The organism is Herbidospora sakaeratensis, from assembly GCF_001570525.1.
GTDB classification, from domain to species: domain Bacteria; phylum Actinomycetota; class Actinomycetes; order Streptosporangiales; family Streptosporangiaceae; genus Herbidospora; species Herbidospora sakaeratensis.
The window spans coordinates 1-57671 of record NZ_BBXC01000032.1 but is presented as its reverse complement, the minus strand read 5'-3'; the positions used below and the strand labels follow the sequence as shown (position 1 = coordinate 57671).

Annotated in this window: 35 protein-coding genes (1 of these 35 running past the window's edge); 29 read left to right on the top strand and 6 right to left on the bottom strand. The window is 74.5% G+C overall.

The annotated features are described in order from the left end of the window. On the bottom strand, nt 1–253 hold the 5' end (the start) of the coding sequence (locus AW271_RS37555) for an SDR family NAD(P)-dependent oxidoreductase (RefSeq protein ID WP_062343072.1). Its footprint begins 596 nt before the window's first position; the window shows 253 of its 849 coding nt (coding positions 1–253); its start codon is at nt 251–253; the stop codon falls past the left edge of the window. A 143-nt stretch (nt 254–396) separates the two neighbouring features. Here AW271_RS37555 and AW271_RS37550 point away from each other — a divergent pair, with 143 nt between their 5' ends. After that, nucleotides 397–1242, top strand: coding sequence for a helix-turn-helix transcriptional regulator (locus tag AW271_RS37550; protein WP_062343051.1), 846 nt, complete (start codon nt 397–399; stop codon nt 1240–1242). A 78-nt stretch (nt 1243–1320) separates the two neighbouring features. Here the strand turns inward: AW271_RS37550 and AW271_RS37545 are convergent, their stop codons facing one another. After that, nucleotides 1321–1662: a hypothetical protein gene (locus tag AW271_RS37545; protein ID WP_157555071.1), complete on the bottom strand. Its 342-nt coding sequence runs from the start codon at nt 1660–1662 to the stop codon at nt 1321–1323. Between the two features lie 55 nt (nt 1663–1717). Between AW271_RS37545 and AW271_RS37540 the strand changes: the two genes are divergently transcribed. After that, complete coding sequence (locus AW271_RS37540) at nt 1718–2770, top strand: STM4015 family protein (RefSeq protein WP_245653394.1); 1053 nt, start codon at nt 1718–1720, stop codon at nt 2768–2770. Between the two features lie 85 nt (nt 2771–2855). Continuing rightward, nucleotides 2856–3260, top strand: coding sequence for a hypothetical protein (locus AW271_RS37535; RefSeq protein WP_062343047.1), 405 nt, complete (start codon nt 2856–2858; stop codon nt 3258–3260). On the opposite strand, the gene AW271_RS37530 is transcribed toward AW271_RS37535, so the two are convergent. After that, nucleotides 3261–7304: an nSTAND1 domain-containing NTPase gene (locus AW271_RS37530; protein WP_062343045.1), complete on the bottom strand. Its 4044-nt coding sequence runs from the start codon at nt 7302–7304 to the stop codon at nt 3261–3263. It abuts the gene before it with no gap. A 186-nt stretch (nt 7305–7490) separates the two neighbouring features. Here AW271_RS37530 and AW271_RS37525 point away from each other — a divergent pair, with 186 nt between their 5' ends. Then, the gene (locus AW271_RS37525; protein ID WP_062343043.1) at nt 7491–7910 is read left to right on the top strand and encodes an SRPBCC family protein; all 420 of its coding nucleotides are present in this window, start codon (nt 7491–7493) and stop codon (nt 7908–7910) included. A 41-nt stretch (nt 7911–7951) separates the two neighbouring features. Here the strand turns inward: AW271_RS37525 and AW271_RS37520 are convergent, their stop codons facing one another. Beyond that, complete coding sequence (locus tag AW271_RS37520; RefSeq protein ID WP_062343041.1) at nt 7952–8308, bottom strand: YciI family protein; 357 nt, start codon at nt 8306–8308, stop codon at nt 7952–7954. Between the two features lie 105 nt (nt 8309–8413). Between AW271_RS37520 and AW271_RS40460 the strand changes: the two genes are divergently transcribed. The 6 genes from AW271_RS40460 (at nt 8414) to AW271_RS37495 (ending at nt 12566) form a co-directional block, all read left to right on the top strand. After that, nucleotides 8414–8581, top strand: a complete 168-nt coding sequence (locus AW271_RS40460) for a hypothetical protein (protein WP_157555068.1) — start codon at nt 8414–8416, stop codon at nt 8579–8581. Nucleotides 8582–8594: 13 nt separating this feature from the next. Then, complete coding sequence (locus tag AW271_RS37515; RefSeq protein WP_062343067.1) at nt 8595–9413, top strand: universal stress protein; 819 nt, start codon at nt 8595–8597, stop codon at nt 9411–9413. 99 nt (nt 9414–9512) lie between these two features. Next, nucleotides 9513–10022, top strand: a complete 510-nt coding sequence (locus AW271_RS37510) for a TrmH family RNA methyltransferase (protein WP_062343038.1) — start codon at nt 9513–9515, stop codon at nt 10020–10022. A 48-nt stretch (nt 10023–10070) separates the two neighbouring features. Further along, nucleotides 10071–10928: an LLM class F420-dependent oxidoreductase gene (locus AW271_RS37505; RefSeq protein ID WP_062343036.1), complete on the top strand. Its 858-nt coding sequence runs from the start codon at nt 10071–10073 to the stop codon at nt 10926–10928. Between the two features lie 112 nt (nt 10929–11040). Next, nucleotides 11041–11814 carry an AfsR/SARP family transcriptional regulator gene (locus AW271_RS37500; protein WP_062343034.1) on the top strand — a complete coding sequence of 258 codons (774 nt, stop codon included), beginning with the start codon at nt 11041–11043 and terminating at the stop codon, nt 11812–11814. Beyond that, on the top strand, nt 11811–12566 hold the full coding sequence (locus tag AW271_RS37495) for a thioesterase II family protein (RefSeq protein ID WP_062343032.1): 756 nt from the start codon (nt 11811–11813) through the stop codon (nt 12564–12566). The genes AW271_RS37500 and AW271_RS37495 overlap by 4 nt, the downstream gene beginning before the upstream one ends. On the opposite strand, the gene AW271_RS37490 is transcribed toward AW271_RS37495, so the two are convergent. Beyond that, nucleotides 12529–15225 carry an AAA family ATPase gene (locus AW271_RS37490; protein ID WP_062343030.1) on the bottom strand — a complete coding sequence of 899 codons (2697 nt, stop codon included), beginning with the start codon at nt 15223–15225 and terminating at the stop codon, nt 12529–12531. The two genes, AW271_RS37495 and AW271_RS37490, sit on opposite strands and share 38 nt — an antisense overlap. A gap of 276 nt (nt 15226–15501) precedes the next feature. Here AW271_RS37490 and AW271_RS37485 point away from each other — a divergent pair, with 276 nt between their 5' ends. From AW271_RS37485 to AW271_RS37455, 7 genes are read left to right on the top strand one after another with little or no spacing between them, the layout of a single operon-like run. Beyond that, entirely contained in the window at nt 15502–18012 is a 2511-nt protein-coding gene (locus AW271_RS37485; RefSeq protein ID WP_062343029.1) for an RHS repeat domain-containing protein, read from the top strand. A 17-nt stretch (nt 18013–18029) separates the two neighbouring features. Further along, nucleotides 18030–18434 (top strand): allene oxide cyclase barrel-like domain-containing protein, encoded by a 405-nt coding sequence (locus tag AW271_RS37480; protein ID WP_062343027.1) that lies wholly within the window; start codon nt 18030–18032, stop codon nt 18432–18434. A 4-nt stretch (nt 18435–18438) separates the two neighbouring features. After that, the gene (locus tag AW271_RS37475; protein WP_062343025.1) at nt 18439–19461 is read left to right on the top strand and encodes a 3-oxoacyl-ACP synthase III family protein; all 1023 of its coding nucleotides are present in this window, start codon (nt 18439–18441) and stop codon (nt 19459–19461) included. Further along, nucleotides 19458–21311 (top strand): HAD-IIIC family phosphatase, encoded by a 1854-nt coding sequence (locus AW271_RS37470; RefSeq protein WP_157555065.1) that lies wholly within the window; start codon nt 19458–19460, stop codon nt 21309–21311. Before AW271_RS37475 ends, AW271_RS37470 begins: the two co-directional genes overlap by 4 nt. After that, nucleotides 21308–21535: a hypothetical protein gene (locus AW271_RS37465; protein WP_062343021.1), complete on the top strand. Its 228-nt coding sequence runs from the start codon at nt 21308–21310 to the stop codon at nt 21533–21535. Before AW271_RS37470 ends, AW271_RS37465 begins: the two co-directional genes overlap by 4 nt. Next, entirely contained in the window at nt 21532–22266 is a 735-nt protein-coding gene (locus tag AW271_RS37460) for a 2-oxo acid dehydrogenase subunit E2 (protein ID WP_062343019.1), read from the top strand. Before AW271_RS37465 ends, AW271_RS37460 begins: the two co-directional genes overlap by 4 nt. Beyond that, nucleotides 22263–23306: an alpha/beta fold hydrolase gene (locus AW271_RS37455; protein ID WP_062343017.1), complete on the top strand. Its 1044-nt coding sequence runs from the start codon at nt 22263–22265 to the stop codon at nt 23304–23306. Before AW271_RS37460 ends, AW271_RS37455 begins: the two co-directional genes overlap by 4 nt. Here AW271_RS37455 and AW271_RS37450 read toward each other — a convergent pair. Continuing rightward, on the bottom strand, nt 23301–23954 hold the full coding sequence (locus AW271_RS37450; RefSeq protein ID WP_062343015.1) for a TetR/AcrR family transcriptional regulator: 654 nt from the start codon (nt 23952–23954) through the stop codon (nt 23301–23303). The two genes, AW271_RS37455 and AW271_RS37450, sit on opposite strands and share 6 nt — an antisense overlap. Nucleotides 23955–24033: 79 nt before the next feature. On the opposite strand from AW271_RS37450, the gene AW271_RS37445 reads away from it, so the two are divergent. The 12 genes from AW271_RS37445 to AW271_RS37390 form a co-directional block, all read left to right on the top strand. Continuing rightward, nucleotides 24034–25464, top strand: a complete 1431-nt coding sequence (locus AW271_RS37445) for a DHA2 family efflux MFS transporter permease subunit (RefSeq protein WP_062343013.1) — start codon at nt 24034–24036, stop codon at nt 25462–25464. Next, entirely contained in the window at nt 25461–26468 is a 1008-nt protein-coding gene (locus AW271_RS37440) for an LLM class flavin-dependent oxidoreductase (protein WP_062343011.1), read from the top strand. The genes AW271_RS37445 and AW271_RS37440 overlap by 4 nt, the downstream gene beginning before the upstream one ends. Before the next feature lie 51 nt (nt 26469–26519). Beyond that, on the top strand, nt 26520–28151 hold the full coding sequence (locus AW271_RS37435) for an ABC transporter substrate-binding protein (protein ID WP_062343009.1): 1632 nt from the start codon (nt 26520–26522) through the stop codon (nt 28149–28151). Then, nucleotides 28148–29086, top strand: coding sequence for an ABC transporter permease (locus tag AW271_RS37430; protein ID WP_062343007.1), 939 nt, complete (start codon nt 28148–28150; stop codon nt 29084–29086). The genes AW271_RS37435 and AW271_RS37430 overlap by 4 nt, the downstream gene beginning before the upstream one ends. Beyond that, entirely contained in the window at nt 29083–29889 is an 807-nt protein-coding gene (locus AW271_RS37425; RefSeq protein ID WP_083977789.1) for an ABC transporter permease, read from the top strand. The genes AW271_RS37430 and AW271_RS37425 overlap by 4 nt, the downstream gene beginning before the upstream one ends. Continuing rightward, nucleotides 29886–31490: a dipeptide ABC transporter ATP-binding protein gene (locus AW271_RS37420; RefSeq protein ID WP_062343005.1), complete on the top strand. Its 1605-nt coding sequence runs from the start codon at nt 29886–29888 to the stop codon at nt 31488–31490. Before AW271_RS37425 ends, AW271_RS37420 begins: the two co-directional genes overlap by 4 nt. Then, complete coding sequence (locus AW271_RS37415; RefSeq protein ID WP_062343003.1) at nt 31487–32629, top strand: acyltransferase family protein; 1143 nt, start codon at nt 31487–31489, stop codon at nt 32627–32629. The genes AW271_RS37420 and AW271_RS37415 overlap by 4 nt, the downstream gene beginning before the upstream one ends. Further along, on the top strand, nt 32626–33807 hold the full coding sequence (locus tag AW271_RS37410) for a cytochrome P450 (protein ID WP_062343001.1): 1182 nt from the start codon (nt 32626–32628) through the stop codon (nt 33805–33807). The genes AW271_RS37415 and AW271_RS37410 overlap by 4 nt, the downstream gene beginning before the upstream one ends. A gap of 16 nt (nt 33808–33823) precedes the next feature. Then, nucleotides 33824–34015 carry a ferredoxin gene (locus tag AW271_RS37405; RefSeq protein WP_062343000.1) on the top strand — a complete coding sequence of 64 codons (192 nt, stop codon included), beginning with the start codon at nt 33824–33826 and terminating at the stop codon, nt 34013–34015. 2 nt (nt 34016–34017) lie between these two features. Continuing rightward, nucleotides 34018–34878: an alpha/beta hydrolase fold domain-containing protein gene (locus tag AW271_RS37400; RefSeq protein ID WP_062342997.1), complete on the top strand. Its 861-nt coding sequence runs from the start codon at nt 34018–34020 to the stop codon at nt 34876–34878. A 98-nt stretch (nt 34879–34976) separates the two neighbouring features. Continuing rightward, nucleotides 34977–52925, top strand: coding sequence for a type I polyketide synthase (locus AW271_RS42735; protein WP_062342995.1), 17949 nt, complete (start codon nt 34977–34979; stop codon nt 52923–52925). Between the two features lie 7 nt (nt 52926–52932). Continuing rightward, nucleotides 52933–57671, top strand: a 4739-nt coding sequence (locus tag AW271_RS37390; RefSeq protein ID WP_157555062.1) for a type I polyketide synthase, incomplete at its 3' end; no start/stop codon positions are given.

Below are 57671 nucleotides of genomic sequence, written 5' to 3'. Positions count from 1 at the left end.
GCACGTCGATTCCGCCGAACCTCTCCTCGGCGCTCCGCACGGCGGCGCGCACGGCGGCGGAGTCGCGGACGTCGAGCTGCAGGGGCAGGAAGCGGTCGCCGTGGCGTTCGGCCAGGGGGGCCAGCGCCGCCTTGTCACGGGCGGTCGCCGCGAGCCGGTCGCCGCGGGCGAGGATCGCCTCGGCCCAGTGTGCGCCCAGACCGCGCGAGGCCCCGGTGAGGAACCAGGTCCGGGACGTCGTCGCCTTGCTCATGTGAATCTTCTCCATCGTCATCCGGCCAGGCGGTTCCTGGCCGGTGACCAGCGTGTCCGCCATCGGAGCTCTTAGGCAGAGTCGCTCTACCCAGGGATCGGCGGTCTCTGGCTGCCGGTCCGGCGGTGACGCAGACTCGAAGGGTGGACACCAGACAATTGGCCGATTTCCTGCGGATACGCCGGGAGGAGCTCAGCCCCGTGGACGTCGGCCTGCCGGGCACGGGACGCCGGCGTACTCCCGGCCTGCGCCGTGAGGAGGTCGCGCGCCTGGCCGACATCTCCACCGACTACTACACCCGTCTGGAGCAGGATCGGGCGCCGCAGCCCTCGCCGGGCGTGCTGCGGGCGATCACCAGGGCGCTGCGCCTGACCCTGGACGAGCGCGACCACCTCTTCCGGCTGGCCGGGCACCCGCCGCCGGACCGGAGGCGCTCCGACGACCACGTCGCACCCGGCCTGCTCAGCGTGCTGGACCGCCTTACCGACGTCCCGGCCCAGGTGATGACCGACCTCGGTGTCACCCTGGTCCAGAACGATCTGGCACGCGCCGTCTTCGGCGATCTCACCCAGCTGCGCGGGCCCACGGGCACGGTGGTGTACCGGTGGTTCACCGACCCCGGCGCCCGAGCCGGGTATCCGGTCCAGGATCACGCGAAGGAGTCCCTGGCCCTGGTCGCCGACCTGCGGGCCGCGGCCGCCCGCCGCGACGACGCGCAGGCCAGGGGCCTGGTCAACCGGCTGCTCCGGGCGAGTCCCGAGTTCGAGGCCCTGTGGAATCTGCATTCGGTGGAAGTGATGCGCCGCAGACGCAAGCGGATCCGGCATCCCGAGGTGGGTCTACTGGAACTCGACTGCCAGATGCTCCTCGACGAGGAACGCACCCAGCTCCTCGCCCTGTTCTCACCGGCGGCGGGCACCCCGACGGCGGAGCGTCTCACACTGCTCGCTTGTCTGGGACCGCTCCCCACCCGACGCGCCGCTCAGTGAACTCGCCGGCGGCGGGGAACGTCGCTCCTGCGTGCTCGACCGGAGGCTTGTCCCACGAGCGACGACCTGTGCGACACGTCAGTAGCTGTCGCTCCACCTGTACCAGGCGCCCCGCAGGTGTTCGAAGGTCGACGCGGCTCCTCCGTTGATCTCGTGGGCCGGTGGTCTCTCCGGGCTCCAGACATAGCCATGGGGGTCCACTCCGGCCGCGGCCTCGCCCGTCACGAAGTAGACGCGGTCCCGGAGGTGGTAGACGTCCAGGAACTCGATCCCCGCGACCGTGCGCTCTCCTGCGTCGTCGGGGGCGATGGTTTGAGCCACCCGCTCCAATTCCGGGGGGGCGCGCAGGATGAGTTCCTCATGGCTGGGGCCGCAGGCCACCAGCGTCATCAGGGCGGCGCAGACCGCCAGTCTTCTCACCGGTCAGATTGTGCCCGCCGCCTGAATTGTCGGCCATCCCTAGTAAGGATGACGGATGATCTTCGAAGGCAACGAGATATACGCCGACGACCGTGAGTACGACCGATATCTCGACGCGCAATATCCCAGAAGAGCGGCCGATCCGCGTGACTGCGGCGAGACGTTCGTGCCTGAGTCCGGGTTCTACGACGTCGACCGGATGGGCGCCCACCGGGAGACCTTCGCCGGGCTTCCCGTCGCCGGATATCGGCTGCTCAAGGGGCGGGTCAAAGTCGATCCCGCGCTGGTGGCCTGGCCGCTGCACGGCTGTGGAATGTACGACGAGGCCGATGAGGCCGGATACGCCGCGGGGCTGGAGGAGTTGCTCGCCGTCGCCGACGGGTCGCGGATCCAGGCCATCGTGGCCCCGGGGATCAGTGCTCGCCACGCGCCCGCGGTGCTCGCGGCCAACGCCCACCGGTTGCCCCGGTTACGGTCGTTGTTCCTCGGCTGCACCGATCCCGACTACCAGATCTCCTGGATCGCGCAGGGTGACGTCACTCCGGTCCTGGAGGCGTTTCCGCTGCTGGAGCGGCTGGACGTCCGGGGTGGTGAGGGGCTTGAGCTGAAGCCCGTCCGCCACGCGTCGCTCAGGGTCCTGCGGTTCGAGACCGGGGGGCTGCCCGAGGGGGTCGTGCGGGCGATCGGAGAGAGCGAGTTGCCGGCGCTGGAGCACCTGGAGTTGTGGCTCGGCACGGCCGCCTACGGCGGCGGCGCCACGGTCAACGACCTCGACGGCATCCTCACGGGCACGGGGTTGCCCGCGCTGCGCCGGCTGGGCCTGTGCGACAGCGAGATCCAGGACCGGGTGGCCGCCGCCCTCGCCGCCGCGCCGGTCGTCTCCCGGTTGGAGGAGCTCAGCCTGGCCATGGGCAGGCTGACCGACGACGGGGTCGAGGCCCTGCTGGCCGGCCAGCCTCTCACTCACCTACGCCGGCTCGACCTGCATCACCACTTCGTCTCCGAGCCCATGGGCGAACGCCTTCGCGCCGCCCTGCCCGGGGTCGAGATCGACCTGTCCGAAGCTCACGACCGCCGGGCGGGGCTGTACGTCTCCGTCGCCGAGTGACCTGTGCCGACCAGCCGATATAGCTCGCGTATAACCCCATGGGCCAGCGTTCTGCCCGTCAGGTCCATCGACGTGAAGGAGCGGAATGCGAAAGATCCGCAAGCTGGCCCTCGTCTCGGGAGCGGTCTCGGCCCTCGTGCTCGGAGGCGCGCCTCCCGCGACGGCCGCCAGTTCGAGTTGTTCCATCCCGCTGTTCTGGACCACGTGCACGACGGGGACCGTGGCGGCCAACTCCGGCACGCACGATCTCATGGTCATCGCCACGAACTGCCCGGGGCCGCTCGGGGGCAAGACCCTGGGCATCAAGCTCCAGGACGTCGGCACCGGACAGTACTTCTGGCACTCCTCCGTGCCCTACGGCTACGCGCGTTACGTCCGGGTGTCCGGCCTGTACGGGAGCTACAAGCTGCGCCTGGACGGTGAGCCGACCCGGTTCGGTCAGCTCACCACCAACGTGAACGGGTGGACGCCGGGGTTGCGCGCCTGCTGATCAGGCGCAGATCACCTGACGGGGAAGCCCGGCGGCGTAGGTGGTCCACTCGGCGGGGGTGAGGTCGCGTCCGGACGCCTGGCACAACCGCGTGACCGCCTCGGCGGGGTCGAGGGGCCAGCGGATGATGCGGCCGGAGTCGTCGCCGCTGATCAGTTCGCCGGCGGGAGTGAAGGTGAGGGCCTTGATCGGCAGGGTGGGGCCGGTCAGCCGGGCATAGGGGCGTCGGCTGGCCAGGTCCCACACGATGATCGTGCGGTCTTCCCCGGCCGAGGCGAGCAGCCGTCCGTCGGGGCTGAAGGCGACGGCGTGCACGGGGGCGGTGTGGCCGGTCAGGGTGGCGGCGGTGCGGCCCGCGGGGTCGTGCAGTTTGACGGTCCGGTCGGCGCCCGAGGTGGCGATCGTCGCGCCGTCGGGGCTGAAGGCGACGTCCAGGATCGAACCGTGGCCGGGGCGGACCCGGGTGATCTCCTTGTCGGTGGCGGTGTTCCAGAGCAGCAGCAGGTCCGACGGGCCGGCGGAGACGAGCAGCGGGTCGCGGGGGCTGTGGGCGACCACGGTGGACAGGTAGGGCGGGGCGTCGAACGGCGCCTGCTTCGGTGCGGCCGGGTCGGTGACGTCCCAGCGGAACCGGCTGATCGCGGTCGTCACCAGGGTGCGGCCCGAGGGGTCGTACGCCACGCTGGTGGTGGCGCCCACGCCCGCGTAGCGGGTCTCGCTCAGCCGCCGCCGGGTGGGGACGTCCCACAGGGTGAGGCTGTGGTCGCGGCCGACGGCCGCGAGCACGCGGCCGTCGGGGCTGTAGGCGATCGACCTGACCTGGTCGGGATGGCCGTCGAGGATGGCGAGGGGGTGTCCGGTCAGGTCCCAGAGCCGGACGGTGCGGTCGCTGCCGGCCGAGGCCGCGGTCGTGCCGTCGGGGCTGATCTGGAGGTCGTTGACGGCCTGGTCGTGGCCGCCGAAGAGCGGGACCGCCTGCTCGCGGATCACGATCGAGGGGCCCATGCCGCCCGAGGCGAGCCGGGAGCCGTCGGCGCTGAGGGCCAGGGCCCTGGTCTCGGCGCGGCTGCGGTCGAGGTAGGTCTCCACGGGCGCCCTGCGGGTGAGGTCCCAGACGGTGATCATGCCGTCCTCGTCGGCCACCGCCACCCGGTCGCCGGCGGGGGCGGACACCTCCCACGCGTAGGGGCCGCTCGTCGGCAGCGCGAACACCGGGGTGACCTCGTCGCGGGTCAGCCGCCAGAACTTCGCCCCGCCGGTGTCGGAGGCGGTGACCAGCGTCTCTCCCGAGACGATCACCCGGTGCACACGCGACGTGGGCACTTCGGCGTGGCGGCGGCCGGTGCGCACGTCCAGCACGACCGGTTGCTCCGGTCCGGTGGCGACCAGCAGCGAGTTCCCGGCGGCGAAGGCCAGTGAGCCGATGGACGGCCCGCCCGTGTCGATCGAACGGCGGGTGCCGGCGGGCAACGTCCACATCTCTATGGCGCCGTCGTCGTGACCGGCCGCGACCGTGCGGCCGTCGGTGGAGAAGGCCATGGCGGGGGTGAGGTCGGTGAGCCGTTGGGTGAAGACGGCCTTCATGGTGGTGGTGTCCCAGACGACGACCGAGCCGCGGGCCCCCTTCACGACCGGTTCGCGGGCGGTCGAGGCGAGGTAGCGGCCGTCGGCGCTGAACGCGGCGCTCCTGACGTACAGCGGCACGTCGGTCAGGTGATCTTTGAGGGTGGCGATCCTGCGGTGGTTCCGGTCCCACACGCCGACGGTGCCGTCGACTCGGGCGGCGGCCATCATGCCGCCGTCGGGGCTGAACGCCAGCGCGTAGACGCCCGCGCCGCCGGGGCGGATCTCGACCTTGCGCCGGGCCGCCGCGGCGACGCTCAGCACCCCGCCGACCGTCTCGGCGTCGGCGGTGAGGCGGTGGGCGGCGACGGCCAGCAGGCCGGCCAGGCCGGGGTCGGTGTCGAGCAGGAACCGGGCCGTCAGCGACAACCGGCCGGAGGCCGCGACGTGCTGCTGTCGTTGGGCTTCGCGGCCCTGGCCGACCGCGACGCCGCCGCTGACGAAGGCCAGCAGGAGCAGCGCCGCGATCCCGGCGACCAGCCGCTTCAGCAGCCGGTTGCGGCGGCGCACCGCGACGATCTCGTCCTGCTCGGCCGACCGGGACGCGGCCAGGAAGGCGGCCTCCAGCGCGTTCGGCTCACCCGGGTGCTCGTCGGCCCAGGTCAAGGCCGACGACAGGCGCGAACCCCGGTAGAGCGTGCCGGGGTCGCGGCGATGGTCGTCCCAGAGCCGGGCGGCCTCGGTGACGCCCCGGTGCACCAGGAGCGCCGCGCGGTCGTCGGTGAGCCAGCCGCGCAGCCGGGGCCAGTTCCGGATCAGCGCCTCGTGGGCGACCTCGGCCGTGCCGTCGCCGAGGGTCACCAGCCGGGCGGCGGCCAGCCGCAGCAGCACGCCGGTGACCACGGGTTCGGCGGCAATGCCGACCAGTTCGGTGGAGGCGACCGGGCGGCGGGTGTCCTCGGTGCCCTCGCCCAGGGCCGACAACCGCAGGAAGACGCGCCGGGCCACCTGGCGTTCCTCCGGGGCGAGATCGGCGTACACCTGCTCGGCGGTCTGGGCGATGGCCCCGGCGACGCCGCCGGTGCCCTGGTAGGCGTCCAGGCTGAGCAGGGTGCCCTCGCGGGCCCGCCAGGTCTCCAGGAGGGCGTGCGAGACGAGCGGCAGCCCGCCCGGTTCGGCGACGGCGGCGGCGACGATCTCGGCCAGCATCTCGGGCTGCACCCGCAGTCCCGCCCGCGCGGCCGGGCCGACGACGATGTCCCGCAACTCGGCCGTCGACGGCGGCCCCACCAGTACCTGGGCCTCGCCGGCGAGCGCCGCGACGAGGTCGGGATAGCGGGTCAGCCGCCCCAGGAAGTCGGCCCGGACGCCCAGCACCACCCGCCGCCCGGGTTCCAGCAGCCGGGCCACGAACGCGCGCCGCTCCGCCTCGTCGGCGCAGAGCGTGAAGACCTCCTCGAACTGGTCGACGACGAACAGCGCGCCGGTCTCCTCCGGCACCCGGGCGAGCGGGTGCTCCCCCGGCGTGACCAGCACGCCGTCGGGCCGGGCCCCGAGCAGCCCGGCCCGCAGCAGCGACGACTTGCCGCTGCCCGAGGCGCCGTACACCGCCACGAGCGGCAGCCGGTCGGACAACTCGACCAGCCGGTCGCGCAGCGCCTCCCGCCCGAAGAACCAGTCGGCGTCCGCCGCCTGGAAAGCCGCCAGTCCCCTGTACGGGCACTCACCGCTGTCGGACCGCAGGGGGATCAGCTCCTCGTCCCCCCGCAACATCGCCTCGTGCAGCCGCCGCAGGTCGGGGCCGGGTTCGACGCCGAGCTCCCGGTCGAGCACCTCTCTGGCCTCGCGGAAGCCCTCCAGCGCTTCGGCCTGCCGTCCGGACCGGTAGAGCGCCAGCATCAGGTGGCCGCGCAGCCCCTCGCGGAAGGGGTGCCGCCGGACCAGCTCGGCGAGTTCGGCGACGCTGTCACCGGGCCGCCCGGCCCGCAACATGGCGGTCGCCCACGACTCGGCCGCGGCGAGCCGGGCCTCGTCGAGGGCGGCCGCGGCCTCGGCGACCGGCGGGCAGTCGGCGAACCCCTCGAACGCCTCGCCGCGCCACATCCGCAGGGCCTCGCCCAGTCTCTTGGCGGCCAGTTCGGCCTCGCCGGCCTCCAGCGCCGCCTCGCCCTGGGCCGTCAGGTCGCGGAAGCGGCGGGCGTCGAGCGCGGGGGCGTGCAGGGTGTAACCGCCGGGCCCGCGGGTCACCACGTCGTCGCCCAGGGTCCGGCGCAGCCGGTGGACGTACAGGTAGAGGTTGTGCCGCGCCGACGCCGGCGGCCGGTCGCCCCAGACCGCCTCGACCAGCGTCTCGGCCGGATGGGGCCGCCCGGCCCCGGCCAGCAGCACGGCGAGCGTCAGCCGCAGCTTGCGGGCGTCTCCCAGGGAGACCTCGACGCCGTCCCGGATGACCTGCAACGTGCCCAGTACGTGGAATTCCATCCGGCTTCACAACTCCAGGGCCAGGGCTTGTCGATCAAGGCTGTCCAGGTTTGCCATGATCTTTTTCTTCTGTCAACAAGGAACCGAGGCACGATGGTGTACGCCGCGAAGCCTGGCTCCCGGGGCCCAACGGAGATACACACAGGAGTGCACCCCACCGCAGCGCCCCGGCTTCAGGAGACCACCATGGCCAGCACGACCGCGTCCGCCGACCTCGCCGCCTCCCCCGACCGCGTCTGGGGACTCATGGGCGGCTTCGGCTCGTTGCCCGACTGGTTGCCGTCCATCACCGGCAGCGAGCTCCTCGAAGGCGGCCGCGTCCGCAGGGTCACCACCAAGGACGGCGTCGTCATCGTCGAGCGGCTCCAGCACTTCGACGAGCGGGCCCGCACCTACGGCTACTCCGCCGGCGAACTACGTCTCCCTGTGCGGGACTACCGCGCCACCATCGCCGTCCTCGAAGTGCGGGGCGAGCCGGAGAAGTCCCGCGTCGAGTGGACCGGCACCTTCGTCCCGGAGGGGGTCACCGAAGAGGAGGCGGTCGCCGTCGTCCACCGCGTGCTGAGCGGCGGTCTCGACGCGCTGCGGCGGGCGCTCGACGCCTGAACGGGCGAGGGCCTCCCCCGGAGGGGAGGCCCTCTTCGGCGTCACTGCGCGAAGACCACCGGTCTCACCTCGATGCCCATGCCGTCGACGTGGGCGTCCGGGATGAGGGCGGCCAGTTCCAGCGCCCGCTCCCGGTTCTCGACCTCGACCAGGTAGTAGCCGCCGAAGAGCTCCTTGGTCTCCAGGAACGGGCCGTCGGTCACGACCGGGATGCCGCCCCGGACGCTGACCACGGCGCTCTCGGACGGGTCGGCCAGCGCTGCGGTGCCGACCAGTTCGCCCGACTTGGTGATGGCCTCCATGAAGTCGCCGTGGCCGGCCATCACCTCCTGGCGCCGCTGCTCGGTGAGGCCGTCCCAGAGGCGGGGGTTCATGTGCATGATCAAGAGGAACTTCATGTCGTCTCTCCTTCGGTGTGCTTCCGATGACGAGTCGGAGCCGCCGACGAGTTTTCTACATGGGCACCCAGGAAGCCGCGAGGCTCCACGTGCTGTCGGCCGGTCGTGCGGACCAAGATCACGGTCTGTCTGGTGTCGGGGCTCGCCGGGGCGCTCAACGCGGCCCGGTTGTCGTCGTCGTTCCAGCAGGTCGTCAGCGGGGCGTTCCTCGCGGCGGTGGTGGTGACGCACCGGGTGCCGGGCGGCGTGCGCGAGGACGACGCCCCGGTGTGATCACATGGACCCCATGATCGTCGTGGGGGTCGACGGGCTGCGTCCCGGTGTGCTGGCGGTGGAGTGGGCGGCGCGGGAGGCGGGTGTGCGCGGGGTGCCGCTCCGGCTCGTGAGCGTCGTCCCGGCGTGGTGCCTGCACGACGGGCCGACCGGCGCGGTCGCCGACATCGGCGCGTGGATGCGCAACGGCGGCAAGACCGCCCTGACCGAGGCGGCGGGCGCCGCCCGGCGGGTGGCCGGTGACGTCGTCGTCGAGACCTCCCTGCTGGGCGGCGACCCCCGGCGGGAGCTCATCGACGTCTCCGAGGACGCCGACCTGCTCGTCGTCGGCGACTCGGGCATGGGGTCGCTGCGCGGCCTCCTGATCGGGTCGGTCGCCCTGGGCGTGGCCGGGCACGCGCACTGTGACGTGGTCGTGGTGCGGGCCTCGGCGGCCGATCCCCGGCCGGAGGTCGTCGTCGGCGTCGACGGGTCGGCGGCGCAGACCGCGGTGCTCGACTTCGCCTTCCGCGAGGCCGCCCTCCGCGACGCGGACCTGCGCGCCGTCACGGCGTGGAACTGGCGCGACCCCCTGGGCGGGCCGGAGGCGGGCGAACGGTCCCTGGCCGAGGCCCTGGCGGGCCGCCGGGAGGTCTTCCCGGACGTCCGGGTGCGGACGGAGGTCGTGGAGGGCAGCCCGGTCGACGTCCTGCGCCACGCCGCCGACCGGGCCGGGCTCCTGGTGGTCGGATCGCGCGGGCGCGGCCCGCTGGCCGGCATGGTGCTGGGATCGGTCAGCCAGGCCCTGCTGCACGTCGCGCCCTGCCCGATCGCCGTCGTGCGCGGGCGCTGACGGTTCGGTACGATTCGGATTCGACCTTCCTCGATCTTCTTCGATGGCCCGGGCGTGCCGATGAAGCGCCCTTCACATGGATGAGCACACCACGATGCCATGAGCGTGCGGATCCGGACCTCCAAGGATCTCCGCGCCCGTAGGCGCCGCCGCTCGCCGGGATGTCTCGGCCACCTCTACGCCGCCCCGCTCTGGCCCCTGCACGGCGTCAACCTGGGCACTCTTCTCCGCACCTGTGACGCGGTGGGCGCCTGCCTGGCCGTGCCCCGGCTGCCGTGGGTGCCCGAGGCGCTGGCCCGGGGCGACACGCTGCGGCAGCCGGCCTGCGTGCACTGGGTGAAGCCGTTCCCGTGGCTCGCCGAACGGCGCGCGGCCGGGGCACGGGTGCTCGGCGTCGAACTGGCCGAGAACGCGATCAGGCTGGCCGACCTGCCGATGGCGCGGCAGCCGACCGTCGCCGTCCTCGGGCACGAACACGACGGCATCCCGCCCGAGGCCCTCGACCTGCTCGACGACGTGGTGGAGATCCCGATGATCGGGACCGGCGCCAGCCTCAACGTCGCGGTGGCGGGGTCGCTGGTGCTCTACAAGCTGGCGGGCATGGCCTGAGCCGATCGCGGAATGATGATCGGTATCAGGCCATCAGAAGGAGCGGACATGCGGATCGGCGTCGTCTTCCCCCAGACCGAGATCGGCCCCGACGTCGGCGCGGTGCGCGCCTACGGGCAGCGGGTCGAGGAGCTGGGCTTCACCCACGTGATGGCCTACGACCACGTGCTGGGGGCCGATCCGGACGTCCACGAGGGATGGGACGGCCCCTACGACGTGGACACCGCCTTCCACGAGCCGATGGTGCTGTTCGGCTATCTCGCGGCGCTGACCTCGCTCGAGATGGTGACCGCGATCATCATCGCGCCGCAGCGGCAGACCGCGCTGCTGGCCAAGCAGGCGGCCGAGGTCGACCTGCTCACCGGCGGCCGGTTCCGGCTCGGGGTGGGGCTGGGCTGGAACCGGGTGGAGTACGAGGCCCTCGGCCAGGACTTCTCGACCCGGGGGCGGCGGATCGAGGAGCAGGTCGAGCTGATGCGGCGGCTCTGGACCGAACGTTCGCTCAGCTTCGACGGGCGGTTCGACCGGGTGACGGGGGCCGGGCTGGCCCCGCTGCCGGTGCAGCGGCCGATCCCGGTGTGGTTCGGCGCGCAGTCCGCTCCGGCGTACCGGAGGGCAGGGCGGCTGGCCGACGGCTGGTTCCCGCAGTTCGCGCCGGGCCCCGAGCTGGCGGAGGCGAAGGCGGCCGTCGAAGCGGCCGCCGCCGAGGCGGGCCGCGACCCGGCCGCCATCGGCATGGACGGCCGCCTCCGGTGGACCCCCGACCAGGAGGCGCTCGCCGAGACGGCCGCTCGGTGGCGGGAGCACGGCGCGACCCACGTCAGCGTGAACACGATGAACGCGGGCCTGCGCACCGTCGACGAGCACCTGGCGGCGCTGGAGAGCGCGGCCGCCGCCCTGTTCTGATTTCCCTACAAAATACGTAGGTTTTTAGGGGATATACGTAGTTTCGCTGATGTGCGGAGCGGCCCGGCCGAACAGGGTGGAAGGCATCAGTCCACTGCCGCCAGAGGTGCCGATGCGTTACGAACTGCTTGGGCCGCTCCGTGTGTCCGACGGCCGGGAGTCCCATTTCCTCAGCGCTCCGAAGATGGAGACGACCCTGGCCATCCTGCTCGTCAGGGCGGAGTGGGTCACCACCAAGGAGCAGCTCATCACCGAGTTGTGGGGGGAGTCGCCGCCCCAGCGGGCCTCGGCGGCGCTGCACGTCTACATCTCGCAGCTGCGCAAGTTCCTGGCCGCCGCCGGGCACGGCGACGGGGAGACGATCGTCACCCGCTCGTCGGGCTACGTGCTGCGGCTGCGCGACGCCGAGTACGACGTGGCCGACTTCCAGCGGGCCGTCGCCCACGGCCGGATGTGCCTGCAGGCCGGGCGGTACGAGGAGGCGCTCGCCCAGTTCGAGGAGGCGCTGCGGCTGGTGCGCGGCCCGGTGCTCGACCAGCTGCCCGACGGGCCCGTGCTGGCCGCGTTCGCCGCGTGGGCGGAGGAGGAGCGGCTCGACTGCCTGGAGCTCTCGATCGAGGCGCGCACGGCGCTCGGACGGCACCGCGAGGTGATCGGGCCGCTGAACGGGCTGATCACCCAGCACCCGCTCCGGGAGTCGTTCTACCGGCAGCTCATGCTGGCCCTCTACCGGTCGGAGCGGCAGGCCGACGCGCTGCAGGTCTACCGCACCGCGCAGCAGGTGCTGCAGGCCGAGCTCGGGGTGCAGCCCTGCCCGGCGCTGCGGCGGCTGCACCACGCGATCCTGACCTCCGACGCCCTGCTCGACCTGCGTGCGGCCAGTTGACCGGCCAGTCGACCGCCGACGTCTGGTTGCGCCGCTACCACGCCGCCCCGTCGGCCCCGGCCGAACTGGTCTGCTTCCCGCACGCGGGCGGCGCGGCGGCCTACTGGTATCCGCTCTCGGCCCTGATGGCCCCCGGCGTCGAGACGCTGGCCGTGCAGTACCCGGGCCGGCAGGACCGCCACCGCGAACCGGCGGCGACCGACCTGCACGACCTGGCCGACCGCCTGGCCGGGGTGCTCGGCCGGCCGGCGGCCCGGCCCCGCGTGTTCCTCGGGCACAGCATGGGGGCCTCCCTCGCCTACGAGGTGGCCGTCCGGCTGGAGGGGAGGAGCGGCGCGCCCGCCCGGCTGATCCTGTCGGGCCGCCGCGCGCCCTCGCGGTGGCGGCCCTCCCCCGAGCCGCTGGACGACGCCGCGCTCGTCGCCCGGGTGCGGGCGCTGGGCGGCACCGACGCCGACCGGCTCACCGACCCCGACGTGCTGGAGCTGGTGCTGCCCGCGCTGCGCGCCGACCACCGGGCCCTGGCGGGCTACCGCGACACGCCGGGCGCGCCGGTCTCCTGCCCCGTGACGGCCTTCGCCGGCGAGCACGACGAGGAGGCCCCCGTCGCCGACGTGGCGGCCTGGCGGCGCCACACGACCGGCGGGTTCGACCTGCGGGTCTTCCCCGGCGGGCACTTCTTCGTCGCCGACGACGCGCCGGGCAAGGCCCGCCTCATCGCGGACCTGGTCCGGCCGGTTCCGACACGCTGAGCAGGCGCACCAGCGCGGCACGGGAGCCGACGCCGAGCTTGGCGTAGATGCGGTTGAGGTGGACGTCGACCGTGCGGGGGCTGATGCGCAGCCGTTCGGCGATGTCCTTGGTCTTCAGCCCCTCGCCCGCCAGGTCGGCGACCTCCCGCTCCCGTGAGGTGAGCTCGTTCAGCCCGGCCTGCGGGCCGGGGGACGCCTGGTGGACGGCCGCGCGCGCGAGGTCCCGGGCCCGCGCGCCGCCCGGCGGGCCGTCGCCGAGGAGGGCCAGCGCGTCCTCGTAGCAGCGGGCGGCCGGTTCCCACCGGCGGGCGTGCGCGAGCGCGTGGCCCTTGGCGAGCAGGGCGTATCCGGCCGCTTCCGGCAGGCCGACGGCGAGCGCGGCGTCGGCGGCGGCCTCGGCCCAGCGGGCGACGCGGGCGGGCGGGCCGTCGTCGGCGCGCAGGGTCGCGGCGGCCAGCAGCTCGTAGCACCAGGCCGCGTAGACCTGGACCGGCTCGGGCACCTGCTCGGGCAGGTCGCCCGGCTCCGGCTCGTGCGGGAGCAGCACGGCCAGCGCGCGGCCGGGTTCGCCGCCGGTCAGCGCGGCCTCGGCGAACAGCAGGGCGTTGATCGGGGTCCTGGCCGCGACGAGGTGGTCGCCGCGGCCGGTCGGCAGGGTGGGGCGGCCGAGCCGGGCCCAGGAGGCGGCGATCAGCGCGTCGGCCAGGCCGACGTGGTCGTCGCGGCCGATGCGGTGGGCGACCGACCGGGCCTCCAGCGAGACGGCGTGCGCGTCGGCCGGGCGGCCCCGGTGGTAGTGGACGTAGCCCAGGGTGCCGAGCAGCGGGGCCATCAGGTGGGCCTCGCCGCGTTCGCGGGCCCCCGACAGGGCGCGTTCGGCGTGCGCGCGGGCCTGGTCGTACCAGCCCATGAGGGCCTCGGCCCACGCCAGCACGAGCAGGTGCGCGGCCTCGCGGGAGCCGGCCGGCGTCTCCCGCCCGTCGAGGAGCCGGGCGGCGGCCCGCAGCGGTTCGGCGGCCCCGGTGGGGTGGCCGCCGATGACCCTGCACATGCCGAGCAGGGCCAGCCGGCCCGCCCCGGTGAGGTCGTCCTCGTACGCGGCGTTCCTGGCCAGCGCCTCGACGTCGGCACGCGCCGGGACCTGCCCGGCCAGCACCTTGGCGAGTTGCGCCTGCACCTGGAGCAGCGCGCGGGCGGCCGGGTCGGCGTCACCGCACGCGGTCAGTTCGGCCAGCACGAGCGCCTGGGCCTCGCCCGCGTCGCCGAGCGCGGCCGTCACCGACGACAGGAAGGCGACGGAGCGGGCCCCGGCCGGGCCGCCGAGCACCTGCCGGGCCAGCTCGCGCACCCCGGCGGCGTCGCCGGTGGCCGCCAGCGCCCGGACGACCGGCCGCCACGACTCGGGGCCGGGTTCGCCGCCGTGGGCGCGGTGCGCCCGCAGCGCCGAGCTCACCCAGTGGGCGGCCTCCGCCGGACGGCCGTTGCGCAGCGCGTCGTGGACGGCGGCCGTCAGCAGCCCGGGGTCGGCGGAGAGGATCCCGGAGCGTTCGGCGTGCCGGGCCACCTCGGCGGGCGGCGCGCCGGTGGCCGACAGGTGCCGGGCGGCCCTGCCGTGCGCCGCCGACCGCCAGCAGGGGTCGACGGCGGCGTACAGGGCGAGCCGGACGAGCCGGTGGCGGAAGGTGAGGGTGCCGGGGCTGCCGGGGACGGGCCGGATCAGGTCGCGCCGCCGGAGTTCGGTCAGCACCCGGCAGGCGACGTCGCGGTCGACCACGGCCACGGCGGCCACCGCGACGACGTCGACGACGTCGCCGAGCACGGCCGCGGCGTCGAGCACCAGCCGGGCCTCCCCCGGCAGCGGCTCGGTCTCGGCCAGCAGCCGGGCGCCGAGGCTGCCGCGGGTCCAGGGGCCGCCGTCGTCGGCCGGGAGGCCGGCCAGCGCCGTCAGGTAGAGGGGGTTGCCCACCGCGTCGTCATGCAGGCCCCGGACCGCGGCGAGGTCGACGCCGTCGAGCAGCAGGGCCGACTGCCCGTGGCTCAGCGGGCCGAGCGCGACCGAGGCGACGCCGCCGAGGTCGAGCACCGAGCGCAGCCTGACCGGCGACTGGCGCGGGCGGTGCGCGACGACGGTCGTCAGAGGGCCGTCGACGGGCCGCCGGATGAGCATCTCCAGCAGCGCGACGGACATCGGGTCGGCCCAGTGGACGTCGTCGAGCAGCAGCAGCACGTCGCCGGGCGCGGCGGCCAGGCAGTCGGCCAGCCCCCGGCGCACCGTGACGAAGAGCCGGTGGCGGCCGGCGAACGAGGCGGTCTCGGCCTCCCCCGCGCAGCCGAGCACGTCGATCAGCGCGGCGGCGGCGGGCACGATGCGGCCGCCGGGCCCGCGCCAGGTGGCCAGAGCCTGGAGGAAGGGGTGGAAGGGCTGCTCGGCGCCCGCTTCGGAGCAGCGGCCCGCCAGCACCGTGACGCCGTCGCGGCGGGCCTCCCCGGCGAGGCCGCCGAGCAACCACGACTTGCCCGCGCCGGGGTCGCCGGTCAGTTCGGCGACCCGGCCGTGGCGGTCGCGCGCGGCCCGGACGAGATGGGTCAGGCGGTCGAACTCCAGGTCTCTGACGAGGGCGGGGCGCCGGATCTCATGAGCACGAACGGTGACCGTCATCTTCGCGGAAGCCTCCCCAGGTTTTCTATACAAAACCTACTGGAATTAGGGAATAGCATAACCAACCATCGCGGCCAGCCCGATTAACGCACCATCAGAATCCACGTTTCGGCACCGCCCGGAATCGCCGCGACGACGCCCGTTCGCCCGCTGACCGGGCACGACACATTCCGGCAAACTGCCGCGAACCGGATTCTGGGGGCGTTAAGTGGCGCTTTAGAAGCGGGGCCAAAGATGAGGCTCGCCGATCCGGCCCATTCGAGGGGTGAGCAGCCTGTGTCCACACTCCGGGACGTCCACGCCCGCCACGCCGTCCGGCGCGTGCCGCTCGGCGACTCCGCCGAGGTGCTGGTCGACCTGCGCGACGGCACGCCGGTCGTGCGCCGGCTCGACCTGGTGGTCGCCGGCGCCCGCACCCATCTGCGGCTCGTCCGGGAGTACCGGGGCGACTCCCGGCACGACGCCGGGCTCGGCCCGGGCTGGCGGCTCGACCCCGCGCCGACGCGGGGGCGGACCGGCGAACCCGTCGTCATCGACGACCAGGGCCGCGTCGTCACCCTGCACCTCGACACCGGCGGCCTGATCACGAAGATCGTCGACCCGCTCGGGGCGCAGGGCGCCTTCTTCCTGTACGACCTGGCCGGCCGCCCCGTCCGGCACACCGACGCCGCCGGGGCCGCGACCCTGTTCCGCTGGGACGACGACGACCGCCTGACCGCCGTCGAGGACCCGGCCGGCGGCACGCTGACCTTCACCTATGAGGGCCGGGCGGTGACCGGGCTCGACTGGGGCGGCGGCCGGCTCGCCTTCGCCTACTCCCCGGGCCGCACGACGGTGACCGACACCGCCGGGCGGGTGAGCACCCACGAGTTCGACGAGAAGGGCCGGCTGACCGGGCTCGGCGACGGCCGCCGCTGGGCCTGGACCGGCGACGACCTCCTGCACGAGGAGACCGACTCCCTCGGCAACACTGTCACCCGCGAATACGACCCCGAGGGGCGGCTGACCACGCTGCGGCTGCCGACCGGCGAGGAGAGCCGCGCCGAGTACGGGCCGCGCACCGTCCTGCGCGACCCGGCCGGCCGCGAACTGCGGCTGGACGCCGACGAGCAGGGCCGCCCGGTGCGCGCCCTGGTGCCCGGCCGGGACGAACCCCTCGACATCCGCACCTACCACCCGGTGCACGGCCGCCTGCTGACCTGCACCGACGGCAACGGCCACACCACCTCCTTCGGCTACGACGCCGCCGGGAACCTGACCTCGGTCACCCCGCCCGCGCCGCTCGGCCCGGTCCGGTACGCCTATGACGGCCTGTCGCGCGTCACCGCCGTCACCGGCGGCGACGGCCGTACGGTCGGCTACCGGCACGACCCGGCCGGCCGCCTGACCGAGGTCGTCGACGAGGCGACCGGCACGGTCCTGGCCGCGTTCTCCCACGACGGCCTGGGCCGGGTCACCCGCCGCTCCGGCCCCGGCTGGTCGCGGGCCCACACGTGGGCCCAGACCGGCCGCGGTCCCCGGATCAGCCGGTCGGTCCGCACCGCCGACGGCGAGCCGGACGAGGAGGTGCGCTACGAACACTCCCCCGACGGCGACCTGCTCGCCGTCACCACCGAGGGCGGCACCACGTCCTACACCCACGACGAGCAGGGGCGGCCCGCGACGGTCACCACCCCGGCCGGGCACGTCGCCCGGCTCACCCATGACGCCGCCGGCCGGCTGGTCCGGGTCGACCTGGGGGCGGCCGTACAGGAGATCGAGCACGACGCGTCGGGCCGCCGCACCGCGCTCACCGTGCGCGGCCCCGACGGGCGGCCGCGCCTGACCACCCGGTACGCCTACGAGGGCGGCCTGCTGCGCACCGCCGAACTCGACGGCGAGACCGTCGACCACGCCTACGACGGCCTCGGCCGCCTGATCAGGGCGGGCGAGACCGAGTACGCCTACGACCGCGCCAACAACCTGGTCCGGCTGGGCCAGGTGGCCTTCACGCTGAACGCGGCCGGGCAGGTGACCCGCTTCGGCGACACCGAGTTCACCTACGACGGCGCGGGCGACTTCGTCGAGGAGGTGAACCCGACCGGCTCGTTCGCCTACAGCCCCACCCGCCAGACCCTCACCGGCGTCTTCGGCGGGGTCCGGGTCGTGGACGTCTCCTACGACGGCCTCGACCAGCGCACCCCCCGTCGCATCACCGAGACCACCGTCGACGGCCGGACCGTCACCCACGTGCTGACCTGGTCGGAGCTCGGGCTGCTCCGCGTCGTCGACGACGGCGCGCCCACCGACCTGGTGCGCCTTCCCGATGGCACGCCGATCGCCCTGACGGCCCCCGGCGGGCAGCACCACTGGATCGTGACCGACCACCGCGGCTCGGTGCTGGCCCTGGTCGGCCCCGACGGCGAGATCACCGCCCGCTACCGCTACACCCCCCACGGCGCGGTCACCGCCGAGGGCCCGGCCGCCGCCCTGAACCCGCTGCGGTTCCTGGGCGCCTACCAGCTGCTGCGCAGCGCGCACGTGCTCGACGACCACCTCTACAACGGCTACTGGGGCCGTTTCACCCAGCCCGACCCGCGCCGCCGCGCCTACGCGCCCTACACCTTCCGCGACAACGACCCCGTCAACACCGGAACCCCGGCCCGGCACGACTTCTGGGCCGTGCTGGCCGGTCACCCGGTCGAGCGCTTCTTCCCGGGCCCGCCGGAGCCTCCGCTGCCGGAGTGCGCGGGCGACCGCATCCCCCTGATCGCGGGCGAACCCCCGGCCCGTTTTTCCCTGGACTGACGAGAGAGGACCTCATCATGGCCGAGCAGATCGTGATCCGCGCGCCCAAGGAGATCGTGGTGAAGGTGGTCGACGACGTCACGGTCGCCGACCCGCAGATCGGGCAGACCGGCACGTTCGACGACGAGATCTACGACGAGGACGGCACCCTCCTGGGCACCTCCCACGGCTCGTTCCGCATCGAGTACGTGCGCCCCGGCGACGGCGGCCTGATGACCTACTACACCGAGGACATCACGCTGACCGACGGCACCATCCACGCCGAGGGCTGGGCCGACTTCAACGACGTGCGGACCAGCGAGTGGGTCTACTACCCGGCCACCGGCACCGGCGGCCGGTACGAGGGCCTCACCGGGTTCCGCACCTGGCGCATGACCGGCGTGCGGGCCTCGGCAGAGGCGCGCATCCTGCTCGCCGGCTGAGCCGATGCACATCCTCTCGGCCGCCTCGGCGCTGCCCGGCCCGCCCGTCGACAACGCCGCGCTGGCCCGCCGCTTCGGCATGGACGCGTTGTGGGAGCAGTGGGTGGCGGCGTTCATCGGCACGGACGCCCGCCACCTCGCGCTCGACCTGGAGTCGGGCAAGGTCACCACGACCCTGGCCGACCTGGCCGCCGACGCCGGGGCCCGCGCCCTGGCGGCGGCGGGCGTGACGGCGGGCGAGGTGGACGCGGTCGTGCTGGGCACCGCGACCCCCGACCGGCTGATGCCGGCCACCGTGAACGTGGTGGCCGACCGGCTAGGCATCGACCAGGTGCGCACCTTCCAGCTGCAGTCGGGCTGCTCGGGGGCCGTCCAGGTGCTCGACGTGGCCCGGCAGCTGCTGCTGGCCGGGGAGACCCGCACGGTGCTGGTGCTCGGCGGCGACGTCATCGCCCGCTTCTACGACGTGACCCGCGACCTGACCAGGGCGGCCCCGGCCGAGCTGGTCAACTACGTGCTGTTCGGCGACGCCGCGGGCGCGGCCGTGGTGTCGGCCGACGCCCGGCCCGGGTCGGCGCGGGTGCGGGCGTTGTTCACCCGCCTGGTCGGCCTGGGCCGGGAGCCCGGCGCGGTGCTGGAGTGGTTCGGCCCGGCCGACCGCCACGACGACCGCCCGGCCGCGACCGAGGACTACAAGGCGATCGAGAAGCACGTGCCCGAGATGACCGAGGAGGTGCTGCTCGAACTGCTGCGCACGGTCGGCTGGACCGACCGCGACGTCGACCTGGTGCTGCCGCCGCAGTTGTCGGGCCGGATGACTCGGCTGATCACCGACCGGCTGGCGCTGCCCGCCGCCCGCGAGGTCTCCGTCGTCGACCACGCCGGGAACTGCGGCAACGCCATCGTGTTCCTGCAGCTGGAGCGGGCGCTGGCCGCGTTGTCCCCCGGCGATCGGGCGATCGGGGTGTCGATCGAGTCGAGCAAGTGGATCAAGGCCGGGTTCGCGCTGGAAGGGGTCGCGTCGTGACGGAGCTGCCGCCCGCCGCCGAATGGCCGTCGGTGCGGGGGCTGCTGGCGGAGCTGCCCGACGACGCGCTGCCGCGCGCCGGGAGGTTCCTGGCCCGGCTCGACCCCGCCGAGGTGCTCGCCGCCCATCCGGCCACGCCCGTGGTCTCCCTGTACGTCACCGGCCACGGCACCCTGGCCGCGCTGCGCCCGGCGCTGGCGGTGGAACTGGCCCGGCACGGCCTGCTGGCCGGGGTCGCGCTCGCCGACTTCGACGCCTGGGTGCGCGACCTGGCCGACCCCGCGAGCGAGCTCTACACCACGCTCGGGAAGGCCGGCGGCCCGGCGTTCGCGCTGGCCGTGCTCGACCCCGGGATCGTCGCCGCCGAGTTGCCGCCGCCCTGGCGGGCCGACGACGCGGCCCGGGTGCTCGACGCGAAGGTCACGCTGATCGAGAAGCTCGCCGCGACGTTCGCCGCGACCGCGCGCGGTGCCACGCTGGTGCTCAACACGCTCCCGCTGCCCCGCGAGCTGACCGCCCAGCTGCTCGACCGGCGGGAGCGGGCCGCCCTCGGCGCGGCCTGGCGGGAGGCCAACGCGCGGCTGCTGCGGCTCGACCGGCCCGAGGTGGCCGTCGTCGACCTCGACCCGCTGCTCGCCGAGGGGATCCGGGCCCGCGACCCCCGGCAGAGCGTCTACGCCAAGGCCCACCTGACCGACGACCTGCTCGCGGCGTACGCGCGGGAGGTCGGCCACCTGGCGCGGCAGGCCGCCGGGCTCGCCAAGAAGGTGCTCGTGCTCGACCTCGACGAGACCGTCTGGGGCGGGGTGCTCGGCGAGGCCGGGCCCGAGGGCATCGAGGTGGCCGAGGGCTACCGGGGCGAGGCGTTCACCCGGTTCCAGCGGGTGGTCCGGCAACTCGGCTCGCAGGGCGTGCTGGTGGCGGCGGTCAGCAAGAACGACCCCGAGCCGGTGGCCGGGGTGCTGCGCGACCACCCCGGCATGACCTTGCGCGACGGCGACTTCGTGCAGGTGCGGGCCAACTGGCGGCCCAAGCACGACAACCTCGCCGAGCTCGCCGCCGACCTCAACCTGGCCGTCGACAGCTTCGTGTTCGCCGACGACAGCCCCTTCGAACGCGGCCTCGTGCGGCGCGAACTGCCCGGCGTCGCCGTGGTCGACCTCACCGCCGAACCGGCGCTGCACGTCGCGGCGCTGCTGCGGGACGGCTGGTTCGACGTGCCCCGGCTCACCTCCGAAGACCGGGCCCGCCCGGCCCGCTACCGCGAGGAGGACGCCCGGCGCGGCTTCCTGGAGGGCTTCGACTCCCTCGACGGCTACCTGGCCGAACTCGGCACCGAGGTGCGGCTCGCGCCCGCCGACCCCGCCCAGCTCGACCGGGTCTCCCAGATCACGCTGCGCACCAACCAGTTCAACCTGACCACCCGGCGGCTCTCCCCCGCCGAGGTGCGCGACCTGGCCGACGACCCGGACGCCCGCGTGCTCGCCATCGCCTCGGCCGACCGGTTCGGCGAGCACGGCCTGGTGGGCGCGGTGCTGCTGCGCCGCGACGGCGCGGTGCTGCGGGTGGAGAACTTCCTGCTGAGCTGCCGGGTGTTCGCGCGCGGCATCGAACAGGCGGTGCTGGGCGCGGTGCTGGAACACGCCCGCGCCTCGGCCGCCCGCGAGGTGCGGGCCGCCTACCGGCGGACCGCCAAGAACGGCAGGGTGGCCGGTTTCTATCCGGAGGCCGGGTTCGCGACCGTGCACGCCGACGAGGCGGGGGCCGAGTTCCGGCACGACCTGACCCGGCCGCCGGAGCCGGTGCCGCACATCCGCCTCAGCGCCGACTTCGGAGGACGACACCCATGATTTCCGTCGAGGAGTACGTCGCGCTGCTGCGCGACGAGCTGGCCCTCCCGGTCACCGAGGACGACCTCGGCCGGTCGCTCGACACGGTCGACGCGTGGGACTCGGTGCACCTGCTCACGCTCTGCACGCTGCTGGAACGCCGGACGGGCCGGCCGGTGCCGTTCGCCCGGGTGCTGGAGGCCCCCAGCCTGGTGGCGGTCTACGAACTGGCGACCACGTCATGACCGGCGTCCCGCCCCATCGGGAGCGGCGGCACACGCTGTTCTTCCTGGAGGTCATCCGCGACTTCTCACCGGTCTTCCTCGACACCGAGGTCGACATGACCGCCGTGCTGGCGCACCGCGCCGTCCACGGCCACGCGATCACCGCCTACGTCCTGCACGCCGCCGGGCGGGTGCTGGCCAAGCACCCGGAGGCCAACGCGGCGATCCAGGGACGGTTCCGGCCGAGGGTGGCCCGCTATCCGTTCGTCAGCGGCAAGGTGACCCTCGACCGCACGCTCAACGGGCGGCGGGTGGTGCTCGGCACGGTCGTGCCGAATCTCCAGGAGGCCGCCCTCGCCGACGTCCACGCCCATCTGACGCGGGTGCGGCACGGCGACCCGGAGAAGCTGAAGGACTTCGAGGGGGTGCGGCGGCTGCACGCCGCGCCGTGGGCCCTCGGCCGGCGGAGATTCCGCAAAGCGGCCGCGTCGCTGAGCCTGCGGCCCCACCTGACCGGCACGTTCGCGGTGACCTCGCTCGGCCACCGGGCGGTCGACTCCTTCCACTCGGTCGGCGGCACCACCACCACGTTCGGCGTCGGCCGGATCACCGACCGGGTCGTGGTGCGCGACGGGACGCCCGCCGTCGCGCCCGTGATGCGGCTGAGCCTCGCGTTCGACCACCGGGTGATCGACGGCGCCGAGGCCGCCGACGTGCTGACCGAGGTGAAAGAGGCCCTGGAGAACCTATGACCGACCTGGACGAGCTGAAGAACTACGTCGTCGCGCACGCCCGCTCGCAGGGCCTGCCGCCCGAGCACTCGGCCGCGATCCTGGGCCGCGTCCACGACGACGACGCGTGGGTGCGCGAGTGGAGCGCCGAGGGCGACCGGCTGGCCGCCGACGACCGCCTGCTGGAAGCCAACGCCCACTACATCATGGCCCGCTTCCCCTACGCCGACGGCCCGGCGCGGCAGGAGGCCGCCGCGCGCAGCCGGGCCGTCTTCGACCGCTGGCGGGCCGGCTTCCCGGACATCCGGCCGCTGGAGGGCCCGGCCCCCGGCTGGACGGTCGGCCTGGACGCCCCCGAGCCCCGGCCGCTGCTGGTGCTGACCGGCGGAATCATCTCGGTCAAGGAGCAGTGGGCGGCGGTGCTGCCGCAACTCGACGCGCTCGGCTTCGCCGGGATCGTCACCGAGATGCCGCGGGTCGGCGAGAACCCGGTGCCCTACGACGCCGACGCCTGGCGGTTCTTCCCCGCCCTGCTCGACGCGGTCGAGGGCCGCGCCGACACCGCCAGGAGCTACCTGCTGGCGCTCAGCTTCAGCGGCCACCTGGCGCTGCGCGCCGCCCTGCACGACGACCGGATCAGGGGCGTCGTGGGCGCGGGCGCGCCGCTGCGCCACTTCTTCGTCGACGAGACCTGGCAGGCGAACGTGCCCGGGGTCACCACCGACACGCTGGCCCACCTCACCGGGGCCGACCGCGACAAGGTCTACCCGCTGATCCGCGACTGGGCGCTGACCCCGGAGGAGCTGTCGGCGCTGCGGATCCCGGTCGCCCACGTGACGAGCCTGCGCGACGAGATCATCCCGCCCGCCGACGCCGCCCTGCTGCGCGAACGCGTGCGCGGGGTGCGGGTGCTGGAGCACGACGACGTGCACGGCGCGCCGTCGTCGTTCGCGCAGACCCGGCTCTGGACGCTGCTGTCGGTGCTGCGCATCCACGGCGGCTTCGGGCCCCAGCGGGTGGCCCTCACGAAGGAGTTCTCGAAGCTCCGGTACGCCTCATGACCCGCCCGAGGAGCCGAACGCCCGGAGGAAGGTGTCGACCCCCGCGACGGCGACCTTCTCGGCGTCCTTCTGGTCGAGGGGCCGGGAGCCGAACGTGCTGAGCGTCGGGAGCTCCTCGTAGACCAGGGCGATGAACTGGTTGGCCGCCCTGACCGGGTCTTCGATGCGCAGGTGGCCGGCGTTGGCCAGCCGGGCCAGCCGCCCTGCCAGCGCCTCGATGAACTGGTCGGGGCCGCTCGCCCTGACCTGGTCGAACAGGTCGGGGAAGCGCACCGCCTCGGCGTAGAGGAGGCGGCGGACGGCCTGCGACTGCTCGTCGGTGTAGCAGGCCACCAGCTTGCCCGCGACGTCTTCGAGGCCGGGGCGCAGCCCGTCGGCCTCGCCCGGGAACGACTCCAGGACCTCCATCGTCTTGCCGTTGGCCCGCGCCGCGGTCTCGGTCATGACGTGGCGGAACAGGTTCTCCTTCGAACCGAGGTGGTTGTAGATGGTCGGCTTGGCCACCCCCGCCTCGGCGGCGATCAGGTCGAGGCTCGCCTGCGCGTAGCCGACGCGGGCGAACACCCGTAGCGCGGCCTCCACGATGGCCCGGCGTTTGTCCAGCCGCCCTCGGTCGGAGGTCGATTTCTCGGTGTCGCCAACGCTCATTTCGCCATGCTACCGTCCCAGGCAGGTAATTGAACTCACCAGTTCATTTTCACTGTCTCCCCGGTTCAAAGGAGTTGTCATGTCAGGCACGGTCCGGCTCGACCGCGCGCTGCTCACGCTGATAGGCGTGATGGTGCTCGGCGGGATGATGTCCTACCTCGACGCGACGATCGTCAACGTCGGGATCAGCACGCTGACCGCCGAGTTCGAGGCGACCCTGGCCACGATCGAGTGGGTGACCACCGGCTACCTGCTCGCGGTCGCGCTGGCCATCCCGCTGGCCGGGTGGGCGACCGTGCGCTTCGGCGCCAAGCGCATGTGGCTGCTCGGCCTGACCGTGTTCCTGGCCGGGTCGACCCTCTCCGCCTTCGCCTGGAACGCCGAGAGCCTCATCGCGTTCCGGATCCTGCAGGGCCTCGGCGGCGGCATGGTCGACCCGATCATGATGACCGTCGTCGCGGGCGCGGCCGGTCCGGCCCGCATCGCCCGCGTCATGGGGCTCATCTCGATCCCGATCACGCTCGGCCCGGTCGTCGGCCCGATCGTCGGCGGCCTGATCCTCGACAACCTCAGCTGGCAGTGGATGTTCCTGGTCAACATCCCCTTCGCGCTGGCCGCGATCGTGCTGGCCGTCGTCGTGCTGCCGGCCGACCCGCCCGGGGCCGACGCGCCGCTCGACTGGATCGGCGTGTTCACCCTCTCGCCCGGGTTCGCCGCGCTCGTCTTCGCGTTGTCGCGGGCCGGGGCCGAGGGCTTCGGCAGCACATCGGTGGTGATCGGCCTGGTCGTCGGCCTGGCGCTGTTCGCGGCCTACGTCGTGCACGCGCTGCGCACCCGCGGCACGCCGCTGCTCGACCTGCGGCTGTTCCGCAGCAAGGGCTTCAGCGCCAGCGTGACCACCATGTTCCTCATCGGCGGCGGCCTGTTCTCGCTGCTGTTCCTGCTGCCGCTCTACTACCAGGAGGTGCGCGGCGAGTCGGTGCTGGCCTCGGGCCTGCTGCTGGCCCCGCTCGGGCTGGGCACGCTCGTCGGCATGCCGGTCGCCGGCAACCTGGCCGACAAGCTCGGCGCGCGGCGGCTGGTGCCGGTCGGCGCGCTGCTCATCGGGCTGGGCGCGCTGGTGTTCACCGGCTCCGACGCGGGCACCTCGCAGCTGCTGCTGACCGCGGCCCAGCTCGCCGCCGGGTTCGGCCTCGGCCTGGTCGGCGCGCCGACGATGGGCTCGGTCTACCGCACGGTGCCCGGCGACGCGGTGGCCGGGGCTACCGGCGCGGTCTTCATCCTCAACCAGATCGGCGCCTCGCTCGGCATCGCCGTCGTCGCGCTCATCCTCCAGGGCGGCGGCGCGCACACCGCGCCCACCCCCGCGACCTTCGCCGACGCCTTCTGGTGGCCGGTGGCCGCCGCGGCGGTGGTCTTCGTGGCCGGGCTGCTGCTCCCCGGCAAGCCCGAGGCGGCCCCCGCCGGGCCCGTCGCCGAACCGGCCCCCTCCGAAGGAGCCCTGTCATGACCCTGCCCTTATCGGTTCTCGACGTCGTCCCGGTCTTCGAGGGCGGATCGGCCACCCAGGCGCTGTCCGACACCGTCGCCTTCGCCCCGAAGGCCGAGGAGCTGGGCTACCTGCGCTACTGGGTGGCCGAGCACCACAACACCACGAGCCTGGCCACCTCCGCCCCGGCCGTGCTGGCCGGGCGGCTGGCGGCGGCGACCACGACCCTGCGGGTCGGGTCGGGCGGGGTGCTGCTGCCCAACCACGCCCCGCTCGTGGTGGCCGAGCAGTTCGGCACGCTGGAGGCGCTCTACCCCGGCCGGATCGACCTCGGGCTCGGCCGGGCCCCCGGCACCGACCCGCGCACCGCCAGGGCGCTGCGCCGCTCGCCCGAGGGCGCGGCCGACTTCGCCGGGGAGATCGGCGAGCTGCGCGGCTACTTCGCGCCGGCCGACCGGTCGACCGGCATCGTCGCCGTGCCGGCCGCCGACGCGCGGCCCGACGTGTGGGTGCTCGGGTCGAGCCCCGGCAGCGGCGCGCTCGCCGGGTCGCTGGGGCTGCCGTACGCGTACGCGCACCAGATCAACCCGCGCGACACGGCGCAGGCGCTGGCCGCCTACCGCGACGCGTTCCGGCCCTCGGCCGACCTCGACCGGCCGCGCGCCCTGATCGCGGCGCTGGTCACGGTGGCCCCGACCGACGACGAGGCCCTCACGGCGGCCTCGTCCTACCTGCTCGGCAAGGTCCTGATGCGCACCTCGCCGCACTTCGACGTGTTCCCGGCCGGGGCGCGGGCGGCCGCGCACCGGTGGTCGCCGGCCGAGCGGGAGTTCGTGCGGGCCATCGTCGAGCCGCAGCTCATCGGCAGCGTCGAGACGGTGGCCGGCAAGCTCGACCGGCTGATCGGGGAGACCGGCGCCGACGAGCTGATGGCGCTGACCGTGGTGCCGTCGCAGGACGACCGGCTGCGCTCGTTCCGGCTGCTGGCCGAGGCGGCCGAGATCGTGGTTTCAGCCCCGCTTTAGCGGCACTCCCGATAGTTCGAACGATCGCAATCGAACGTATCTGGAGTTCCCATGCCTCCATCACGTGCCGTACTGGCGGCCGCCGTCCTCATCGCCCTCGCCGCGTGCGGCACGGAGAACACCGGTGGGGCCGGCGGCGGCCAGGCGGCCAAGCCGGCCGCCTCCGGCGCCCTCACGCACGCGGTCAACGAGGAGCCCGACTGCTGGGACCCGCACGTCAGCGCGCAGGACGTCACCTCGTTCCTCCAGCGCCCGGTCTACGACTCGCTGGTCTACCAGACGCCCGACGGCGCGCTGGAGCCGTGGCTGGCCACCAAGTGGGAGATCAGCCCCGACAGCAAGACCTACACCTTCACGCTGCGCGAGGACGTCGTCTTCCACGACGGCGCCAAGCTCGACGCCGAGGCGGTCAAGGCCAACTTCGACCACATCACCGCCAAGGAGACCAACTCCCAGTACGCGGCCGGGCTGCTCGGGCCGTACAAGGGCGTGACGGTGGTCGGCCCCCACCAGGTGAAGGTCGAGTTCACCCGGCCCTACGTGCCGTTCCTCCAGGCGGCCAGCACCACGGCGCTGGGCATCGCCTCCCCCGCGACGCTGAAGGCCGGGTCGGACAAGCTGTGCGCCGCCGGTGACGGCTCGGTCGGCTCCGGCCCGTTCACGTCGGGCGCCTACGTGCGCGGGCAGGAGCGGACGTACACGAGGAACGCCGCCTACAACTGGGCGCCCAGGAGCGCCGGGCACACCGGCCCCGCGCGGCTCGAGACCCTCAAGGTCCGGTTCATCTCCGAGGCGGCCACCAGGATCGGGGCGCTGACCTCCGGCCAGGTCGACACCGCCAGCGCGATCCCGGCCAACCAGCTCGGGCTGCTCAAAGCCGACCCGAAGCTCCAGGTGCTCGACAAGCAGGTGCCCGGGGCGGTCAACGCCTTCTACCTGAACACCAAGGGCGCGTTGTTCTCCGACGTGCGGGTGCGGCAGGCCTTCCAGCGGGCCATCGACATCGACACGCTCGTGAAGTCGGTGTTCCAGGGCCTCTACCAGCGGGCCTGGAGCCCGCTCTCGCCCACCACCCCGGCCAGCTACGACGCCACGCTGGAGAACACCTGGCCGCCCGACCCGGCGTTGTCGGCCAAGCTGCTCGACGAGGCCGGCTGGACCGGCCGCGACGCCGAGGGCTACCGCACCAAGGACGGCAAGCGGCTCACCGTGGTCGCCCCGATCTACGGCGAGGCGAGCACGTTCTCGCAGGCGGTGCAGGGCGACCTGAAGAAGTCGGGCATCTACCTGGAGCTGCTCGCCTCGACCGACGCGATCGAGATCGGCGGCCGGCTCGACGAGGGCCGCTACGACGTGGTCGAGTTGTCGTGGGCGCGCGGCGACGGCGACATCCTGAGCCACTTCTTCTTCTCCGACCAGACGTCCAAGAACAGCGGCCACAACTTCGCCCAGGTCACCGACCCCGAGGTCGACACGTGGCTGACGGCCGCGCAGACCGCCCAGGAGCCCGCCCAGCGCGCCGCCGAGTACGCCAAGGCGCAGAAGTGGGCGATCGAGAACGCGGTGGTGGTGCCGACCTACGTCGACACGCAGAACCTCGGCGCCAGCAAGAAGGTGCGCGACCTGCGGCTGAGCATCTCGGCGCACCCCGAGTTCTACGGCGCCTGGGTCGAGGCCCCGTGAGGGGTGCGCTGGCCCGGCTGGTGAGCGCGGCCCTCGTGGTGTGGGCCGCGGCCACCTGCGCCTTCCTGGTGCTGCAGCTGATCCCGGGCGACCCGGTCTACGCCGTCGTCGGCTCCGACGCGCTGGTCTCCGAGGAGCAGCACGAGCGGATCCGCGCGGAGTACGGCCTCGACCAGCCGCTCGTGGTGCAGTACCTGAACTACGTCGCCCGGCTGGCGACGTTCCGGTTCGGCGACTCCTACCAGCTCCAGCAGCCGGTGGCGACGGTGCTGGCCGACCAGCTCTGGCCGACCGTGCAGCTCGCGCTGGCGGCCACCGCGCTGGCGCCGCTCCTGGCGGTGCTGGTGGCGGTGGCCACCTCGGGGCGGCGGAACTGGCCGCGCCGGGTGGCGGCGGCGGTGGAGCTGGTGGTGGTGTCGACGCCGTCGTTCTGGCTCGGCATCATGCTGCTGACGATCTTCTCGTTCCGGCTCGGCTGGTTGCCGGTGTCGGAGACCGGCGGCGTGGCGTCGCTGGTGCTGCCCACGATCACGCTGGCGCTGCCGATCGCGGCCGTGCTGACCCAGGTGATGCGCGAGGGCCTGCTGGCCGCGCTCGACCAGCCGTTCGCGGTGACCGCGCGGGCGCGCGGCGTGCCCGAGACGGCGGTGCGCTACCGGCACGCCCTGCGCCATTCGGCGCTGCCCGCGCTGACCATGGCGGGCTGGTTCACCGGCACCCTGCTGGGCGGCGCGGTGATCGTGGAGAACGTGTTCGCCCGGCCCGGCATCGGGCGCGTCACCCTCCAGGCGGTCGGCGACCGCGACCTGCCGGTGGTGCAGGGCGTGGTGGCGCTGTCGGCGGTGGTGTTCGTGGCGGTCAGCGTGCTGGTCGACGTCCTGTACGCCGTCGTCGACCCGCGGCTGCGCAGGAAGACGGGGGTGCAGGCGATATGAGGCACGTGGGGATCGTGGCCGCCGGGGCGTTCCTGGTGCTGCTCCTCGTGGCGGCCCTCTTCCCGGGGCTGCTGGCCGGGGGCGACCCGACCGCGACCGATCCGGTCGCCACCTTCCTGCCGCCCGACTCCGTCCATCTGTTCGGCACCGACCAGCTCGGGCGCGACGTCTTCACCCGGGTCGTGCACGGCGCCCGCCACTCGCTGGCCATCGGCGCGGCGGCCACGGTCGGCGGGCTCCTCATCGCCGTGGTGTGGGGCCTGCTCGCGGCGCTGTCGGGCCGGTTCGGCGACGCGGTGCTGATGCGGGTCGCCGACGCCCTGCTGGCGCTGCCCGGCCTGCTGCTGGCCCTGCTCGTGGTGCTGATCACCGGCAAGGGCGTGGTCGGCGCGACGCTCGCGGTGGCCGTGGGCATCGCGCCCGGCTTCGCGCGGGTCGTGCGCGCGCAGGCGCTCGTGGTGCGCCGGTCGGGCTACGTCGAGGCGGCGATCGGGCTGGGCGTGCCCCGGCCGCTGGTGGTGCTGCGGCACGTGCTGCCCAACACGTTCGGGCCGCTGCTGGTGCTGGCGACCGTCACGCTCGGCGTGTCGATCTCCACGGGCGCGGCGCTGAGCTACCTGGGCCTGGGCGCGCAGCCGCCGACGCCCGAGTGGGGGGCGATGCTCACCGAGAGCCAGGGCTTCCTCCATCTGGCCTGGTGGGCGGCGCTGTTCCCGGGGCTGCTGCTGGTCCTGACCGTCATCGCGGTGACCGTCGCCGGTCGCCACGCCCAGAACCGATCCGAGGGACGGTACGCCTCATGAGTCTCGTCGAGGCCGCAGACCTTGACGTCCGGTTCGCCGCCGGCCGGGTGCACGCCGTGCGCGGCGCGTCGGTGCGGCTGGAGGCGGGCCGCTGCCTGGCCCTGGTCGGCGAGTCGGGCTCGGGCAAGTCGGCGCTGGCCCGCTCGCTCCTCGGGCTGGCCGGACCGACCGCCACGGTCACCGCCGCCGAACTGCGCGTCGCCGGGGAGGACGCCCGGGAGTTCGGCCCGCGCGACTGGCGCCGGGTGCGCGGCCGGCACGTCGGGCTGGTCTCCCAGGACGCGCTGGTCGCCCTCGACCCGCTGCGTCCGATCGGCGCCGAGATCACCGAGTCGCTGCTGGCGCACCGCACCGTGCCCCGGAGCCGGGCCCGGGAGCGGGTGGTCGGCCTGCTCACGCGGGTCGGCGTGCCCGATCCCGAGGAGCGCGCCCGCCAGTACGTGCACCAGCTCTCGGGCGGGCTGCGCCAGCGGGCCCTCATCGCCTCGGCCATCGCGGCCGAGCCCGGGATCCTCATCGCCGACGAGCCGACCACGGCGCTCGACGCCGCCGTGCAGGCGCGGGTGCTGGCCCTGCTCGCCGAGCTGAAGGAGCAGGGCACCGGGCTGCTGCTGATCTCCCACGACCTCGCGGTGGTGGAGGCGCTGGCCGACGAGGTCGCGGTGATGCGGCACGGCGTGATCGTCGAGACCGGCCCGACCGACCGGGTGCTGGAGGAGCCGCGGCACGCGTACACGAAGGAACTGCTCGCCGCCGTGCCGGGCAGCCGGCCCAGGACCGGCCGTGGACGGCCGCCGGAGGGCGAGCCGCTGCTCGACGTCACCGGCGTGGTGAAGCGGTTCGCCGGCCGCACGGCGGTGGCGGGCGTCGACTTCACGCTGCGGCCGGGCGAGACGCTCGGGCTGGTCGGCGAGTCGGGCTCGGGCAAGACCACCCTGGCCCGCGTCGTGCTGGGCATGGCCCGGCCCGACGAGGGGACGGTGCTGCTCGACGGCGAACCCTGGAGCGGGGTGCCCGAACGGGCCCGCCGGGCGCGGCGGCACACGATCCAGCTGGTGCCGCAGGACCCGCTCAGCGCCGTCGACCCGCGCTGGCCGGTGGCGCGCGTCGTCGGCGAGGCGCTGGCCGCGACCGGCGTGCCCCGCGCCGAGCGCGCCGACCGCACGGCGGTCCTGCTGGAGCGGGTCGGGCTGACCGCCGACCTGCTCGGCCGGCGGCCCGCCGCGTTGTCGGGCGGGCAGCGGCAGCGGGTGGCCATCGCCCGCGCCCTGGCCACCAAGCCCCGGCTGCTGGTGTGCGACGAGCCGGTGTCGGCGCTCGACGTGTCGGTGCAGGCCCAGGTGCTCGACCTGCTGCGCCGCCTGCAGGAGGAGCTCGGCCTCGCCACCCTGTTCATCTCCCACGACCTGGCCGTGGTCCGTGAGGTCTGCGACCGGGTGATGGTGATGAAGGACGGCGTCGTCGTCGAGTCAGGGCCGGTCGAGGAGGTGTTCGCGGGGCCCGCGCATCCCTACACGAGGTCGCTGCTGGACGCGGTGCCACGGCGCGTAAGGGCGGCTTTAGAGCCGCCCAATAACGCGCTGCCAGCCTCACTCTCATGACCAGCTCACCAGAACAGACCCGCGGCGCACGGCTCCCGTCGCTGACCGGGCTGCGCTTCTTCGCGGCGCTGCTCGTGTTCGCCTTCCACACCACCTGGCAGACCAAGTTCGTCGACACCCCCGTCTTCGAGAGCGCCGGCTTCTACGGCGTCACCTTCTTCTTCGTGCTCAGCGGGTTCGTGCTGACCTGGTCGGCCCGGCCCGGCGACACGCCGCCGAAGGTGTGGCGGCGGCGGGTGGTGAAGATCTTCCCCAACCACCTCGTCACGTTCGCCGTGGCCGGGGTGCTGATGCTGCTGACCGCGCAGGCGTTCACCACCACCGGCACCCTGGCCAACCTGTTCCTGCTCCAGGCGTGGATCCCCGACCTCACCGTGCCGAACACGATGAACTCGGTGAGCTGGTCGTTGTCGTGCGAGTTGTTCTTCTACCTCACCTTCCCGTGGATCCTGCGGCTGCTGAACCGCTTCTCGACGCGGGCGTTGTGGATCACGGCGGGCGCGCTCGTGGCGGTGACGCTGCTGGCGCCGCTGGTGTCGGTGTACCTGATCGGCGGGCAGCCGCTGCCGTTCATCTCCGACGGGACGTTGTCGTTCGAGCAGATCTGGTTCGTGTACTTCTTCCCGCCGGTCCGGGCGGCCGAGTTCGTGCTCGGCGTGGTCGCGGCGCGGCTGGCGCTGGAGGGGTCGTGGCCCCGGCTCGGGCTGGCGCCCGCGCTGCTCATCGCGGTGGGCGGCTACGTCGTGCAGGCGAACGTGCCCTACCTGTGGGGCATCGCGGGCACCGCGGCCATCTGGCTGACGCCGCTGGTGGTGGCGGCCGCGCAGGCGGACCTCCATCTGACCCGGTCGCCGTTCCGGGGGCGCACGCTGGTGCGGCTCGGGGAGTGGTCGTTCGCCTTCTACATGGTGCACGGGCTGACCGTCACCTACCTGCACCGCTACCTCGTCGCCGACCGCGACCTGACACCGCTGGCGGGGGCGGGGCTGCTCGTGCTGGCGCTCGCGGTCGCGCTGGTGCTGGCCTGGGCGCTGTTCACGTTCGTGGAGACCCCGGCCGTGAAGCGGTTCAGCGTGTCCCGGAGCGACCGGGCCCCGCTGTCCCCTTCGCCGAAGCCCCTCCAGGAGGCGGCCGAATGACCGTTCTGCCGGAATACCCGCAGGCCCGTGGTTGCCCCTTCCAGCCCGCCTCCGGATACGCCGACTACGCCCCGGTGTCCAAGGTACGGCTCTACAACGGGCGGGAGGTGTGGGCGGTGACCGGGCACGCCGAGGCGCGGCAGGTGCTGCTCGACCCGGTCACCTACTCCTCCGACCGGGTGCACCCGCACTACCCGGCGCTGGCGCCCCGGTTCGAGTCGGCGCGCAAGGTGCGCAACTTCATCGGCATGGACCCGCCGGAGCACACCGTGCAGCGGCGCATGCTGCTGTCGAGCTTCACCGTGAAGAAGACCAACGCGCTGCGGCCGCGCATCCAGGCGCTGGTCGACGGGCTCATCGACGAGATCGAGGCCAAGGGCCCGGTCGCCGATCTGGTGCCCGACTTCGCGCTGCCGGTTCCGTCGATCGTCATCTGCGAGCTGCTCGGGGTGCCCTACGCCGACCACGCCTTCTTCGAGCACCAGTCGCGGCGGGTGGTCACCGGCAGCACCACCCTGGAGGAGAGCGCCGACGCGTTCGCGCAGCTCAAGGGCTATCTCGACGAGCTGATCCAGCGCAAGCAGCGGGAGCCGGGCGACGGGCTGCTCGACACGCTGATCGCCGAGCAGGTCGAGACGGGCGGGCTGACCCGGGCCGAGCTGGTCGACATCGCGCTGCTGCTGCTCGTGGCCGGTCACGAGACCACCGCGAGCGCCATCGCGCTCGGCGTCGTCACCCTGCTGGAGCACCCCGACCAGCTGACCGCGTTGCGGTCGGACGCGCGGCTGCTGCCGACGGCGGTCGAGGAGCTGCTGCGCTACATGGCCATCGCCGACGGCATCGCCCGGTTCGCCACCGCCGACGCCGACCTGGCGGGTCATCGCGTGCGGGCGGGCGACGGGATCGTGGTCGTCATCGCCACCGCCAACCGCGACGGCGAGGCGTTCCCGTCCCCCGCCGCGTTCGCGGTCGACCGGGGCGCGCGGCACCACGTGTCGTTCGGGCACGGCGTGCACCAGTGCATCGGCCAGAACCTGGCGCGCGCCGAGATGGAGATCGCGCTCGGCACGCTCTTCCGCAGGCTGCCCGGCCTGCGGCTGGCCAGGGACCTCGCCGACCTGCCGATCAAGGAGGCCGGCGGCGTCCAGGGTGTCTGGGAACTGCCCGTCACCTGGTGAACAACAGGAGTCGCACATGCGTATCAGCGCCGACCAAGGACGCTGCCTGGGCGCGGGACAGTGCGTGCTGTCCGCGCCCGACCGCTTCGACCAGTCCGAGCTCGGGCTGGTCGAAGTGCTCGATCCGGAGGTGCCGGAAGGGGACGAGCAGCGCTTCCGGGACATCCTCGACCTCTGCCCGTCTCAGGCCCTGTCACTGGAGGCGTGACCATGCCGATCAGCGGAACCCTCGCCGACGCCGTCGCCGACCGCGCCGGAACCCGACCGCGGCCGCTGGCCGCGCTGCCGGAGTTCGACTCCGTCGACGTGACCGAGCCCACCGCGCCGGTGCACGTGCGGGTCTACCGCCCGCGCGGCCTGACCGGGCCGCTGCCCGCCACGTTGTGGCTGCACGGCGGCGGGTTCGTGCTGGGGAACGTCGACCACGTCCACCAGGCGGCGGCGCAGGCGGCGGCCTACGCCTCCGCCGTCGTGGTCGCGGTCGGCTACCGGCTCGCGCCCGAGCATCCCTATCCGGCCGGGCTGGAGGACTCCTACGCGGCGCTCGAATGGCTGGCCGCCGAGGCGAAGGCGCTCGGGGTGGACGCCGACCGGCTCGGCGTGGCCGGGGCGAGCTCCGGCGCGGCGCTGGCCACGGGGGTGGCGCTGCTGGCCCGCGACCGTGGCGGGCCGCCGCTGGTGTTCCAGCACCTGGCCACCCCGGCGCTCGACGACCGCCTGGAGACGGCGTCGATGCGCACCCTGACCGACGCGCCCATCTGGAACCGGGGGCTGGCCCTGGAGAGCTGGCGCCTGTACCTGGGCGGCGCGGCGGCGTCGGCGTATTCGGCGCCGGCGCGGGCGGAGGACCTGGCGGGCCTGCCGCCCGCCTACATCTCCACGGCGGGCCTCGACCCGCTGCGCGACGAGGGCATCCTGTACGGGCTGCGGCTGGCCCAGGCCGGGGTGCCCGTCGAGCTGCACAACTTCCCGGGGTTCTACCACGCCTTCGGCGGGCCCGACCTGCCGTCGGAGCAACAACGGATCGCGATCGAGCACCTGGCGGCGCTCAAGCGGGGGCTCTGGCCGTGACGGCGGGCGGTGCCGGCCGGGCGGAGCCGTAACGGAGAAGAAGATGGCTTTAGATCGCCTCAAGGCCATCCTTAGCCGTTCCGGCCAAGCTGCGTTGTATGTCCGACTCCCACACCAGCACCCCCATCGCCGTCATCGGCCTGGCCTGCCGGCTGCCGGGCGCGCCGGACCCCGACTCCTTCTGGCGGCTGCTGTCGGAGGGGCGTGACGCGGTCGGCGCGGCCCCCGCCGGGCGCGGCCTGGGCGAGGCTCCCGGGGCCTACCTCGACGAGGTCGACCGCTTCGACGCCGCCTTCTTCGGCATCTCGCCGAAGGAGGCGGCGGCGATGGACCCGCAGCAGCGGCTCCTGCTCGAACTGGGCTGGGAGGCCCTGGAGGAGGCCGGAATCGTGCCCGCCTCGCTGGCGGGCAGCCGGACCGCCGTCTTCGCCGCCGCCCTCTGGGACGACTACGCCACCCTCCACCACCTGCGCGGCGCGCGGCCCGGCCGGCACGCCATGACCGGCCTGAACCGGGGCGTGCTGGCCAACCGGCTCTCCTACGTGCTCGGCCTGACCGGGCCGAGCCTGACCGTGGACGCGGCGCAGTCGTCGTCGCTGGTGGCGGTGCACCTGGCGAGCGAGAGCCTGCGCCGGGGCGAATCCGATCTGGCCCTGGTCGGCGGGGTCAACCTGATCCTGTCTCCCGACAGCGGGGCACGCAGCGCCGGGTTCGGCGCGCTGTCCCCCGACGGCCGCTGCTTCACCTTCGACGCCCGCGCCAACGGTTACGTGCGCGGCGAGGGCGGGGTGGCGGTGCTGCTCAAGCCGCTGGACCGCGCGCTGGCCGACGGCGACCGCGTGCACGCGGTGCTGCTCGGCGGCGCGGTCAACAACGACGGCGCCTCGGCCGGGCTGACCGTGCCCGACCGGGCCGCCCAGGAGGCGGTGATCCGCGCCGCGCACGCCCGCGCCGGGACCACGCCCGCCGACGTCGGCTACGTGGAACTGCACGGCACCGGCACGCCCGTGGGCGACCCGATCGAGGCGGCGGCGCTGGGGGCCGCCCTCGGCTCGGCCCGCCCGCTGCTGGTGGGGTCGGTGAAGACGAACGTGGGCCACCTGGAGGGCGCGGCCGGGCTGACCGGGCTGCTCAAGGCGGTGCTGGCGGTGCGGCACCGGCGGGTGCCCGCGAGCCTGAACTTCCGCGACCCGAACCCGGCCATCGCCCTCGACGAGCTGGGGCTGCGGGTGGCGGCCGAGCCGGTGGCCTGGCCGCTGGAGGGGCGCGCGGTGGCGGGGGTGAGCTCGTTCGGCATGGGCGGCACCAACGCCCACGTCGTGGTGGCGGAACAGCCCGTCCCGGAACCGCCCGCCGAGTCCGCCGATCGGCCGCTGCTGCCGTTCGTGGTCTCCGGGCGCGACGCGGCGGCGCTGCGGGCGCAGGCCGGGCGGCTGGCGGACGCGGCGCGCGGCCCGGTGGCCGATCTGGCGTACTCGCTGGCGACGACCCGGACCCGGTTCGCCAGCCGCGCCGTGGTGCTGGCCGAGGACGCCGACGGGCTCGCCGACGGGCTGCGGGCGGTGGCGGACGGGCGCGAACACCCGTCGGTGGTGCGCGGGGAGGCGGCCGCGCGGCCCCGGACGGCGTTCCTGTTCACCGGGCAGGGCAGCCAGTACGCGGGCATGGGCGCCGAGCTCTACCGGGCGGAACCGGTGTTCGCCGCCGCCTTCGACGAGGTGGCCGCCGCCTTCGCGCCGCACCTCGACCTGGCCGCCGTCCTCGAAGACGGCTCCCTGGACGAGACCCGGCACACCCAGCCCGCCCTGTTCGCCCTGGAGACGGCGCTGTTCCGGCTGCTCGCGCACCGGGGCGTGCGGGCCGACGTCGTCACCGGCCACTCGATCGGCGAGGTGACGGCCGCGCACGTCGCCGGGGTGTTGTCGCTGCCCGACGCGGCGGCGCTGGTCGCGGCGCGGGCCCGGCTCATGTGGTCGGCGCCCTCGGGCGGGGCCATGGTCGCGGTCGAGGCGACCGAGGAGGAGATCACGCCGCACCTCGGCGACGGGGTCGACCTCGGCGCGGTCAACGGCCCCACAGCCGTGGTGTTGTCGGGCGACGCCGACGCGGTCACGCGGGTGGCCGGGCTGTTCGCCGCCGAAGGACGGCGGACCCGTGCGCTGACGGTGAGCCACGCCTTCCACTCCGCGCACATGGACCCGGTCCTGGACGAGTTCCACGCCGTCGCCGCCACCCTCACCTACCGGCCGCCGGACATCCCGGTCGTGAGCAACGTGACCGGCCGCGTCGCGACGGACGAGCAGCTGACCGACCCCGGGTACTGGACCCGGCACATCCGGCACGCCGTGCGTTTCCACGACGCCCTCACGACTCTGCGCGCCGACGGCGTGACGACGTACCTGGAGCTCGGCCCCGACGCGGTGTTGTCGGCGCTGGCGCCGGGTGGTCTCGCGGTGTTGCGGCGCGGGCGGCCGGAGCAGGCCACGCTGTTGCGTGCCCTGGCGGCGGCGCACGTGCGGGGAACCGAGGCCGACCTGGGCGGCTTCGCGGCCGGGCGGGCGGCGCCGCTGCCGACGTACCCGTTCCAGCGGACCCGCCACTGGTTCGACGAGACGCCCTCGTCCACCCGCGAACCGGCCGACGCGCCTAATCTGCCCGATCTGCTCGACCTGGTGCGCACGCAGACCGCCATCGTGCTGGGGCACGTCACCGGCGACGCGGTCGACGGCGAGCGCACCTTCAAGGACCTGGGCTTCGACTCGATGGCCGCCGTCGAACTGCGCGAACGGCTCGCCGCGGCGACGGGCCTGGACCTGCCGGCGGCGCTCGTCTACAACCACCCGACCCCGCACGCGGTCGTCGCGTCGTTGCGGGCGGAACTGGCCGGGGCCCCCGAGCGGGTCGTGCCTGAACGGGCCGCCGCGCACGCTGAGGATCCCGTGGTCATCGTCGGCATGGCGTGCCGCTATCCCGGCGGGGTCGCCTCCCCCGAGGAACTGTGGCGGCTGGTCGCCGACGGCGTCGACGCCGTCGGCCCGTTCCCCGCCGACCGGGGCTGGGATCTCGACGCCGCCGGTACGGGTTTCGCCCGGCAGGGCGGCTTCCTGTACGACGCCGCCGGCTTCGACGCGGACTTCTTCGGCATCAGCCCCCGGGAGGCGACGGCGATCGACCCCCAGCAGCGCTTGTTGCTGGAGACGGCGTGGGAGGCGTTCGAGCGGGCCGGCATCGACCCCGGGACGCTGCGCGGCTCCCGGACCGCCGTGTTCGTGGGCGGCACGTCGCAGGACTACGGCCCGCGTCTGCACGAACCGGCCGAGGGCTTCGACGGGTACCTGCTCACCGGGAGCACGGTGAGCGTGGCGTCGGGGCGGGTGGCGTACACGTTCGGGCTGGAGGGTCCCGCCGTCACGGTCGACACGGCCTGCTCCTCCTCGCTGGTGGCGCTGCACCTGGCGGTCCAGGCGCTGCGGCAGGGGGAGTGCGACCTCGCCTTGGCGGGCGGGGTGACCGTGATGGCGACGCCCGGCATGTTCCTGGAGTTCAGCCGCCAGCAGGGCCTGTCGGCCGACGGCCGCTGCAAGGCGTTCGCGGCGGCGGCCGACGGCACCGGCTGGTCCGAAGGCGCGGGCCTGCTCCTGGTCGAACGGCTCTCCGACGCCCGCCGCAACGGGCATCCGGTCCTCGCCGTGATCCGGGGCTCGGCGGTGAACCAGGACGGCGCCTCCAACGGCCTGACCGCACCCAACGGCCCCTCGCAGGAACGGGTCATCCGCCAGGCGCTCGCCGACGCCGGCCTGCGCCCCTCCGACGTGGACGCCGTCGAGGCCCACGGAACGGGCACCCGGCTCGGCGACCCCATCGAGGCCGAGGCGCTGATCGCCACCTACGGTCAGGACCGGGAGCGGCCCGCCTGGCTGGGCTCGCTGAAGTCGAACATCGGGCACACGCAGGCGGCGGCCGGGGTCGGCGGGGTCATCAAGATGGTCGAGGCGATGCGCCACGACCTCCTGCCCCGCACCCTGCACGTGGACGCGCCCACCCCGCACGTGCGCTGGAACGACGGCCTCCGGCTTCTCACCGAACCCGTCGGGTGGCCCCATCACGACGACCGGCCTCGGAGGGCGGCCGTCTCGTCGTTCGGCATCAGCGGCACCAACGCCCACGTGGTCCTGGAGGAGGCGGCGCCGCCCATCACGTCGTCAGGCAGTGGTGGGACCACCGCCCATGTGGAACCCGCCTTCACGCCGCCCGGCATCAACACTCATACGGTTCCGGAGGAGTCGCAGCCCGGCATCACGTCGCCCACCACCAACGCCCATGCGGTTGCGGAGGAGCCGGGCGGGACGTTCGGGCCGTTGCTCTTGTCGGCGCGTGGCCCCGAGGCGTTGCGGGCGCAGGCGGGTCGTCTGCGCGATCACGTCACCGCGAGGCCCGGCCTCGATCTGCGGGCCGCCGCCCACACCCTCGCCACCGGGCGGGCCGCGCTCGCCCATCGGGCCGCCGTCGTGACCGGGGACCGGGCCGAACTGCTGGCCGCGCTCGCGGCCCTGGCCGACGACGGGCACCACCCGGCACTGGTCCGTGGTGTGGCGGGGCAGCGGCCACGGACCGCCTTCCTGTTCACCGGGCAGGGCAGCCAGCGGCCCGGGATGGGGCGTGAGCTCTACAAGGCCGACCCCGTGTTCGCCGCTGCCTTCGACGAGGTGCTCGCCGTGCTGGAACCCGGGCTCAAAGAGATCATCTTCACCGGCGGCGAACTGCTCAACCAGACCCGTTACACCCAGCCCGCCCTCTTCGCGCTGCAAACCGCTCTCTACCGGCTGCTGGAACACCACGGACTGCGGCCCGACGCCGTGCTCGGGCACTCGGTCGGCTCCATCGCCGCCGCCCACGTCGCCGGAGTGCTCAACCTGGCCGATGCCGCCACACTCGTCACCGCCCGCGCCCGGCTCATGCAGGAGCTCCCACCCGGCGGGGCGATGGCGGCTCTTTCGCTCGGCGAGGCCGAGACCCTCGCGCTGCTCGAAGGGCTCACCGATCAGGTCTCGCTCGCCGCCGTCAACGGGCCACGCGCCACCGTCGTCTCCGGCACTGCTGAAGCCGTCGAGCAGGTCATCCAGCGTGCCCAGGGCGCGAAGGTCAAGCGGCTGACCGTCAGCCACGCCTTCCACTCACCCCTGATGGAACCCATGCTCGACCAGTTCCGACAGGTCCTCGACACGCTGCACTTCGCCGAGCCGACCATCCCCGTCGTCTCCGACCGGACCGGACAACTCGGCGGGCTCAACAACCCTGATCACTGGGTCAGGCACGTCCGCGAAGCCATCCGCTTCACCGACGCCATCACCACCCTCACCGACATCCACACCTTCGTCGAAATCGGGCCCGACGCCGTCCTCACCGCCCTGCTCCCCGACCACGACGCCCACCCCACCCTCCGCCGCGACCACCCGGAAAACCTCACCCGGCTCCTCGCCACCCTCCACACCACCGGCGTCCACGTCGACTGGCAGACACCCGGCACCGCAAGCCCCGTCGACCTGCCCACCTACCCCTTCCAGCGGGAGCGCTACTGGCTGACGAGCAGGCCGCAGGCCGGGCCGGAGCTGCTGGGCCTCTCGCCCACGGGCCACCCGTTCCTCGGGGCGTCGTTGGAGCGGGCCGACGACGACGGGCTGCTGCTCACCGGGCGCGTCTCCCTGGAGGACCATCCGTGGCTCGCCGGGCACCGGATCGCGGGCTCGGTCCTGCTGCCGGGGACGGCGCTGGTGGAGCTGGCCCTGACGGCGGGCGACCGCGCCGGCGTGCCGCGCATCGAGGAGCTCACCATCGACACGCCGCTGGTCCTGCCGGAGAAGGGCGGGGTCGCCCTGCAACTGTCCGTCGGCCCGGCCGACGGAGAGGGCAACCGCACGCTGAGCGTGCACGCCCGCCCCGACCGCTCCGACGAGCCGTGGCGTCGCCACGCCACCGGCCTGCTGACCCCCGCCCAAGGCACCGCCGTCCGGGCGGCCACCGCCTGGCCGCCCCCGGGCGCGGAACCGATCGATCCCGACGTGCTCTACGCCGACCTGGCCGACGCCGGTTACGCCTACGGCCCCGACTTCCACGGCGTGCGGGCGGCCTGGCGGCACGACGACCGCCTCCACGCCGAACTGGACCTGCCCGGCGACCCCGGCGCGTTCGGGCTGCACCCGGCGCTGCTCGACGCCGCGCTGCACCCGCTCGTGGGCCGCGAACTCCCGCACGCCGACGGGCTGCCCGTCCCGTTCGTGTGGACGGGCGTCGAGCTCTCGGCCACCAAAACCCGCACGTTGCGGGTCACCTGGTCGGGCGACGGGCGGCTGGACGCCACCGACGACAGCGGCCGGCCCGTCGTCACCGCCGAGGGCGTGACCCTCCGCCCCATCCCCGCCGCCCGGCCCGCGTTCCCCGACCTGCACCGCCTCACCTGGACGCCCGTCCCGGCCGCCCCGGCCGAGGGCGACGCCGTCACGATCAGGGTCCCGGCCGGACGCGACGCGGCGGCGTTCGTGCTGAGGGCCGTGCAGGAGGCCGCGGACACCCGGCTGCTCTTCCTGACGGACGGGGCCGTCGCCGCCGTCGAGGGCGACCGGGTCGGCGACCCGTGGCAGGCCGCCGCGTGGGGCCTGCTCCGGACCGCGCAGACCGAGCGGCCCGGCCGGTTCGCCGTCGCCGACGTCCCGCCGGACACCCCGGACGAGGTCCTCGTGTCCCTCCCCCCGGACGAGCCGCAGGTCGCCGTGCGCGACGGGGTGGTGCTCGTCCCCCGGCTCGCCCGCGCCGAGCCGACCGGCGCGGCCACGGTGTTCGACGACCGGACCGTCGTGGTGACCGGCGGCACGGGCGGGCTGGCGCGGCCCGTCGTCCGGCGCCTGGTAGAACGCCACGGGGTGCGGCGGCTGCTGCTGCTCAGCCGGCGTGGGCCGGACGCCGACGGGGCCGCCGCGTTCGCCCGCGAACTGGCCGAGCTGGGTGCGCGGGCCGAGTTCGCCGCCGTGGACGTCGCCGACCGGGAGGCGCTGGCGGCGGTGCTGGCCCGCGTACCGGAAAAGGCGCCGATCGGTGCGGTGGTGCACCTGGCGGGGGTGCTCGACGACGGGGCGCTGGAGTCGCTGACCGGGGAACGGCTCGACAGGGTGTTGCGGCCGAAGGCGGACGCCGCCGCGCACCTGCACGAACTGACCAGGGAACTGCCCCTCGCGGCGTTCGTGTTGTTCTCGTCGGTCTCCGGCGTCGTCGGCACGGCCGGACAAGCGGGCTACGCCGCCGCGAACGCCTATCTCGACGCCCTCGCCCTGCACCGCCGCGCGCTCGGGCTGCCCGCGACGTCGCTGGCCTGGGGGTTGTGGGAGGAGGGCGGCATGGGCGGCACGCTCGACGCGGCGGCGCGGTCGCGCTGGTCGCGGTCGGGGCTGCCGCCGCTGACGGAGGCGCGCGGGCTGGAGCTGCTCGACGCCGCGCTCGCGGCGGGCGACGACGCGGTGCTCGTGCCGGCCGGGGTGGACACCCCGGCGCTGCGGCGGCGCGCGGCGACCGGGCCGCTGCCCGCGCCGCTGCGCGGGCTCGTGCCGCCGGTCCGGCGCAGGACGGCCGGGTCGTGGACGGACCGGGTCGCGGCCCTCTCCGCGCACGAGCGGCCGCGGGCCGTCGCCGAGACGGTGCTGACGGCGGTCGCCGACGTGCTCGGCCACCCCGGCACGGCGGGCATCGACCCGGCCCGCGCGTTCCGGGACCTGGGCTTCGACTCGCTCACCGGGGTCGAGCTGCGCAACCGGCTCGGCACGGTGACCGGGTTGCGGCTGCCCGCCACGGTCACCTTCGACCATCCGTCGGCCGACGCGCTCACCGCCTACCTGACCGGCCTGCTCCCCGGAGCCGCGACCCGCGCGGCGGCCGCCGTGTCGCCCGCCGTGACGCCCGCTGTGACGGGGGTCCGCGACGACGACCCGGTCGTCATCGTCGGCATGGCCTGCCGCTACCCCGGCGGCGTGGCCTCTCCCGAGGACCTGTGGCGGCTGGTCGCCGACGGCGTCGACGCCGTCGGGCCCTTCCCCGCCGACCGGGGCTGGGACCTGGCGTCCCTGTACGACCCCGACCCCGACCGCATCGGCACCTCCTACACCCGGCAGGGCGGTTTCCTGTACGACGCCGCCGACTTCGACCCCGCCTTCTTCGGCATCAGCCCCCGCGAGGCGGCCGCCATCGACCCGCAACAACGGCTGCTGCTGGAGACGGCGTGGGAGACCTTCGAACGGGCCGGCCTCGCCCCCGACTCGGTCCGCGGCTCGCGCACCGCCGTGTTCGCCGGGGTCATGTACAACGACTACGCCGCCCGGCTGACGCGGGCCCCGAAGGACCTGGAGGGCTACCTGCTGACCGGCAACACCGGGAGCGTGTTGTCGGGGCGGCTGGCGTACACCTTCGGGCTGGAGGGCCCGGCCGTCACGGTCGACACGGCCTGCTCCTCCTCGCTGGTGGCGCTGCACCTGGCCGTCCAGGCGCTGCGCCGGGGCGAGTGCGACCTGGCGCTGGCGGGCGGCGTGACCGTGATGGCCGGACCCGGGACGTTCGTGGAGTTCAGCCGCCAGCGCGGGTTGTCGGCCGACGGGCGTTGCAAGGCGTTCGCGGCGGCGGCCGACGGCACCGGCTGGTCCGAGGGCGCGGGCCTGCTCCTGGTCGAACGGCTTTCGGACGCCCGTCGCCACGGCCACCCGATCCTCGCCGTGGTGCGCGGCACGGCCGTCAACCAGGACGGCGCCTCCAACGGCCTGACCGCGCCCAACGGCCCCTCGCAGGAGCGGGTGATCCGCCAGGCCCTCGCCGACGCCGGCCTGTCGCCCGCTGACGTGGACGCCGTCGAGGCGCACGGCACCGGCACCCGCCTCGGCGACCCCATCGAGGCCCAGGCCCTCCTCGCCGCCTACGGACACGACCGCGAGAGGCCCGTCTGGCTGGGCTCGCTGAAGTCGAACATCGGGCACACCCAGGCGGCGGCCGGGGTCGGCGGCATCATCAAGATCGTCCACGCCATGCGGCACGGCGTGCTGCCCAAGACGCTGCACGTCGACGAGCCGACCCCGCACGTCGACTGGGAAAGCGGCGCGGTCCGCCTGCTCACCGACGCCCGGCCGTGGGACCGGCACGACGCCCGGCCCCGCCGCGCGGCCGTGTCGTCGTTCGGCATCAGCGGCACCAACGCCCACGTCATCCTCGAAGAACCGGAGCAAACGCTCAGTCCGGCGGACGACCGGGCGGCCGGGCCGGTGCCGGTCCTGCTGTCGGCCCACCACCCCGACGCCCTGCGGGCGCAGGCCAGGCGGCTGCGCGACCATCTCACCGGCCGACCCGAGCTCGAACCGCGGGCCGTCGGGCACGCGCTGGCCACCGGTCGGGCGCACCTGCCGCACCGCGCCGGGATCGTGGCGACCGACCGGGACGGGCTGCTCGCGGCGCTCGGCGTGCTGGCCGACGGCGGGGAGCACCCGGCCGTCACGCGCGGGGAGGCCGTGGCCCGGCCGCGCACCACGTTCCTGTTCACCGGGCAGGGCAGCCAGCGGCCCGGCATGGGCCGCGAGCTCTACGAGGCCGAACCCGTCTTCGCCGCCGCCTTCGACGACGTGCTCGCGGTGCTGGAACCCGGGCTCAAGGAGATCGTCTTCACCGGCTCCGCGCTGCTCGACGAGACCCGGCACACCCAGCCCGCGCTCTTCGCCCTGGAGACCGCCCTCTTCCGGTTCCTCGACCACCTCGGCCTGCGGCCCGACCTGCTCGCCGGGCACTCCATCGGCGAGGTCACCGCCGCCCACGTCGCCGGGGTGCTCGACCTCGCCGACGCCGCCACGCTGGTCACCGCCCGCGCCCGGCTCATGCACGCCGCCCCGGCGGGCGGCGCGATGATCGCCGTCGAGGCCACCGAGGAGGAGATCCGGCCCCATCTCACCGAGGGCGTCGACCTGGCCTCGGTCAACGGCGCGCGGGCCGTCGTCGTCGCGGGCGACGCCCCGGCGGCGCGGGCGGTCGCGGCGCGGTTCGCCGAACAGGGCCGCCGGGTGCGGCCGCTGAAGGTCAGCCACGCCTTCCACTCGCCGCACATGGATTCGGTCCTGGACGAGTTCCACGCCGTGGCGGCCACCCTCGCCTACCGCGCCCCGGCCGTGCCGATCGTCAGCACGGTCACCGGCCGGATCGCGACGGCGGAGGAGCTCGCCGACCCGGCGTACTGGGCCGGGCAGATCCGGCGGACGGTCCGGTTCCACGACGCGGTGACGGTGCTGCGCGACCACGACGTCAGCACGATCCTCGAACTGGGGCCCGACGCCGTGCTGAGCGCGCTCGCCGGCGACGGGATCCCGCTGCTGCGCCGCGACCACGCCGAACCCCACACCGTGTCGGCGGCGATCGTGGCGGCGTACACGAAGGGCACCCCGCTCGACCCCGCCCGGCTCGTCGAGGGCGGCGGCCCACCGGCCGACCTGCCGACCTATGCCTTCCAGCGGGCCCGCTACTGGCTCGACGCCACTCCGGCCGAGAGCCTGTTCGAGCAGGTCACCGAGCTGGGCGACGGCGGCGTGCTGCTCGCGGGCCGGTTGTCGGAGGGCGCGCACCCGTGGCTGGCCGACCACCGCGTCGCGGGCGGCACCCCGCTCCCGGGGGCGTTCCTCGCCGAGGCGGCGCTCCAGGCGGGCGCGCACGCGGGGGTCCCGGTCGTCGACGAACTGACCCTCGAAGCGCCCCTGCCGCTCCCGGCCCGGTTCCAGGTGCTGGTGGAACCGGCGGGCGACGACGGGCGGCGCGCGTTCGCCGTGCACGCCAGGAACGGCGACGAGCCGTGGACGCGGCACGCCTCCGGCCACCTCACCACGACCGCCGCCGACCCGGCCGCCGCGCCGGAGACCTGGCCGCCCGCCGGGGCCGAGCCGGTGGACGTGCCCGCCTGGTACACCGCCCTCGCCGACCTCGGCTACGACTACGGGCCCGCGTTCCGGAACGTCCGGGCGGCCTGGCGGTCGGGCCGCACGATCTTCACCGAGGTCGTGCTCGACCTCCCCGGCGACGCCCGGTTCGGGCTGCATCCCGCGCTGCTCGACGCGGCGCTGCACCCGCTGCCCGTCACCGGCGACGGCGCGGGGTTGCGGCTGCCGTTCTCCTGGTCGGGTGTGCGGCTGCACGCCTCGGGGGCGTCGGCGGTCCGGGTCCGCATCGACCTGGACGACCGGGACGGCGCGGCGCTGACGCTCTGGGACGAAGCGGGCCGCCCGGTCGCCTCGATCGCGTCGGTGGTCCTACGCGCCGGCGCGAAATCGGCGCCCGCCTACGAGCTCACCTGGCGGCCCGTCCCGCTCCCGGCGAGCGTCTCCGAGGAGACCGACCTCGTTCAGGCCCCGTCCGCCGAGGCGGCTGAATGGGCGCTCGGGCTGGTCCAGGCCCGGTTGTCCGGCGACGCGCCCCGGCTGGCCCTCGTCACCAGCCGCGCGGTCGCCACCCGAGGCGGCGAGCCGGTGGAGCAGCCGGGCCAGGCCGCCGCCTGGGGCCTGGTGCGCAGCGCGCAGAGCGAGCACCCGGGCAGGTTCGTGCTGGTCGACACCGACGGCACGGCCGCCTCCGACCGGGCGCTGGCCGCCGCGCTGGCCCTGGACGAACCGCAGTTCGCCCTCCGCGACGGGCGGGTGCTGGTGCCCCGCCTGACCAGGATCGGCGTCGGCGCGGGGGCGAGCCGGCTGCGGCCGGACGGGACCGTGCTGATCACCGGCGCGACCGGGTCGCTCGGCGGGCTCGTCGCCGAGCACCTCGTCGTCCAGCACGGGGTCAGGAACCTGCTGCTGGTCAGCAGGCGCGGCCCGGACGCGCCCGGCGCCCGCGACCTGCTCGACCGGCTGGCTACCCTCGGCGGCGTCCCGGAACTGGTCGCCTGCGACCTCGCCGACGGCGACGCGCTGGCCCGGCTGCTCGCCGACCGGCCGGTCACCGCCGTGATCCACACGGCGGCCGTGCTCGACGACACGACGATCGCCGACCTGACGCCGGAGCGGCTGCGCGCCGTCCTGTCGGCCAAGGCCGACGGGGCCGGCCACCTGAGCCGCCTCACCCGTGATCTCGACGCGTTCGTGCTGTTCTCGTCCATCACCGGCACCATCGGCACGGCCGGGCAAGCCAACTACGCCGCCGCCAACGCCTACCTCGACGCGCTGGCCGCCCACCGCCACGCGCTCGGCCTGCCCGCCACCTCGCTCGCGTGGGGCCTGTGGGAGCAGGACGACGGCATGGCGTCCCACCTGTCGGCGGCCGACCTGGCCCGGCTGGCCCGGACCGGCGTCGCGCCGCTCTCCCGCGACGACGCGCTGACCCTGTTCGACGCGGCTTTGCGGACCGAATGGGCCGACCGTCCCGTGGTCGTGACGGCCCGCCTCGACACGAAGGCGGTGACCGCGCCGGTGCCGCCGCCGTTGCGGTCGCTCGTGCCGCGGCGGCAGGCGGTACCCGCGCCACGCCGCGCGGCGACCGACCTGCTCGGCCTGGTCAGGGAGACCGCCGCGACCGTGCTCGGGCACGCGTCGGCCGAGCCCGTCGCGGCCGGGCGCGCCTTCACCGACCTGGGCTTCGACTCGCTGGCCGCCGTCGACCTGCGCAACCGGCTGAGCGCCGCCGTCGGCGTGAAACTGCCCACCACCCTGGTCTTCGACCACCCGACCCCGGCCGCCCTCGCGACCTGGCTGGGCTCGCGGCTCGCCGACGAGACGCCCCAGCCGGCGGCGGGCGCCCCGGTGACGCGGGCCGACGACGACCCGATCGCGATCGTCGCGATGGCCTGCCGCTACCCCGGCGGAGTGGCCTCGCCGGAGGACCTGTGGCGGCTCGTCGCCGACGGCGTCGACGCCGTCGGCCCCTTCCCCGCCGACCGGGGCTGGGATCTCGCGTCCCTGTACGACCCGGACCCCGCCTCCCCCGGCACCAGCTACGCCCGTGACGGCGGTTTCCTGTACGACGCCGCCGGGTTCGACGCCGGGTTCTTCGGCATCAGCCCCCGGGAGGCGGCCGCGATCGACCCGCAACAGCGGTTGTTGCTGGAGACGGCGTGGGAGACGTTCGAGCGGGCCGGCATCGACCCCGGCACGCTGCGCGGCTCGCGCACGGGCGTGTTCGCCGGGGTCATGTACAACGACTACGGCGCCCGCCTGCACCAGGCCGCCCAAGCGCCCGATGGTTTCGAGGGATACCTGGTCAGCGGCAGCGCGGGGAGCGTGGCGTCGGGGCGGGTGGCGTACACGTTCGGGCTGGAGGGCCCGGCCGTCACCGTCGACACGGCCTGCTCCTCCTCGCTGGTGGCGCTGCACCTGGCCGTCCAGGCGTTGCGGCAGGGCGAGTGCGACCTCGCCTTGGCGGGTGGGGTGACGGTGATGGCCAGCCCCGCGACGTTCGTGGAGTTCAGCCGCCAGCGCGGACTCTCCCCCGACGGCCGCTGCAAGGCGTTCGCGGCGGCCGCCGACGGCACCGGCTGGTCGGAGGGCGCGGGCCTGCTCCTGGTCGAACGCCTCTCCGAGGCGCGCCGCAACGGCCACCCGATTCTGGCCGTGGTCCGGGGCACGGCGGTCAACCAGGACGGCGCCTCCAACGGCCTGACCGCACCCAACGGCCCCTCGCAGGAACGGGTCATCCGCCAGGCGCTCGCCAACGCCGGCCTGACCGCTGCCGACGTCGACGCCGTCGAGGCCCACGGCACCGGCACCCGCCTCGGCGACCCCATCGAGGCTCAAGCCCTCCTCGCCACCTACGGGCAGGACCGGGACCGGCCCGCCTGGCTGGGCTCGCTGAAGTCGAACCTCGGGCACACGCAGGCGGCGGCCGGGGTCGGCGGCATCATCAAGATGGTCCAGTCAATGCGGCACGGCCTGCTCCCCCGCACCCTGCACGTGGACGAGCCCACCCCGCACGTCGACTGGGAGAGCGGCGCGGTCCAGCTGCTCACCGAGCCCGTCACCTGGTCGCCCGACCCGAACCGGCGACGCCGGGCCGCCGTCTCGTCGTTCGGCATCAGCGGCACCAACGCCCACGTGGTCCTGGAGGAACCGCAGCCCGCCGACACCAACGCCCATGTAGCCCTGCAGGGACCGCAGCCCGCCAGCACCAACACGCAGGTAGCCCTGAAGGGACCGCAGCCCGCCAGCACCAACACGCAGGTAGCCCTGAAGGAGCCGCAGCCCGCCAGCACCAACGCCCATGTAGCCCTGGAGGGACCGCAGCCCGCCGACACCAACGCCCATGTAGTCCTGGAGGAGCCGCAGCCCGCCGGGACCAAGCCTCATGTGGTGCTGGAGCCCGACGTCACGCCCGACGTGGTGCCTGGACCGCTGCTCCTGTCGGCGCACAGCCCGGAGGCGCTGCGGGCGCAGGCGCGTCTCCTGCACGACCACCTCGCCGCCGATCCCGCGCCCGACCTCGCCGCGACCGCCCGCACGCTCGCCACCGGCCGGGCCGCGCTGGCCCACCGGGCGGCCGTCGTCACCGAGGACCGGGCCCAGGTGCTGGCCGCGCTGACGGCTCTGGCCGACGGCGACGGGCACCCCGCGCTGGTCACGGGGGAGGCCACCGAGCCGAAGACGGCGTTCCTATTCACCGGGCAGGGCAGCCAGCGGCCCGGGATGGGGCGTGAGCTCTACAAGGCCGAACCGGTCTTCGCCGCCGCCTTCGACGAGGTGCTCGCCGTGCTGGAACCCGGGCTCAAAGAGATCATCTTCACCGGCGGCGAACTGCTCAACCAGACCCGTTACACCCAGCCCGCCCTCTTCGCGCTGCAAACCGCTCTCTACCGGCTGCTGGAACACCACGGACTGCGGCCCGACGCCGTGCTCGGACACTCGGTCGGCTCCATCGCCGCCGCCCACATCGCCGGAGTCCTCAACCTGGCCGACGCCGCCACACTCGTCACCGCCCGCGCCCAGCTCATGCAAGAACTCCCACCCGGCGGGGCGATGGCGGCGCTTTCGATCGGCGAGGCCGCCGCGTTGGAGCTCCTGGATGGGCTCAGCGACCACATCTCACTCGCCGCGATCAACGGCCCGCATGCCACCGTCGTCTCCGGCACTCATGAGGCCGTCGAGCAGGTCATCCACCGCGCCCAGGGCGCGAAGGTGAAGAGGCTGACCGTCAGCCACGCCTTCCACTCACCCCTGATGGAACCCATGCTCGACCAGTTCCGACAGGTCCTCGACACGCTGCACTTCACCGAGCCGACCATCCCCATCGTCTCCGACCGGACCGGACAACTCGGCGGGCTCAACAACCCTGATCACTGGGTCAGGCACGTCCGCGAACCCATCCGCTTCACCGACGCCATCACCACCCTCACCGACATCCACACCTTCGTCGAAATCGGGCCCGACGCCGTCCTCACCGCCCTCCTCCCCGACCACGACGCCCACCCCACCCTCCGCCGTGGTCAGCCCGAGGACCTCACCCGGCTCCTCGCCACCCTCCACACCACCGGCGTCCACGTCGACTGGAAAACACCCGGCACCACGAGCCCCGTCGACCTGCCCACCTACCCCTTCCAGCGGGAGCGCTACTGGCTCAACCCGCCGCCCGTGCGCCCGGCCGGCCACGACGACCCCGGCCACCCGCTGCTCACCTCCGCCGTCGACCTGGCGGGCGATGGAATCGTGCTCACCGGGCGGTTGTCCGTCCACAGCCATCCCTGGCTGGCCGACCACGCCATCGCGGGCACGCCCCTGCTCCCGGCCACGGCCCTGCTCGACCTGGCCCTGCACGCGGGCGACCGCGCAGGCGCGCCGGTCGTCGAGGAGCTCACGCTGCTCGCGCCGCTCCCCGTCGAGGGGGCGGTCGTCGTCCAGGTCGCGGTCGCCGCGCCGGGGCCCGACGGGCGGCGGGCCGTGACCGTGCACTCCCGCGACGACGCGCCCGGCGGCACGTGGACCACCCACGCCTCCGGCCACCTCACCGGGGACAGCCCGCGAGAACCGGCGGCGCCGCAGGCGTGGCCGCCCGGCGAGCCGGTCGACGTCGACGGCGCCTACGAGCGGCTGGCCGCCCTCGGCTACGGCTACGGCCCCGCCTTCCGGAACCTGCGCGCCGCCTGGCGGCACGGCGACGACCTGTTCGCCGAGGTCACCCGGGGTGAGGTGGGCTTCGATCCCGTGCTGTTCGACGCCGTCCTGCATCCGCTCGCGCTGGCCGGCGACACCGTGCGGTTGCCGTTCTCGTGGACCGGTGTGCGGCGCGGCGAACCGGCGGCCGAGACCGTCCGGGCGCGGCTGACCCCGAAGGGCGGCGACCGGTTCGCCCTGTTCGTGTGGAATCCCGACGGCGGCGTCGTCCTGGAGGGCGAGCTGGCCGTGCAGGTGAAACGGTCGGGCGGGCTGCACCGCGTGGCCTGGACCCGGACGTCGAGCCCCGCCGCCGCGCATTACACGCTGCTGCGCTCGGCCGGGGAGGCGCTCGACCACCTGCGTGCGCCCGGGACCGGTGACGTGGTGCTCGACGTGCGCGGCACCGGCTACGGGCCGGTCACCTCGGCGGTGCTGGAGGTCGTCCAGGCCTGGCTGGAGAAGAACGCGCCGGGCCGGCTCGCGGTGCTGACTCACCACGCGGTCGGGGTGCTCGACGGCGACCCCGTCACGGGGCTGGCCCAGTCGGCGTTGTGGGGGCTGGTGCGCACGGCGGAGACCGAGCATCCCGGCCGGTTCGTGCTCGTCGACACCGACGGCTCGGCCGACCCCGGGGTGGCGCTGGCGCTGCGGGAACCCCAGGTCGCCCTCCGGAACGGCGGGGCCTACCTGCCCGCGCTGGCCCCCGTCCCGGTGCGCACGGACCCCGCGCCGATCCGGGCCTACGGGACCGTGCTGCTGACCGGGGCCACCGGCGCGCTCGGGGCGCTGCTGGCCGAGCATCTCGTCACCCGGTACGGCGTGCGGCACCTGCTGCTCGTCAGCAGGCGCGGCCCGGCCGCCCCGGGCGCGGCCGATCTGGTTCGGCGGCTGACCGAGCTGGGCGCGGAGCCCGTCGTGGCGGCCTGCGACACCGGCGACCCCGTGGCGTTGCGGCGGCTGCTCGACGGCGTCCCGGCCGACCGGCCGCTCAGCGCGGTCGTGCACGCCGCCGCCGTGCTCGACGACACGACCGTCACCGACCTCACGCCCGGACGGCTGCACTCCGTGCTGACCGCCAAGGCCGACGCCGCGCACTTCCTGCACCATTTCACCCGGCACCGGCCGCTCGACGCGTTCGTGGTGTTCTCCTCGGTCGCCGGGGTCATCGGCAACGCCGGGCAGGCGAACTACGCCGCCGCCAACACCTATCTCGACGCCCTCGCGGGGCACCGGCACGCGTTGGGGCTGCCCGCGACGTCCATCGCCTGGGGGTTGTGGGCGCAGGAGGGCGGCCTGGCGGGCGGGCTCGGCGCGGCCGAGCTGGCCAGGATCGCCCGCACGGGCGTCGCCCCGCTCGACTCCGGCGACGCGCTGGCCCTGTTCGACGCCGCGCTCGCGGGCGGCGTCCCGGCCGTGGTCGCGGCCCGGTTCGAGCGGCTGCCGCGCCTCGTGGCCGCCAGACCCCCGGCCGCGAAGCGGGAGGAGGGTGTTCCGCCGCTGGTCAGGACGTTGACCGGCGCGCCGATCGCCGACCGGCCGGGGCTCGCGCTGAAGCGGGTGCGGGACGTGGTCGCCGACGTGCTGCGGCTGCCGTCGGGGCGGACCGTGCCGTCGGAGCGCGGCCTGCTCGACCTCGGCTTCGACTCGCTGACGGCCGTCGAGCTGCGCAACCGGCTCGCGGTGGAGACCGGGCTGCGGCTGCCCGCCACGCTCCTGTTCGACCATCCGACCCCCACCGCGCTCGCCGCCCACCTGCACGGCGAACTCGCCCTCCGGCTCCCCGGCGGCACGCCCCCGGCCCCGGCCCCGGCCCCCACGACACCGGCCCCCGGCCCGGTGGACGTCGTCCGCGACGCCACCGACGAGGAACTCTTCCAGCTCATCGACACGCAACTCGGTTCCGACCACGAGGAGAGGTGATGGCGCGATGACCACCGAGACGACCGGCGCCACCGAGGCCCGGCTGCGCGACTACCTCAAGAGGGTCACCGGCGACCTGCTGCAGACCCGGCAGCGGTTGTCGGAGGTCGAGTCGGCCCGCCACGAGCCGATCGCGATCGTCGGCATGGCCTGCCGCTACCCGGGCGGCGTGCGCTCGCCGGAGGACCTGTGGCGGCTCGTCTCCGAGGGCGTGGACGCGATCTCGCCGTTCCCCGCCGACCGGGGCTGGGACGTCCCCGCGTTGTACGACCCCGACCCGGCGCGCGTCGGGCGGACGTACACGAAGGAAGGCGGTTTCCTGCACGACGCCGCCGACTTCGACCCGAGCTTCTTCGGCATCAGCCCCCGCGAGGCGGTCAGCATGGACCCGCAGCAGCGGCTTCTGCTGGAGACCGCCTGGGAGGCGTTCGAACGCGCCGGCATCGACCCGGAGTCGGCGCGCGGCTCCCGGACGGGCGTGTTCGCGGGGGTCATGTACGCCGACTACGGCGGCCGGATCAGGCAGGCGCCCGAGGAGCTGGAGGGCTACATCGGCACCGGCAGCGCGGGCTCGGTCGCCTCGGGCCGCCTGTCGTACGTGCTCGGCCTGGTCGGTCCCGCCATCACGATCGACACGGCCTGCTCGTCGTCGCTGGTGGCGCTGCACCTGGCGGTCCGCGCGCTGCGGGCCGGCGAATGCGACCTGGCCCTCGCGGGCGGCGCGACGGTGATCGCCACGCCCGGCCTGTTCGTCGAGTTCAGCCGCCAGCGCGGCCTGTCGCCCGACGGCCGCTGCAAGGCGTTCGCGGCGGCGGCCGACGGCACGGGCTGGGGCGAGGGCGTCGGCCTGCTCCTGGTCGAGCGGTTGTCGGACGCGGTCCGCAACGGCCACCCGGTCCTGGCGGTGGTGCGCGGCACCGCGGTCAACCAGGACGGCACCAGCGGCCAGCTCTCGGCCCCGAACGGTCCCGCCCAGCAGCGCGTCATCCGCGCGGCCCTCGCCGACGCGGGCCTGTCGCCCGCTGACGTGGACGCCGTCGAGGCGCACGGGACGGGCACCCGCCTCGGCGACCCGATCGAGGCGCAGGCGCTGCTCGCGACCTATGGGCAGGAGCGGGAGGAACCGGCCTGGCTGGGGTCGCTGAAGTCGAACATCGGGCACACGCAGGCGGCGGCCGGGGTCGGCGGCATCATCAAGATGGTGCACGCGATGCGGCACGGCGTGCTGCCGAAGACGCTGCACGTGGACGAGCCCAGCCCGCACGTCGACTGGTCGACGGGCGCGGTGAACCTGCTGACCGAGGCGCGGCCGTGGGGCAGATCCGGCGACCGTCCCCGCCGCGCGGCGGTGTCGTCGTTCGGGATCAGCGGCACCAACGCCCATGTCGTTCTGGAGGAGAGCCCGCCCGGCGACCGGACATCCGCCGGAACGTCCGGCCCGGTGCCGGTGTTGGTGTCGGCGCACAATGCCGAGGCGTTGGCGGCGCAGGCACGGCGGTTGCGCGACCACCTCGCCGCCCGGCCCGACCTGGAACCTGAGCACATCGCGCCCACCCTCGCCACGGGACGGGCCGCGCTCCCGCACCGGGCCGTGGCCGTCGCGGACGACCGGGCCGCCTTGTTCGCGACCCTCGACGCGCTTGCCACGGACCGCCCGCACCCGAACCTGGTCAGGGGGGTGGCGGCGCCGCGCGGGAAGGTGGTCTTCGTCTTCCCGGGTCAGGGGTCCCAGTGGGACGGGATGGCCCGGGACCTGCTGGCCACCTCTCCCGTGTTCGCCGAGCACCTGCGGGCCGCCTCGCGGGCGATCGAGGCCCATGCGGGCTGGAACCTGATCGACGTGCTGAACGGCCCGCCCATCGATCGGGTGGACGTCATCCAGCCCGCGTTGTTCGCCGTCATGACCAGCCTGGCGCGTCTGTGGGAACACCACGGCGTGCGCCCGGACGCGGTCATCGGCCACTCGCAGGGCGAGATCGCCGCCGCCCACATCGCGGGGGCGCTCACCCTCGACGACGCCGCCAAGATCGTCACCCTCCGGTCGAAGGCGCTGCTCGCCCTGGCCGGAACCGGCGGCATGGCCTCCGTCGCACAGAGCGCCGCCGCCCTGGCCGACCACCTCGCCCCCTACGACGACCTGCACATAGCCGCCCACAACAGCCCCAACGCCACCGTCATCGCCGGCGACGCCACCCAACTCGACCACCTGCTGGGCACCCTCGACGCCCGCAGGATCCCGGTCGACTACGCCTCCCACAGCCCCCACGTCCACCGCCTCCGCGACGAACTCCTGGCCCTGCTCGACGGCATCCGGCCGCAACCCGCCGCCGTCCCCCTCTACTCGACCGTCACCACCGAGGTCGCCGACCTCACCGCCGAGTACTGGTTCGACAACCTCGCCCGCCCGGTCCACTTCCACCAGACCCTCGAACGGCTCGTCGACGACGGCTACACCACCTTCGTCGAGGCGAGCCCCCATCCCGTTCTCACGACGCCCGTCCAGGACACCGTCGACGACCCCGCCCTCCTGGTCACCGGCACCCTGCGCCGCGACAAGGGCACGCTGCACCAGTTCCACCTCAACCTGGCCGCGCTGAAGACCGGCGGTCACGACGTGGACTGGCACCTGCCGGAGCAGGGCGTCACCGACCTGCCGACCTACGCCTTCCAGCGCGAGCGCTACTGGCTGGAGGACGCCGCCGCCCCCGGCGACCCCGAGAGCCTGGGACTTCGCGCCACCCGCCATCCCCTGCTGCCCGCCTCGACCACCCTCGCGACCGACACCCTCCTGCTGACCGGACGGGCCGCCGCCCGCATCCACCCGTGGCTGACCGAGCACACCATCCACGGCACCCCGGTGCTGCCCCCGGCCGCCTACCTCGACCTGGCCCTCCAGGCAGGGCACGCCCTCGGCGGCCTGGCGGTCGCGGACCTGGCGGCAGGGCCACCCCTGCCCCTTTCCGCCGAGGGCGGCGTGGACCTCCAGCTCACCGTCGGCCCACCGGACGAACGAGGCGAGCGCCCCTTCACCCTGTACGCACGCCCCGGCGACGCCGAGGAGGTGCCCTGGACCAGCCACGCCTCCGGCGCATTGACCGCGACAACCGCGCCGGTTCCGCTTTCCGCGTCGGTTGCGCCGCCCGTCTCCGCCCCGCCGACCGTCCCTGACACGCCAGCGCCGCCAGGCGCGACGGCTCCGGCTTGGCCGCCACCCGGTGCGGTTGAGGTCGACGTGGCGGAGGTTCACGCGGCTCTGGCCGCTGCCGGGCATGACCAGGGCGCCTCCTTCGGCGGCCTGACCCGGCTGTGGCGTCGCGACGACGAGGTCTTCGCCGAGGTGAGTGGCTCGGTCGTCGCCGACTCTCCCCGGCACGCCCTGCACCCCGCCCTCCTCACCGCCGCGCTGCAACCGCTGCTCGCCGAGGCGGGCACGGCGGCCGTGCCGGCCGAGTGGCGCGGGGCGGTCCTGCACACGCCGGGAGCCGGCGCGCTCCGGCTGCACGCCACCCGCATCGGGGAACACGAGTTCGCCCTCGTCGTCACCACCTCCGACGGTGCTCCGGTCGCCACGGTCGAGTCAGTCAGGTTGCGGCGGCTCGACGGGGTGCGGCCCGCCGACGCGCGGCCCGACCGGTTCCTGACCCTCACCTGGCCCGAGACGCCGTTGCCCGCCGAACCCGCCGTCTCCTACACGGTGGCGGCCCCGGGCATCCCCGGTCTCGCCGAGCCCGATACGGGCGACGACGCCGCGTTCGTGCTGCTTCCGGTCACCTCGGCGAGCACCCTGCTGCCCCGCCTGCTCGACTGGCTGGCCGGCGACTCGGCCGCCCGGCTCGTGATCGTCACCCGGCACGCCGTCACCGTCGCCGCCGGCGACGTGCAGGACCTCGCGCCCGCGCCCGTCTGGGGGCTGGTCCGGGCAGCCCAGTCGGAGCATCCCGGCAGGATCTCCCTGATCGACCTCGACGGGCACGAGTCGTCGCTCCGTGTGCTGCCCGCCGCCCTCGCGCTCGATGAGCCGCAGGTCGCGTTGCGGCAGGGGGTCGCGCACGTCCCGCGCCTGGTCACCGCCGCTCCGGCCGACTTCCCGGCGGAGGTGCGGCGGCGGGCGGGGACCGTTCTGGTCTCGGGGTCCGGCGACCTCGCCGCGGCGGCGGCCGAGCATCTGGTCACCGTTCTCGGGCGCGACCGGCTGCTCCTGGTGGGGGGCGACGCCGAGCTGGCCGGGTGGTTGCGGGAGCTGGGGGCCGACGTCTTGGTCGCCGCCGACGGGGCGGCCGACCGGGAGTCGCTGGCCGAGGCGCTGGCGCTGCTCCCGGCGGAGCATCCGCTGACGGGGGTCGTGCACGTCGCCGACGCCGATGTGGAGTCGGTGCTCACGTCGTACACACCCGAGCAGTTCACCACCGGGCTGCGCCGCGCCGGTGACGCGGCCTGGAACCTGCACGAACTGACCCTCGGCCTCGACCTCGACCTGTTCGCGCTGCTCACCCCGCACGTCTCCGGGGTGCTGGGCGGGACGGGGCAGGGCGCGCGGGCCGCGACCGGCGCCTACCTCGACGCGCTCGCGCACCACCGCGCCACGCTCGGGCTGCCGGGCGTCGCGCTCGCCTGGGGCCCCAGGGAGGAGGACCCGGCTTCCGGACGGGCCGGGCTGGTGCCGGCAGGCGCGGGGCAGAGCGCGCCGCTGTTCGGGCTGGCGCTGGGCTCCGCGCGGGCCGCGCTGGTGGCGGCCCGCCCGGCGAC

What these genes read in the sequence shown, in the direction of transcription:
- AW271_RS37440 (WP_062343011.1), top strand. Translation starts at nt 25,461, where the DNA reads ATGACCCTGCCCTTATCGGTTCTCGACGTCGTCCCGGTCTTCGAGGGC.
- AW271_RS37400 (WP_062342997.1), top strand. Translation starts at nt 34,018, where the DNA reads ATGCCGATCAGCGGAACCCTCGCCGACGCCGTCGCCGACCGCGCCGGA.
- AW271_RS37465 (WP_062343021.1), top strand. Translation starts at nt 21,308, where the DNA reads ATGATTTCCGTCGAGGAGTACGTCGCGCTGCTGCGCGACGAGCTGGCC.
- AW271_RS37520 (WP_062343041.1), bottom strand. Translation starts at nt 8,308, where the DNA reads ATGAAGTTCCTCTTGATCATGCACATGAACCCCCGCCTCTGGGACGGC.
- AW271_RS37405 (WP_062343000.1), top strand. Translation starts at nt 33,824, where the DNA reads ATGCGTATCAGCGCCGACCAAGGACGCTGCCTGGGCGCGGGACAGTGC.
- AW271_RS37420 (WP_062343005.1), top strand. Translation starts at nt 29,886, where the DNA reads ATGAGTCTCGTCGAGGCCGCAGACCTTGACGTCCGGTTCGCCGCCGGC.
- AW271_RS37540 (WP_245653394.1), top strand. Translation starts at nt 1,718, where the DNA reads ATGATCTTCGAAGGCAACGAGATATACGCCGACGACCGTGAGTACGAC.
- AW271_RS37535 (WP_062343047.1), top strand. Translation starts at nt 2,856, where the DNA reads ATGCGAAAGATCCGCAAGCTGGCCCTCGTCTCGGGAGCGGTCTCGGCC.
- AW271_RS37515 (WP_062343067.1), top strand. Translation starts at nt 8,595, where the DNA reads ATGATCGTCGTGGGGGTCGACGGGCTGCGTCCCGGTGTGCTGGCGGTG.
- AW271_RS37510 (WP_062343038.1), top strand. Translation starts at nt 9,513, where the DNA reads ATGAGCGTGCGGATCCGGACCTCCAAGGATCTCCGCGCCCGTAGGCGC.
- AW271_RS37500 (WP_062343034.1), top strand. Translation starts at nt 11,041, where the DNA reads ATGCGTTACGAACTGCTTGGGCCGCTCCGTGTGTCCGACGGCCGGGAG.
- AW271_RS37445 (WP_062343013.1), top strand. Translation starts at nt 24,034, where the DNA reads ATGTCAGGCACGGTCCGGCTCGACCGCGCGCTGCTCACGCTGATAGGC.
- AW271_RS37415 (WP_062343003.1), top strand. Translation starts at nt 31,487, where the DNA reads ATGACCAGCTCACCAGAACAGACCCGCGGCGCACGGCTCCCGTCGCTG.
- AW271_RS37460 (WP_062343019.1), top strand. Translation starts at nt 21,532, where the DNA reads ATGACCGGCGTCCCGCCCCATCGGGAGCGGCGGCACACGCTGTTCTTC.
- AW271_RS37450 (WP_062343015.1), bottom strand. Translation starts at nt 23,954, where the DNA reads ATGAGCGTTGGCGACACCGAGAAATCGACCTCCGACCGAGGGCGGCTG.
- AW271_RS37525 (WP_062343043.1), top strand. Translation starts at nt 7,491, where the DNA reads ATGGCCAGCACGACCGCGTCCGCCGACCTCGCCGCCTCCCCCGACCGC.
- AW271_RS37475 (WP_062343025.1), top strand. Translation starts at nt 18,439, where the DNA reads ATGCACATCCTCTCGGCCGCCTCGGCGCTGCCCGGCCCGCCCGTCGAC.
- AW271_RS37505 (WP_062343036.1), top strand. Translation starts at nt 10,071, where the DNA reads ATGCGGATCGGCGTCGTCTTCCCCCAGACCGAGATCGGCCCCGACGTC.
- AW271_RS37425 (WP_083977789.1), top strand. Translation starts at nt 29,083, where the DNA reads ATGAGGCACGTGGGGATCGTGGCCGCCGGGGCGTTCCTGGTGCTGCTC.
- AW271_RS37410 (WP_062343001.1), top strand. Translation starts at nt 32,626, where the DNA reads ATGACCGTTCTGCCGGAATACCCGCAGGCCCGTGGTTGCCCCTTCCAG.
- AW271_RS37435 (WP_062343009.1), top strand. Translation starts at nt 26,520, where the DNA reads ATGCCTCCATCACGTGCCGTACTGGCGGCCGCCGTCCTCATCGCCCTC.
- AW271_RS37530 (WP_062343045.1), bottom strand. Translation starts at nt 7,304, where the DNA reads ATGGAATTCCACGTACTGGGCACGTTGCAGGTCATCCGGGACGGCGTC.
- AW271_RS37455 (WP_062343017.1), top strand. Translation starts at nt 22,263, where the DNA reads ATGACCGACCTGGACGAGCTGAAGAACTACGTCGTCGCGCACGCCCGC.
- AW271_RS37490 (WP_062343030.1), bottom strand. Translation starts at nt 15,225, where the DNA reads ATGACGGTCACCGTTCGTGCTCATGAGATCCGGCGCCCCGCCCTCGTC.
- AW271_RS37480 (WP_062343027.1), top strand. Translation starts at nt 18,030, where the DNA reads ATGGCCGAGCAGATCGTGATCCGCGCGCCCAAGGAGATCGTGGTGAAG.
- AW271_RS42735 (WP_062342995.1), top strand. Translation starts at nt 34,977, where the DNA reads ATGTCCGACTCCCACACCAGCACCCCCATCGCCGTCATCGGCCTGGCC.